The sequence below is a fragment of the Cupriavidus sp. C1SS-2L genome (assembly GCF_057073735.1).
In genome coordinates this window covers 57672-114622 of sequence record NZ_CP172710.1, presented here as the reverse complement: position 1 = coordinate 114622, position 56951 = coordinate 57672, and the positions used below count along the sequence as shown (strand labels likewise).

The 56951-nt window shown below is 60.9% G+C and carries 53 protein-coding genes and 7 pseudogenes (2 of these 60 cut by a window edge); 25 read left to right on the top strand and 35 right to left on the bottom strand.

Going from position 1 to position 56951, the window contains the following annotated elements:
- Positions 1–3350, bottom strand: partial view of an indolepyruvate ferredoxin oxidoreductase family protein gene (locus ACIGJG_RS31215; RefSeq protein ID WP_483674251.1) — the 5' portion only. The gene continues 181 nt to the left of window position 1, outside the view; the window shows 3350 of its 3531 coding nt (coding positions 1–3350); its start codon is at positions 3348–3350; its stop codon lies off the left edge, out of view.
- Between the two features lie 145 nt (positions 3351–3495).
- Between ACIGJG_RS31215 and ACIGJG_RS31210 the strand changes: the two genes are divergently transcribed.
- Positions 3496–3972 (top strand): Lrp/AsnC family transcriptional regulator, encoded by a 477-nt coding sequence (locus ACIGJG_RS31210; RefSeq protein ID WP_011295968.1) that lies wholly within the window; start codon positions 3496–3498, stop codon positions 3970–3972.
- 89 nt (positions 3973–4061) lie between these two features.
- Here ACIGJG_RS31210 and ACIGJG_RS31205 read toward each other — a convergent pair whose 3' ends face one another.
- The 6 genes from ACIGJG_RS31205 to ACIGJG_RS31180 all read right to left on the bottom strand — a co-directional run bounded on the left by ACIGJG_RS31205 (position 4062) and on the right by ACIGJG_RS31180 (position 9990).
- Entirely contained in the window at positions 4062–5285 is a 1224-nt protein-coding gene (locus tag ACIGJG_RS31205; RefSeq protein ID WP_011295967.1) for a porin, read from the bottom strand.
- Positions 5286–5372: 87 nt separating this feature from the next.
- The gene (locus ACIGJG_RS31200; RefSeq protein ID WP_011295966.1) at positions 5373–6125 is read right to left on the bottom strand and encodes an ABC transporter ATP-binding protein; all 753 of its coding nucleotides are present in this window, start codon (positions 6123–6125) and stop codon (positions 5373–5375) included.
- Positions 6115–6870, bottom strand: a complete 756-nt coding sequence (locus ACIGJG_RS31195; protein ID WP_483674250.1) for an ABC transporter ATP-binding protein — start codon at positions 6868–6870, stop codon at positions 6115–6117. The genes ACIGJG_RS31200 and ACIGJG_RS31195 overlap by 11 nt, the downstream gene beginning before the upstream one ends.
- Positions 6871–6926: 56 nt before the next feature.
- Complete coding sequence (locus ACIGJG_RS31190; RefSeq protein WP_483674249.1) at positions 6927–7871, bottom strand: branched-chain amino acid ABC transporter permease; 945 nt, start codon at positions 7869–7871, stop codon at positions 6927–6929.
- Positions 7868–8728 carry a branched-chain amino acid ABC transporter permease gene (locus ACIGJG_RS31185; RefSeq protein WP_483674247.1) on the bottom strand — a complete coding sequence of 287 codons (861 nt, stop codon included), beginning with the start codon at positions 8726–8728 and terminating at the stop codon, positions 7868–7870. Before ACIGJG_RS31185 ends, ACIGJG_RS31190 begins: the two co-directional genes overlap by 4 nt.
- A gap of 20 nt (positions 8729–8748) precedes the next feature.
- Positions 8749–9990, bottom strand: a complete 1242-nt coding sequence (locus ACIGJG_RS31180; RefSeq protein ID WP_011295962.1) for an ABC transporter substrate-binding protein — start codon at positions 9988–9990, stop codon at positions 8749–8751.
- A gap of 243 nt (positions 9991–10233) precedes the next feature.
- Here ACIGJG_RS31180 and ACIGJG_RS31175 point away from each other — a divergent pair, with 243 nt between their 5' ends.
- Positions 10234–11442: an alpha/beta hydrolase family protein gene (locus tag ACIGJG_RS31175; protein ID WP_483674246.1), complete on the top strand. Its 1209-nt coding sequence runs from the start codon at positions 10234–10236 to the stop codon at positions 11440–11442.
- Positions 11443–11532: 90 nt separating this feature from the next.
- Here ACIGJG_RS31175 and ACIGJG_RS31170 read toward each other — a convergent pair whose 3' ends face one another.
- Positions 11533–11748, bottom strand: coding sequence for a DUF4148 domain-containing protein (locus tag ACIGJG_RS31170; protein WP_483674245.1), 216 nt, complete (start codon positions 11746–11748; stop codon positions 11533–11535).
- Between the two features lie 135 nt (positions 11749–11883).
- On the opposite strand from ACIGJG_RS31170, the gene ACIGJG_RS31165 reads away from it, so the two are divergent.
- From ACIGJG_RS31165 to ACIGJG_RS31155, 3 genes and pseudogenes are all read left to right on the top strand, one after another.
- The gene (locus tag ACIGJG_RS31165) at positions 11884–12753 is read left to right on the top strand and encodes a LysR family transcriptional regulator (RefSeq protein WP_483674244.1); all 870 of its coding nucleotides are present in this window, start codon (positions 11884–11886) and stop codon (positions 12751–12753) included.
- A 394-nt stretch (positions 12754–13147) separates the two neighbouring features.
- A pseudogene (locus tag ACIGJG_RS31160) lies at positions 13148–13705 on the top strand (transposase); the annotation flags it as partial.
- Positions 13706–13726: 21 nt separating this feature from the next.
- Positions 13727–13960, top strand: coding sequence for a transposase (locus ACIGJG_RS31155; RefSeq protein ID WP_245002048.1), 234 nt, complete (start codon positions 13727–13729; stop codon positions 13958–13960).
- 262 nt (positions 13961–14222) lie between these two features.
- Here ACIGJG_RS31155 and ACIGJG_RS31150 read toward each other — a convergent pair whose 3' ends face one another.
- The 10 genes and pseudogenes from ACIGJG_RS31150 to ACIGJG_RS31105 form a co-directional block, all read right to left on the bottom strand.
- Positions 14223–15785, bottom strand: coding sequence for a DHA2 family efflux MFS transporter permease subunit (locus tag ACIGJG_RS31150; RefSeq protein ID WP_483674243.1), 1563 nt, complete (start codon positions 15783–15785; stop codon positions 14223–14225).
- An 85-nt stretch (positions 15786–15870) separates the two neighbouring features.
- The gene (locus tag ACIGJG_RS31145) at positions 15871–17223 is read right to left on the bottom strand and encodes an EmrA/EmrK family multidrug efflux transporter periplasmic adaptor subunit (protein ID WP_483674242.1); all 1353 of its coding nucleotides are present in this window, start codon (positions 17221–17223) and stop codon (positions 15871–15873) included.
- Positions 17224–17250: 27 nt separating this feature from the next.
- Complete coding sequence (locus ACIGJG_RS31140) at positions 17251–18723, bottom strand: efflux transporter outer membrane subunit (protein WP_483674240.1); 1473 nt, start codon at positions 18721–18723, stop codon at positions 17251–17253.
- A 39-nt stretch (positions 18724–18762) separates the two neighbouring features.
- Positions 18763–19200 (bottom strand): MarR family winged helix-turn-helix transcriptional regulator, encoded by a 438-nt coding sequence (locus ACIGJG_RS31135; RefSeq protein WP_041680842.1) that lies wholly within the window; start codon positions 19198–19200, stop codon positions 18763–18765.
- Positions 19201–19775: 575 nt separating this feature from the next.
- Complete coding sequence (locus tag ACIGJG_RS31130) at positions 19776–20075, bottom strand: hypothetical protein (protein ID WP_220632075.1); 300 nt, start codon at positions 20073–20075, stop codon at positions 19776–19778.
- Between the two features lie 867 nt (positions 20076–20942).
- A complete protein-coding gene (locus tag ACIGJG_RS31125; protein WP_483674359.1) occupies positions 20943–21437 on the bottom strand; it encodes a hypothetical protein in 495 nt (164 codons plus the stop codon).
- Between the two features lie 40 nt (positions 21438–21477).
- Positions 21478–22165: pseudogene (locus ACIGJG_RS31120) on the bottom strand (MgtC/SapB family protein); the annotation flags it as partial.
- A 50-nt stretch (positions 22166–22215) separates the two neighbouring features.
- Positions 22216–22722 (bottom strand): TPM domain-containing protein, encoded by a 507-nt coding sequence (locus tag ACIGJG_RS31115; RefSeq protein ID WP_011295954.1) that lies wholly within the window; start codon positions 22720–22722, stop codon positions 22216–22218.
- A complete protein-coding gene (locus ACIGJG_RS31110; protein WP_483674239.1) occupies positions 22716–23567 on the bottom strand; it encodes a TPM domain-containing protein in 852 nt (283 codons plus the stop codon). The genes ACIGJG_RS31115 and ACIGJG_RS31110 overlap by 7 nt, the downstream gene beginning before the upstream one ends.
- Positions 23564–24154: a LemA family protein gene (locus ACIGJG_RS31105; protein WP_235679895.1), complete on the bottom strand. Its 591-nt coding sequence runs from the start codon at positions 24152–24154 to the stop codon at positions 23564–23566. Before ACIGJG_RS31105 ends, ACIGJG_RS31110 begins: the two co-directional genes overlap by 4 nt.
- Positions 24155–24402: 248 nt before the next feature.
- On the opposite strand from ACIGJG_RS31105, the gene ACIGJG_RS31100 reads away from it, so the two are divergent.
- The 8 genes from ACIGJG_RS31100 (at position 24403) to ppk2 (ending at position 32353) form a co-directional block, all read left to right on the top strand.
- A complete protein-coding gene (locus ACIGJG_RS31100; RefSeq protein WP_483674238.1) occupies positions 24403–25587 on the top strand; it encodes a methionine adenosyltransferase in 1185 nt (394 codons plus the stop codon).
- A gap of 207 nt (positions 25588–25794) precedes the next feature.
- Positions 25795–28188, top strand: a complete 2394-nt coding sequence (locus tag ACIGJG_RS31095; RefSeq protein WP_483674357.1) for a heavy metal translocating P-type ATPase — start codon at positions 25795–25797, stop codon at positions 28186–28188.
- Positions 28185–28406: a hypothetical protein gene (locus ACIGJG_RS31090; protein ID WP_483674237.1), complete on the top strand. Its 222-nt coding sequence runs from the start codon at positions 28185–28187 to the stop codon at positions 28404–28406. The genes ACIGJG_RS31095 and ACIGJG_RS31090 overlap by 4 nt, the downstream gene beginning before the upstream one ends.
- Positions 28407–28421: 15 nt before the next feature.
- A complete protein-coding gene (locus ACIGJG_RS31085; protein WP_084792046.1) occupies positions 28422–28730 on the top strand; it encodes a YHS domain-containing protein in 309 nt (102 codons plus the stop codon).
- A 29-nt stretch (positions 28731–28759) separates the two neighbouring features.
- On the top strand, positions 28760–29074 hold the full coding sequence (locus ACIGJG_RS31080) for a DUF2933 domain-containing protein (RefSeq protein ID WP_084792044.1): 315 nt from the start codon (positions 28760–28762) through the stop codon (positions 29072–29074).
- 128 nt (positions 29075–29202) lie between these two features.
- Positions 29203–29472 (top strand): DUF5676 family membrane protein, encoded by a 270-nt coding sequence (locus tag ACIGJG_RS31075; RefSeq protein ID WP_483674235.1) that lies wholly within the window; start codon positions 29203–29205, stop codon positions 29470–29472.
- A gap of 156 nt (positions 29473–29628) precedes the next feature.
- The gene (ftsH, locus tag ACIGJG_RS31070) at positions 29629–31569 is read left to right on the top strand and encodes an ATP-dependent zinc metalloprotease FtsH (protein WP_220632078.1); all 1941 of its coding nucleotides are present in this window, start codon (positions 29629–29631) and stop codon (positions 31567–31569) included.
- Positions 31556–32353, top strand: coding sequence for a polyphosphate kinase 2 (gene ppk2 / locus ACIGJG_RS31065; protein ID WP_011295948.1), 798 nt, complete (start codon positions 31556–31558; stop codon positions 32351–32353). Before ftsH ends, ppk2 begins: the two co-directional genes overlap by 14 nt.
- A gap of 158 nt (positions 32354–32511) precedes the next feature.
- Here ppk2 and ACIGJG_RS31060 read toward each other — a convergent pair whose 3' ends face one another.
- A complete protein-coding gene (locus ACIGJG_RS31060; protein ID WP_235679881.1) occupies positions 32512–32883 on the bottom strand; it encodes a hypothetical protein in 372 nt (123 codons plus the stop codon).
- A gap of 308 nt (positions 32884–33191) precedes the next feature.
- On the opposite strand from ACIGJG_RS31060, the gene ACIGJG_RS31055 reads away from it, so the two are divergent.
- Positions 33192–33707, top strand: coding sequence for an aspartate carbamoyltransferase (locus ACIGJG_RS31055; RefSeq protein WP_425333014.1), 516 nt, complete (start codon positions 33192–33194; stop codon positions 33705–33707).
- A 12-nt stretch (positions 33708–33719) separates the two neighbouring features.
- Here the strand turns inward: ACIGJG_RS31055 and ACIGJG_RS31050 are convergent, their stop codons facing one another.
- From ACIGJG_RS31050 to ACIGJG_RS31035, 4 genes are all read right to left on the bottom strand, one after another.
- Complete coding sequence (locus tag ACIGJG_RS31050) at positions 33720–34916, bottom strand: MFS transporter (RefSeq protein WP_483674234.1); 1197 nt, start codon at positions 34914–34916, stop codon at positions 33720–33722.
- A 224-nt stretch (positions 34917–35140) separates the two neighbouring features.
- Complete coding sequence (locus ACIGJG_RS31045; RefSeq protein ID WP_483674232.1) at positions 35141–35449, bottom strand: acylphosphatase; 309 nt, start codon at positions 35447–35449, stop codon at positions 35141–35143.
- A gap of 334 nt (positions 35450–35783) precedes the next feature.
- Entirely contained in the window at positions 35784–36149 is a 366-nt protein-coding gene (locus ACIGJG_RS31040) for a tetratricopeptide repeat protein (protein WP_483674231.1), read from the bottom strand.
- A 248-nt stretch (positions 36150–36397) separates the two neighbouring features.
- Complete coding sequence (locus ACIGJG_RS31035) at positions 36398–36994, bottom strand: short chain dehydrogenase (RefSeq protein WP_483674229.1); 597 nt, start codon at positions 36992–36994, stop codon at positions 36398–36400.
- Positions 36995–37543: 549 nt separating this feature from the next.
- Between ACIGJG_RS31035 and ACIGJG_RS31030 the strand changes: the two genes are divergently transcribed.
- From ACIGJG_RS31030 to ACIGJG_RS31000, 7 genes and pseudogenes are all read left to right on the top strand, one after another.
- The gene (locus ACIGJG_RS31030; RefSeq protein WP_084792067.1) at positions 37544–37795 is read left to right on the top strand and encodes a hypothetical protein; all 252 of its coding nucleotides are present in this window, start codon (positions 37544–37546) and stop codon (positions 37793–37795) included.
- An 813-nt stretch (positions 37796–38608) separates the two neighbouring features.
- Positions 38609–38885, top strand: a pseudogene (locus tag ACIGJG_RS31025) (divalent metal cation transporter); the annotation flags it as partial.
- A gap of 114 nt (positions 38886–38999) precedes the next feature.
- Positions 39000–39494: an IclR family transcriptional regulator gene (locus ACIGJG_RS31020; RefSeq protein ID WP_084792042.1), complete on the top strand. Its 495-nt coding sequence runs from the start codon at positions 39000–39002 to the stop codon at positions 39492–39494.
- A gap of 11 nt (positions 39495–39505) precedes the next feature.
- Positions 39506–39928, top strand: a complete 423-nt coding sequence (locus ACIGJG_RS31015; RefSeq protein WP_483674227.1) for a hypothetical protein — start codon at positions 39506–39508, stop codon at positions 39926–39928.
- Positions 39929–40051: 123 nt separating this feature from the next.
- Positions 40052–41419, top strand: coding sequence for an AMP-binding protein (locus ACIGJG_RS31010; RefSeq protein WP_483674354.1), 1368 nt, complete (start codon positions 40052–40054; stop codon positions 41417–41419).
- Between the two features lie 201 nt (positions 41420–41620).
- Positions 41621–42048 (top strand): annotated as a pseudogene (locus ACIGJG_RS31005) (ISKra4-like element ISBusp5 family transposase); the annotation flags it as partial.
- A gap of 20 nt (positions 42049–42068) precedes the next feature.
- Positions 42069–42230, top strand: a pseudogene (locus tag ACIGJG_RS31000) (alpha-hydroxy-acid oxidizing protein); the annotation flags it as partial.
- 244 nt (positions 42231–42474) lie between these two features.
- Here ACIGJG_RS31000 and ACIGJG_RS30995 read toward each other — a convergent pair.
- From ACIGJG_RS30995 to ACIGJG_RS30980, 4 genes and pseudogenes are all read right to left on the bottom strand, one after another.
- A pseudogene (locus tag ACIGJG_RS30995) lies at positions 42475–43312 on the bottom strand (ISKra4-like element ISBte2 family transposase); the annotation flags it as partial.
- A gap of 272 nt (positions 43313–43584) precedes the next feature.
- Positions 43585–45273 (bottom strand): SulP family inorganic anion transporter, encoded by a 1689-nt coding sequence (locus ACIGJG_RS30990; protein ID WP_483674353.1) that lies wholly within the window; start codon positions 45271–45273, stop codon positions 43585–43587.
- A gap of 549 nt (positions 45274–45822) precedes the next feature.
- Positions 45823–46224, bottom strand: a complete 402-nt coding sequence (locus tag ACIGJG_RS30985) for a type II toxin-antitoxin system VapC family toxin (RefSeq protein WP_220632162.1) — start codon at positions 46222–46224, stop codon at positions 45823–45825.
- Positions 46221–46463 carry an antitoxin gene (locus ACIGJG_RS30980; protein ID WP_220632163.1) on the bottom strand — a complete coding sequence of 81 codons (243 nt, stop codon included), beginning with the start codon at positions 46461–46463 and terminating at the stop codon, positions 46221–46223. The genes ACIGJG_RS30985 and ACIGJG_RS30980 overlap by 4 nt, the downstream gene beginning before the upstream one ends.
- Before the next feature lie 1117 nt (positions 46464–47580).
- On the opposite strand from ACIGJG_RS30980, the gene ACIGJG_RS30975 reads away from it, so the two are divergent.
- Positions 47581–47853 carry an IclR family transcriptional regulator gene (locus tag ACIGJG_RS30975; RefSeq protein ID WP_245002062.1) on the top strand — a complete coding sequence of 91 codons (273 nt, stop codon included), beginning with the start codon at positions 47581–47583 and terminating at the stop codon, positions 47851–47853.
- Here the strand turns inward: ACIGJG_RS30975 and ACIGJG_RS30970 are convergent.
- Positions 47821–48037, bottom strand: a pseudogene (locus ACIGJG_RS30970) (transposase); the annotation flags it as partial. The gene ACIGJG_RS30975 and the pseudogene ACIGJG_RS30970 sit on opposite strands and share 33 nt — an antisense overlap.
- Here ACIGJG_RS30970 and ACIGJG_RS30965 point away from each other — a divergent pair.
- On the top strand, positions 47957–48169 hold the full coding sequence (locus ACIGJG_RS30965; protein ID WP_373460978.1) for a hypothetical protein: 213 nt from the start codon (positions 47957–47959) through the stop codon (positions 48167–48169). The pseudogene ACIGJG_RS30970 and the gene ACIGJG_RS30965 sit on opposite strands and share 81 nt — an antisense overlap.
- 26 nt (positions 48170–48195) lie before the next feature.
- Here ACIGJG_RS30965 and ACIGJG_RS30960 read toward each other — a convergent pair whose 3' ends face one another.
- Positions 48196–48588: a phage integrase family protein gene (locus tag ACIGJG_RS30960; RefSeq protein ID WP_140953127.1), complete on the bottom strand. Its 393-nt coding sequence runs from the start codon at positions 48586–48588 to the stop codon at positions 48196–48198.
- 163 nt (positions 48589–48751) lie between these two features.
- Positions 48752–48901, bottom strand: coding sequence for a hypothetical protein (locus tag ACIGJG_RS30955; RefSeq protein WP_181184544.1), 150 nt, complete (start codon positions 48899–48901; stop codon positions 48752–48754).
- A 204-nt stretch (positions 48902–49105) separates the two neighbouring features.
- On the opposite strand from ACIGJG_RS30955, the gene ACIGJG_RS30950 reads away from it, so the two are divergent.
- Positions 49106–50020 (top strand): oxygenase MpaB family protein, encoded by a 915-nt coding sequence (locus tag ACIGJG_RS30950; RefSeq protein ID WP_140953128.1) that lies wholly within the window; start codon positions 49106–49108, stop codon positions 50018–50020.
- A 52-nt stretch (positions 50021–50072) separates the two neighbouring features.
- Entirely contained in the window at positions 50073–51815 is a 1743-nt protein-coding gene (locus tag ACIGJG_RS30945; RefSeq protein WP_483674224.1) for an amidohydrolase, read from the top strand.
- A 62-nt stretch (positions 51816–51877) separates the two neighbouring features.
- Here the strand turns inward: ACIGJG_RS30945 and ACIGJG_RS30940 are convergent, their stop codons facing one another.
- From ACIGJG_RS30940 to ACIGJG_RS30920, 5 genes are all read right to left on the bottom strand, one after another.
- Positions 51878–52603, bottom strand: a complete 726-nt coding sequence (locus ACIGJG_RS30940; RefSeq protein WP_140953129.1) for a GntR family transcriptional regulator — start codon at positions 52601–52603, stop codon at positions 51878–51880.
- Between the two features lie 91 nt (positions 52604–52694).
- Positions 52695–53945, bottom strand: a complete 1251-nt coding sequence (locus tag ACIGJG_RS30935) for an NAD(P)/FAD-dependent oxidoreductase (protein WP_483674222.1) — start codon at positions 53943–53945, stop codon at positions 52695–52697.
- Positions 53946–53948: 3 nt separating this feature from the next.
- The gene (locus tag ACIGJG_RS30930) at positions 53949–54272 is read right to left on the bottom strand and encodes a 2Fe-2S iron-sulfur cluster-binding protein (RefSeq protein WP_140953131.1); all 324 of its coding nucleotides are present in this window, start codon (positions 54270–54272) and stop codon (positions 53949–53951) included.
- Between the two features lie 21 nt (positions 54273–54293).
- Complete coding sequence (locus ACIGJG_RS30925; RefSeq protein ID WP_140953132.1) at positions 54294–55730, bottom strand: glutamine synthetase family protein; 1437 nt, start codon at positions 55728–55730, stop codon at positions 54294–54296.
- Between the two features lie 81 nt (positions 55731–55811).
- A protein-coding gene (locus ACIGJG_RS30920) for an aromatic ring-hydroxylating dioxygenase subunit alpha (RefSeq protein ID WP_483674221.1) crosses the window boundary here: on the bottom strand, positions 55812–56951 show its 3' portion. It continues 177 nt past the right edge of the window; 1140 of the gene's 1317 nt are visible here — the last part of the coding sequence; its start codon lies off the right edge, out of view; the stop codon is at positions 55812–55814.

Here is a 56951-nt window from a genome sequence, read left to right as displayed (position 1 = left end):
AATTCAGTAATCAGCCTGCGCTCCAGCTGACGGTCGGCCTGCAGGCCGAAAGGATCGAGCACCGTTCCACGCAGTACCTTGCCGTGCCGCAGCACATGCATCAGCGGCACGATGAACCAGCCCTTCAAAGCGATCTTGCGACGCATTCCACCGGGACCACCGGATCGCGCCAGTATCGGGGGCGCCATATGGAAGACTCGCTTCGCTCCGGGTGCAAAGCCCTGCATCATGGCTCGCGACGCCACAGGATCGGTGTGAAGGCGCGCCACTTCGTACTCATCCTTGTAAGCCAAGACCTTGAAATAGTTGCGTGCAACGGCTTCGGTCAACACACCCGGCGCATCAGAGATTTGACCTTCCGCACGGGCGACACGGTCCACGAGGACAGCGTACCGCCGTCCATATGCGGCATTCTGGTAGGCAGCGAGTTCTTGCGCGCGAGCACCGACGAATCCTCCGATGGTGAATGGCTCACTTGCCGCAATGTCAGCTTGTCCCGCCTTCTGCAACGCCGTCGGGTCATGGGCCAGAATCCGCCCCCACAGGAATGCCCGCCGGTTTGCCTCGACGGATGCGCCGTTGAGTTCGATGGCACGCTGGATAGCGATCTCCGAAACCGGCAGCCAACCACGCTGGAAGGCATGGCCCACCAACATCAGATTGGCCGCGAAGGTGTCGCCGAAAATCGTTTGCGCAGCGGCGCTCCAGTCATGGAATTCGGCCCTGCCCTCGCCAATCGCCCGTTCAATTGCATGCCGATGCGCTGGCAGTGAAAGCTGCATATCCCCATCGCCAACAAAATCCGCCGTCGGTGTCATTGCGGTTTCCACCACAGCATGCGCCGAGCCTGGACGAAGCCTTGCCAGCACGTCTGGCGAGGCCGCAACCACAGCATCGCAGCCGAGCAACAGGTTGGCGCTCTTCGGCTCGATGCGTGCCGTGGCAATGTGGGCGGGCGACTCGGCCAGCTGAATGTGGCTGACCACAGCCCCATTCTTCTGGGCCAAGCCCGTGAAATCGAGCGTCGATGCACCACGACCTTCCAAATGCGCCGCCATAGCGAGAATCGCGCCGACGGTGACAATGCCCGTTCCTCCAATCCCCGCCACAAGCACGCCGCAGTGCTGCAGCAACTCGGGCGACGTTGAGGCCGGCGGCGGCAACACGAGCCCCCACTCGGCTTCCAGTCGCCGCAGCGTGCCGGACTGAACGGAGCTTGCCCGCTCCCCTTCGATGGTGACAAAGCTCGGACAGTAGCCTTGGACGCAAGTCATGTCCTTGTTGCACGCCGACTGGTTGACGATGCGCTTGCGGCCAAGCTCTGTCTCCAGCGGTTCAACGGCAATACAACCGGAACGCGCCGAGCAGTCTCCACACCCCTCGCACACGGCAGGATGAATAGCGATGTGCCGTTTGGGTGTTGCCAGCGACCCGCGCTTGCGTCGGCGTCGCTTCTCGGCAGCACAGGTCTGGTCATAGATGATCGCTGATACACCAGGATACTCACGCAGACGCCTCTGAACGGTGTCGAGTTCGCTACGGTTCACCACTGCCACATTGGCCGGCATCTCGCTGATGGTCCGATATCGCGCAGGCTCCTCCGAGACCACCACGATCTCTTTCACCCCTTCGGCCACGAGCTGAGCCGCGATCTTCGGCACTGTCAGGCCCCCTTCGGCCGGCTGCCCGCCGGTCATCGCGACCGCATCATTGAAGAGGATCTTGTAAGTCACGGCAGTCCCAGCCGCCACAGCCTGCCGAATAGCAAGGCTGCCCGAATGCTGGTAAGTCCCATCACCCAGGTTAGCGAACAGATGCGGCATCTTGGAAAAGGTCGACAGGCCGACCCATTGCACACCCTCGCCGCCCATCTGACAGAAGGTAGCGGTGCGGTCACGCTGCCCCAGCGCCATGATGTGGCATCCGATGCCGGCCGCGGCATATGAACCGTCTGGCAGACGCGTGGAGTTGTTATGCGGGCAGCCAGAACAGAAGAATGGTTTGCGCGACAGAACCTGCTCTGCAGGGTGGATTGGAATCATCCGTGAACTGCCGCCCGCGTCAGCACCTGAACGTTGCGTCCCTCGCGCCTCTGTAGCAACAATGCCCTGCGCGCCGAAGAACCGGCGCAGTACGCCAGCTACCTGCTCAGGAGAAAACTCCATCGTTGCAGGCAACCATTTTTCACCGTCAGGCCCATGTTTGCCATATACCGCGGGACGGTCTTGCGCCGCGTGGTTGTACAGCAACGTCTGGATCTGCTGCTCGACCATGCTGCGCTTTTCTTCCACCACGATGAGCGCCTGCATGCCCGCGCAAAAGCACTCCACCCCTTTCCCTTCAAGCGGCCAGGACATGCCAACCTTATAGATGCCGATACCGAGGAACTCCAGCGCGGCCGTATCAAGATCAAGGCGTCGCAGCGCTGCCATCACATCGAGATGAGCCTTGCCCACGGTAATGATCCCGACCTTGGCAATGGCCGGCCGTATCACAGTGCGATCAATCGGATTGGCGCGCGCAAAGGCAAGTGCGGCCGGCAGCCGTTCCTCAATCAAGCGGCGCTCCAGCTCGGCGCGCTCCGCCGGCCACCGTATAGCCGTATCGAGGCCGAAACCTCGCTCGGGTATTTCGATATCGGTGGGAATACCAAAACCATGGCCCAGGCCTGAGCCGGGCAGCGTCATCGACCTGCCACTCTCCACCGTCTCGGTAATTGCCTTGAACGCAACCCACAATCCGGAAAAGCGTGAGAGCGCGTAGCCGAACAGGCCGAACTCAATATACTCCTCCACAGACGACGGAAAGAGGATAGGCATCATCGCCCCCTCGAACACATGGTCCGTCTGGTGCGGGAACATCGAAGACTGCGCCGCGTGGTCATCGCCTGCAATCGCAAGCACGCCACCGTGGCGCGACGTGCCTAGGATATTGGCATTGCGGAATACGTCGCCGGTGCGATCTACCCCAGGCCCCTTGCCATACCACATCGAGAATACGCCTTCGACCCGCTTCCCCGGAAAGGCGTCAATCTGCTGTGCCCCCCACAGCATCGTAGCCCCAAGGTCTTCATTCAGCCCAGGCTCGAAGCGAATATCATGCTCAGCGAGCATTTTTCGCTGTCGCCACAACTCTTGATCCAGACCGCCAAGCGGAGACCCACGATAGCCAGAAACCAGACCACCGGTGTGCAATCCGGCGACGCGGTCGGCACGAGCCTGTTCCAACAGAATGCGCACCAGCGCCTGTGTACCCGTGAGAAATACCCGCCCGGAAGCGCGCAGATAGCGATCCTCCAGTCGGTAGTTTTCATCGGTAAGAAAATGGTTATCGTTTGCGCGCTGGTTCATGCTTTTGCCCTCCGTGCATCTCAATGCTTGTGCTGAAGATTCTAGGTTTCCATCAACTTCGATTTGTGCCAAACTGCTTCAAAGAAATGCCGCTAATTAGCACGTTTCATTGAAATTTCTCTCGCAAAACCTTCAGGTGTGCCAAATGCGTTTTGACCGTACCGATGTGCGTATACTTGCCGAACTTCAGCGTGATGCGCGGGTGCGGGCGAATGAACTGGCGGAGCGCGTTGGCCTCTCGCCGTCCCCGTTCTATCGACGTATCCGGCTGCTTGAGGAAGAAGGGGTGATCGACGGCTATGTCACGCTGCTGAATCAGGAAAAATCGGGTTTTCCAGTCAGCGCCTACGTACAAGTGGCAATCGAAAAGAAGACAGAAGAGCGGCTGGCGCGCTTCGAGGCGGCTATTGCGAAACTCGATGAGGTGATGGAGTGCTACTTGATGACCGGCAGCTTCGACTACATGCTCCGCGTCGTTTCTGCCGATATTGCGGGTATCGAGCGGTTCGTCATGACACAACTGACGACCATTGATGGTGTCAGTGACATCAGTACCTCGCTGGCGCTGCGGCGGGTGGTGTACAAGACAGCGCTACCCGTCCGCGAGCGCAGCACATCCTAATGAATCGCGCCGGCAGTGAATCCTCCGGCGCACTCTAAAAGAGATCAGCTAGCCAAACCATGGTCGGCTGACCTGAGTCCCTGCGTCAACTAGAACAGCGTACGGATACCAGCGCCAACCGCCAGTTGATTGTGGCCGATAGTCGCGGGGCTGGCGAGGATGCTCGTGTTGCTTCCCGCACCCAACATGCCCTTGGGCTTGTTATTTGAGTACGCGACATCGACATACAAGGTGGTGCGCTTCGAGAACGAATAGCCCGCCCCGATCTTGTAGAGGTCCGCACCAGCTTCACTGACTTGCTTATCCTGAAGATGCAGCCAGTCAGCGGTCAGACGCCACGCAGGCGTGGCTTGATAGGCTGCTCCTACGTAATAGTAGTTCTGGTCAGCCCCGGTCGTCGGGTTCTTGAACTTGGCAAAATTCACACCCGTCTTAAGTGTTCCCCAGGTATAGGTAACCCCGATGGTGTAGGCGCGTAGCCAGGGATTGCTAGTCTGCCCAGTGGGGTCCTTGCCATCGAAATATCCCGACGCGAGGCCCAGCTTCCCGTCCGTCCAGTTTAGGTTTGCTGTGAATGTAGACTTGTTCGAGAAACTACCTGGGGTGCCACCGAGACCATAGGTAACGCCACCGCTAAACCCATAGAATTGGTCCGGCAGCATGTACTTGATCGACTTGTTAACCCACGTGTACATCAGGCCGCCGTTGACAGCGCTGTTAGTGCCTGAGGCAATGCCGGGAAATCCTTCACCCGGTTTGAAGTTTGATGAGTTCTGGAAGGTTGCGTTAGCAAGCGAGCCGAAGTTCATGTAGCCCGTGGCATCGCCGGCCGAGATACCGTCGAAGAATGACGACCAGTTGCGCCCCAGGCGCACGGTCCCCCAAGGCGCAACGACACCGATCGTCGCTCCACGGTCGAACAGCGATCCCGTATCCTGAGGAAAAGGAACAGATGCGTTGGCCACGCCAGTATCCGCCGCAAAGCCACTCTCAAGCTTGAACGCGACCTTGTACCCTTCACCGATATCCTCTTCGCCGATGAGACCCCAGCGGCTGGTCAACTCATTCCCGGAGGCTAGCGCCAGTGCGCCAGCCGCTCGCCCGGTAGACGGATCCACGCCTGCAACTGACCGATAGTTCAACCCGACGTCTAGCACCCCATATAGGTTAAGGCCTGCCCAGGCGGCCCCGCCCATACCCATGCCGATGGCAGCCAGTGCAATTCCTATGGGTCTGACCCCCAGCCTGCGCGGCGGTTGATAGCCCCCTCCTCGCACTGACTGCACGCCCCCCACTTCCTGATTCCACTTCATTTGTCTCCTCCAAGAAAGCACTTCAATCCGATACCGGGCTGCTGCCCTTGCCAGCCTCGGGAAAGTGTCGTAGTGATGAACAGTTCCTCAGGCCAGCGTGGGCACCTCACCTGGCACCACGCCCAGGAAGCGCTCCATCAGTTCGGGTCGACTTTGCAGTTCTGCTGCACGGTCCTTGTATGCGACGCGACCGCTGACAAGTACCGCCGCATCGTCAGCGACCGACAGCGCAATCCTGCTGTTCTGCTCGACGAGCAGGATTGACAGGCCGGCATCCCGCAATCGGCCAACTATCGCCGCGACTTCATCAATCATTTGAGGGGAAAGCCCCTCCGTAGGCTCATCCATCAGCAGCACGCGCGGACGGCTCATCAGCGCGCGACCGATAGCAAGCATCTGCTGTTCGCCGCCAGAGAGCGTTCCAGCGCGCTGATGGAATCGTTCCCCGAGTCGCGGAAACATCTCCACAACCTGAGCGACAGTCCATGCCGGGCCCGCATCGGATGCGTCGGCCTGCCTGGCGACGGTCAGGTTCTCGCGCACGGATAAGAGCGAGAAAAGGCGACGCCCTTGCGGTACCAGTGCCACACCGCGTCGAACAATGCTGTCAACCGGTAGCCTGGCGATGTCTTCGCCGAACAATTGAATGGCACCGCGATACGCTGGCACCATGCCCATGATCGTGTGGATGCAGGTAGTCTTGCCCGCCCCGTTTCGGCCAAGCAGCGCGAGCACGGTACTGGGTCGGACGGTCAGCGAGACGTCCTGCAGGATTTCACTGCGGTCATAGCCGGATGTGACGCCGGACAGCGCAAGTGCGGGAAGGGAATTAGTGGGCAAGGTAGATCTCCTGCGTGCGAGGGTCAGCTAGCACCGAGCGCTTGTCTCCGTCGACAACAACGCGGCCGCTCTGCAACACCGTGATTGACTCCGCAAAGGCGAGCGCCACATCCATGTCATGCTCGACCATCACGATGGTCAGGTCCCTCGGCAAGTTCGCCAACAGTTCGGCAACCCCAACCCGCTCCGCTCCCGACAGTCCCGCCAGCGGCTCGTCCAGTAGCAGGATGCTCGGCTGCTGCGCGAGCGACATCGCGATTTCCAGCCGCCGCAACTCTCCGTACGAACAGGCGTGCACAGGCGTATCGGCGCGGACGTCGAGGGCCACACGAGCTAGCACGGCGCGGGCTTCAGCCTCGAGCGCCGAGCCGCCGAATCGCCTCCATGGACTCAAGGTGGCTGCCGAACCCGCGGTCGGTGCCCCCGTCAACGACATCAGCACGTTATGCAACAGCGTCTTGTCGCGGAACGGCGTGAGTATTTGATAGGTCCGCCCTACGCCCATGCGAGCACGGGCGTACGTTGGCTTTGCTGTGACATCCTCCCCAAACAGCGAGATACTCCCGCGGGTCGCACACAGGTCGCCCGCGACAAGATTAAGCAACGTTGTCTTTCCAGCGCCATTAGGACCTAGCAGTAGCCTGCGCTCTCCCCGCTGTATCGTGAGATTTACACCATCGACGACACGCAGCGCGCCGAATGAGATAGACAGATCAGCCAAACCGATTGCAATGGAGCTGCCCATTACACATAGCTCCGAAGGCGCAGCAGGCCTGTCCGCCAATACCACTGCTGAGTGGATCATCGAATGCTCCTCTTGCCAAAGATAGAGGCGAAGCCCGGTACAACGCCCGCGGGAACAAATAGCACCACCCCTATCAGCAAGAGACCGAGGAATGTTGGCCAGCTCTCGATATAGCCGCTAACCAGCACACGAAAGCCGACGACGATCACTGCGCCGACCACCGGTCCGAGCAGCGTGGCAGGCCCACCGACGATCACCATCAGGAGACTCTCCGCGGTTTCACCAAGCGATAGCGCATGGGGACTGATGAATTGCTGGTGGAAAGCCAGCAGGACACCTGCAATCGCTGCGACCAGTCCCGCAAATGCGAAGGCGAAGAGTCGGATACCCCAAATATCAAAGCCAAGGGCCGACATCCGGCGCGGTTGCGATCTCGTACCGTCCAAACAGCGGCCGAGTTGCGATTGCATGAACCTGTTAACCAGGCATAGCACCAGGAGAAAGCAAATCGCCACGAACTCGAACCAGGCAATGTGGTTGTCCGTATCCATCCACGGCAGCGCAGGCCTCGCAATTCCGGCAATACCATTCTCACCGCCGGTCACACTGCCCCAGTGCATGGCTACCCCCCAAAGCACCTGAGCAATGGCTAACGTGATCATGCCGATACTGAGTCCACTGGTACGTAGCGCGAGAATTCCGACCACTACCGAGAACGCTACAGCCACACTCACCGCCATGGCTGTGAGCATCCATGGCCCAAAACCAGTGTGCTGGCCGGCGATGGCAACCCCGTAGGCTGCGGCACCGGCTAGCGCCGATTGGGCAAACGACAGCAGTCCACCCAGCCCAAGTAGCATATTAAGGCTGGTCGCAATCAACGCGGCGATCATGATGTGGATCGCCAGGTCCAAGTAAAAAGGTGAACTGATCGCCAGCGGCAGCATTAATAGCAGTGCACCAGCGATACAAGGGCCGACGGAACGTGCAAAGATCTTCATGCTGCGGCCCTCCCGAACAATCCTTGAGGCCGATACGCCAGCACGACGATCATCGGCACGAACAACAGCACGTATGACATCTCCGGCAGAACCGACTGCCCGAAGCTATGGACCAGCCCCGTGATCAGGCTTCCCACCATCGCACCAGGAATGCTGCCTGTGCCGCCCAGGACCACCACGATCAGCACAAGAGGAAGAACCTCCATATCGAGACCCGGAGAAACCGACAGGATTGGCGCGCCAATCGCACCGCCAATGCCGACAAGCGCCGCACCAGCGAAGAAGATCGTCATGAAGAGGCGGTCGACGCGAATGCCAACCGCACGGGCCATGGTCCGGTCTTCTACGGCGGCACGTAAGCGAGCCCCGATCGGCGTGCGAGACAACGAGAGGTCCAGAGCCACGGCGGTCACCACTGAAAGTGCCATGACGAAGAGGCGGTACAGGGGAAAAGTCAATTCGCCAAGCGATACGGCGCCCGTCAGGAGCGGCGGCACCCCGATCTCGAGAGGCATGCCACCCCAAATGGTCTTGCAACTGTCCGCAATGACGAACGCGACCCCCAGAGTAGCGAGTACTTGTGCGAGTTCGTTATGAGCGATTCGTCGCAAGATCGCCCGCTCCAATGCGATGCCAAGAATGCCCACGACAATGGCGCTGCCTAGTGTGGCAAGGGAGAACGGCAGTTCCGCATCGACCAGGGTGACACAGAGGTAGCCCCCCAGCATGAACAGCGCTCCGTGCGCCATGTTGGGGATGCTCATTAGGCCAAAGATGAGCGTGAAACCTGCCGCCATCAGAAACAGCACTGAAGCAAAGGTCAGCCCATTGAGCGTCTGGATTAGAAAAATAGACATCGTGAATCCTTGCTGACACATCAGTCGAGATTGCGCGACGGCGGATAGTCCCGCGAATAGACGGGATTGGCGAGGAATGCAGACGGCTCATACGTCCAGAATTGGGTGACACCCGGGTATTCTCGGACGACCGTATTGACCAGCTTGCCCCCAACGCGCGCAACTTTGCGGATGTAGACAGTCACCACGGGATTACCGAAACGATCGAGCGTGAGCGGACCACGCGGGCTTTGCGAAAGGCGAACAGCATGCATCGCGTCGGCAAGTGCTCGGCCTGAGAGAGTTGCTGAACCGCCCGCTTGTAGGGCCTGCTCGAGAACCAGCCCCGCGCTGTATCCGCCCGTTGCATAAAAGCCTGGCGTGGTGTGGTACTGCTTACGATAGCCCTCGACATAGCGCTCGTTCACAGGCGTGGAGATCGCACCGCTATACCAACCAGCAGAAATGATCCCAACGGCTTCGTCTCCCATCTTTTCGAGTAGAGATTCATCGACCGTATTCATTCCTGCCAGCAAGGGAATCTTCTGCTTGAGCCCGTAGTCACGGTACTGCTTCAGAAATCGCGTTGCGTTGCCGCCGGAGAAATTGATTAGGACTGCGTCGACATTGGGGTGAATCTGCGCAATGAGGGTTGCGAAGTCACTGGCATTGAACGGAGCCCACAGCTTTTGGACAATTTTCCCGCCGGCTTCCTCGAAGGTCCGTTGGAAGCCAGCTACCGTTTCATGGGAAAAGGAGAGGTCCTCCGCGACCACCGCGATGCGGCGGTACTTCAAGGTAGTGGCAGCGTACTCACCAAACGGATGCATGGCCTGAGCCGAAGTCGACGAACTGCGCACCATCCACGGGTCCGCTTTGCGCTGGGTCAGGTCTTCAGCAGCAGCGGAGCTAAGAATGACAGGGACCTTCGCACGCGCGATGTCGTCGCGAATTGCGTTGGCCTCGAAAGCGGCAAGCGGGCCTACCACAACATCAACACGATCACGCTCAGTCAGTTGCAGGAACTTCGCCTTCGCGACGGCCGGCGACGCCGCAGTATCGGCCACCACTACCTCCACATCGCGGCCAGCAAGCTTTCCCCCCCGCTCGTGCAACAGGTACTCGAAACCGTCTTGCATCTGTTGCCCAATCCCCGCAGCAACACCTGTCTTAATCGTCAGCAATCCCACACGCAGTGGCGTGGGTTGCGCCGCCATTAGCGACCCATTAAGCACGCTGGCGACCACACCGACCAGCACCATCCAAAGCCTTTGACGTGACATCTGTTCTCCCCCTGTGGCGGTCAGGCACCCATCTGGCCTGTGTGGTGATACTATCGTTTTAGTGATCACAGATATCAACTAGGGTATACGCCACACGACCATTAGGCCTTGAATTCCCGGCATGCTCCGCGTTATTTGCGGGCGTAAGCGCCTATAAACCATCTTATGTGACAGCGGAAGTTTCTTATTGCGTGATCACAGATCGCGATTTATATTGCTGCACAACCAACCAAGGAGAAACCAATGGATGCAATGCGCAAAGGCCAGCGTTGGGTGCTGGATGCGTTCCTCGCAGTCGGCGGACTAGATGTCCTTCACCCGGACGCGGGCGCGATCTTCGAACAGATTGGCTACGACTCCACGGACCTGAAGCGAGTATTCGGGCCAGTCAAGGCAGGGTCGATGCTGCCCTCCGCATGGAGCGGGGCCGCCAAGGAAATTGAGCATCGTGCTCAGCACTGGGAAGAGCGCGGCTTCACCCGAACAGCGCGTCGGCTGTATGAGCGCGCCACGCTGCTATACGCGCGCACGCACTACTCCATCCTCGGCGACGACCCGCGTCGGGGGCGGTACCTCGAGAAGGTGATCGAGTCCTTTGAAAAGGTGATCGCGTTCTCGGACCACCCTATCGAGCGAGTCGTGTTGCCATTCGAGGGCCACCATCTGCATGGCATCCTGGAAACGCCTCCCAATGCAAAGAAATTACCTTGCGTGATCATGCTGCCCGGCATGGACATGTTTAAGGAGGACTGGCACAAGCTGATGGAGCAGCGGATCCTCCCGCGCGGCTGGGCAGCCTTTGCGCTCGACGGCCCTGGTCAGGGCGAGAGCCTGACTAAGGGCCTGAAAATGTCGCTCGACAACTATGATCGAGCCATTACCGCAGTGATCGATTGGCTATCCGCACACCCGGCCATTGACCCTGAGCGAATCGTCATCATGGGATCGAGCATGGGTTCTTGGTGGGCAACGCGTGCTGCCGCGGTCGAGCCGCGAATCCGCGCCATCGCCGCCAACATGTCGAACCTAGGCGACAAGTTCGTCCTGCTCAATCAGGCCCAGCCCAGCTTCATGGCAAACCTGATGTACATGACTGGCATTACCGACACGGAGGAAATTCAGGCACTGTCGAAGGCCATGACGCTGGACGACATCGCTCCGCAGGTCAGCATTCCATATCTGATCATCACAGGTGAGAATGATGAATTGACAACGCTGGACTCCAGCATTGGTGTGTATGGGAAGCTGCGCGGCCCGAAGGAGTTGTGGATTTACCAGTACGAGTTCCACCCCATTGGTCCACAGTCCGATGAATGGCTGACTGCATCACTGGACTGGCTCGAACACGCACTAGAGGATTGCTTCGCTCCGAAGCACGAACTTCGCACCTTCATTACCAAGCAGGGTGAATATCTTGAGGGCAGTGGCGAACCGCCCTGGTGGCATCCCTGATTAGCATCGGCGGCCAGTGGCCGCCGTCCGGGCATCCGCGCTAGCGGACGCCCGACACGCCGAGGTCACACTCCCCGGCACTCACCTCCGTCATCGGGCAGTCGCCGGCTTCAGGAAGATCTCGGGGTAATTGTTCTCCGTTACCACGCGACCTTGCGACACAGCAGCGGCAAGCTCTCGCTGCACTTGCGCACGAGTCATGACCTGGGTAGCACAGGGTGTCGCCTGCGTCTCTGCAGCAACGGCAGGAAGCGCAACTGAGAAAGCGAGCATAAGCGCACCCACCAAGAAGATTCGGTTTTTCATGTTCACCCCTTCCTGACCACTGTCGGCTAATCAGCAGTCAAATATGTAGTTTCGATACTGACAACAGTAGCGCCCACACAACAATGCGGCCAGATTGAGAACACTCATATGGTGTTTCACGTTCTGAAATAATTCTTGGATATCATATTGGATCGACTTTTCTGCATGCGCATCTTTGTGCAGGTCGTGGAGAACGCCTCGTTCGCAGCCGCCGCACGCGCGCTTGACATATCACCTGCAATGGCCACCCGCGCAGTCGCCAGCCTGGAAAGCAGAGTTCGGTCTCGCCTGCTTCAACGCAGCACACGAAGCGTCACGCCAACAGACATTGGATTGGACTACGCTCAACGGTGCCGGGCGATACTTGATGCCGTGGCGCAGGCTGATGAAGTTGCGGTAAAGGACCACGTCCGCCCCAGCGGCGTGCTCAGGATCGCACTGCCATCCACCCTTGCGCTGACGATCTTGCCCAAGGGCTTCTCTGACTTTACCCGCCGCTATCCGGAAGTATCGCTCGACATCTCTATCGTCGATCGCCACATCGACCTGGTAGAGGAGGGCTACGATATGGCCATCGCGCTGGACACAATGCTTACCAGCGAATCCATCGTCAGTCGGTGTGTGCCATTCGGGCGGTTCATCGCTTGTTGCACCCCCGCCTATCTTGGATCGAGGCCAGTTCCAACCCAGTGGAGCGAGCTCAACGATGATAGAGTCCTGTGTCTGCGTCGCTTCACAGAGAAGGTCCGCGCCTTGGCGGGTGTCCGCTTCGACACCAGTACGAGCAGTGCCATGCTGAGAATGCTCGCGCTCGAGAACTGTGGGGTCGCTCTATTGCCGGATTTCATGGTAGGAGACGACCTCCGCCAGGGCAGTCTCGTTCAGGTATTGAACACAGCGCCCCTTCCGGAGATGTGCCTGTGGCTGGCCTACCCTACCCGCCAATACATATCTGCCAAAGTCAGCAAGTTTATCGAAGCAGTGCTGTCCACACTTGAAATGTGACCGCTAGCGCAAACCACCACCGCGGGTCATCGCGCTGCCGGCAGCCAAGCAAGACTCGGATCGCTGGTATCTGCTAAACAAGCCGTGAAGTGTAGTAATCGCGGGTCTCCCGCACTTTGTGTGACGGCCGAGTCAAGGCCTTGATTGCCGGCCAAGTTGGTCTACGTTGATCGTTACCGTGAGGCAAGTTCTCGGTGGGATCGATCGTATTCTCGCCCGTGTGGGTAAGCACGTCGTCTCCAGCGAAGTGCAAGGGGAGACCATTATTGTCGAAGCCCGCAGCACAGTTCGCAGGGCACTTTGTCCGGGCCGCCATAGTTGGAGTCATCGACTCCACGGTCGCTATGTGCGCAAGCTGGAAGAACGTCCAATGCTCTAGCAACGGGTCGTTCTCACTATTGAGGTACGTCGCTTCAAGTGTATGAACGCCAACTGCCCTCGTCGTACGTTTGCCGAGAACATCCACGCCTTGGCCGATCGGTATCAACGTCGTACGCGATCGCAGGCTCGGGCGTTGCACGCGCTGGGCCACGCCCTCGGTGGTGAGGCAGCAGCCCGGCTTACCGACGCCTTGGGCTTGCGCACCAGTGCTGACACCGTGCTGCGAGAATTGCGCAGAATACCTGAGTGCAAGCGCAAACCAAAACCGCGGGTCGTCGGCATAGATGACTGGGCGATCGCGCGCGGTCACCAGTACGGAACGATCATCGTCGACTTGGAGCGACGTGAGCCGATCGAAGTGTTCGCTAGTAGGGACGCCATTGCGGTGGCTGCGTGGATGCGTGCGCACCCATCGATCGAGATCGTCGCCAGGGACCGGGCCGGGGCCTATTCCGAAGCGGTCGACCTCGCGCTACCGGCAGCCCAGCAAGTCTCGGATCGCTGGCATCTGCTGAGCAACCTGCGCGACAACGTCGAGCGGCTGCTGGCACGATCAGAGGAATCGCGCGCGAACTCTCAACACCGGCGAAGTGTGCTGCATTTCGATCGATGGTTGAAACGTTTGTCGTGCTGCGACGCTGAGGAAATGCGTCGGTTCGCGCAAAGCCTGAGCTCCGACTTACCGGCTGTGCGGGCCGCATTCAAGTTGCCATGGAGCAATGGCCAGACCGAGGGTCATGTCAACCGGCTCAAGCTCCTCAAGCGCCAAATGTACGGCCGCGCAAATATGGAGCTTCTGCGGCTGCGGGTGTTGAAGCCAAACTAAACCGGCCTGCTCTGTTCTGCAGGCCCCGCCGGTCCGGTCGCGATCGCAGGCACGTGAGTACGTGTGGCCACGGCGAGGCTGGCGGACTCGCTTACGTTAGTCAGTAAGAAGAATAGTGGTAGTCGGGCGGGAAAGACGATGGCTTGCAGCGACTGATTTCAAAGGGTTTTTAGGACCGAACCGCCAGCTCTCGCATCAAAGTTACGATGACCCCATAAAGCAAGCTTTCCACACATGCCCTCGCCTCTCGCCTACTCCCTTGTTAGTGGGCTGCTGCTGCGGCGCCGGATGCGGCCCCCTTGTCAGGCTTGGTGAACCAGATTAGCGGAATGATGGCGGCGAAGATCACGCCCGAGATCCAAAAGATGTCGTTTAAGCCGAGCATGATGGCTTGCAAGTTCAGGCTACGCTCGAAGTAGGTGACGGCTTGCTCGGGGGTGAAGCCCAGGCTCGACTGGATCGAATTCAGGGCCTGGCCATACAGTGGGTTGCCCGGGCTGGCCTGTTCCACCAGTCGCGCATGGTGCAGCACCGCCCGGTTGTTCCACGCGGTGGTGGCCAGCGACGTGCCCACGGCTCCGCAGAACACCCGGACGAAGTTGGACAAGCCGGCAGCGGCCGGAATCTTCTCGGGCGGCTGGCCCGACAGGAGGATTGCAGTCAGCGGAACGAAGAACAGCGCGGTCGGAATGCCTTGCAGCAAAGTGGGCAGCACCAGCGTGAAAGTGTCCACGCCGGTGGCATATTGCGAGCGCATGAAGAACACGCCGGCAAAGCCGAGGAAGGACAGCGTAGCAAGCACGCGCAGTTCCGACTTGGGAAGGATCTTGCCCACCACCGGCGCCAGCAGCACGGCGAAGATGCCCAGCGGCGCCGTCGCCAGCCCGGCGTTGATGGCGGGGTAGGCCAGGTACTGCTGCATCCATTGGGGCAGCACCACCAGGTTGGCAAAGAACACCGCGAAGGCGACCGAGATCGCGACCGTGCCGGCAAGGAAGTTGCGGCCCTTGAACAGGCGCAGGTCAATGATCGGATTCGGCTCGGTCAGCTCCCATATCACGAAGAAGAGGAAACTGAGCAGCGCGACAATGGCCAGGGTGATGATGACCGGCGAGCTGAACCAGTCCAGGTCCTTCCCCTTGTCGAGCATGATCTGCAACGACGCCACCCAAGTGATGAGCGAGGCCAGGCCCACGAGATCCATCGGCAGCTTGCGCGCCTGGGTTTCGCGGTCACGGTAGATCGCCCAGGTGACGGCAGCGGCAAACAGGCCCACTGGCACGTTGATATAGAAGATCCACGACCAGGAGTAGCTGTCGGTCATCCAGCCACCCAAGGCCGGGCCGGCAATGGGCCCGACGGTGGCCGTCATCGCCCACAGCGCAAGCGCCGTAGCGCTCTTCTCCTTGGGATAGGAGGAAAGTAGGATCGATTGCGAGAGGGGAATCAGCGGCCCCGCCACGGCGCCCTGCAGGATACGCGCGGCCAGCAGCACTGTCAGGTTGGGAGCCACACCGCACAGCCACGATGACAGCACGAACAGCAGGATGGCGCCCACGAACAGGCGGATCTGGCCGACGCGTTGGGTCAGCCAGCCGGTCAGCGGGATCGCCACGGCGTTGGCCGCGGCGAACAGGGTGATGACCCATGTGCCTTCGTCGATCGACACACCGAGGTTGCCGGAGATCGTCGGGATCGCTACGTTGGCGATCGACGAGTCGAGCACGTTCATGAAGGTGGCCAGGGCCACGGCGAAGCTTCCGATCACAAGCTTGCCGCCAGTCAGCGGGGCTGGCACGGTTGAGGTCTGGGCTTGGGACTGCATGATGCGCTCCAGGCGAATGGGGTCGTGTGGAAAAACTGGTCGGTCAGATAGCTGGACGGGGCTGGCCTTTGCTGCCGTGTACTGCCTACGCGGCTGGCGGCACGTCATGGCGTGTTGACCCTCTGGGGGTCGCTTGCGTGCTGCGCTGTGCTCGCTGGAGCCCGAGCTTCCGTTCTTGTTGTGCGACGTCTGCGCCCGCCTCTTGGGTGCCGGCCGTACCGTTACGGTTCTGCGCGATGATCCGCACGATCTCGCGATCGGCTTCCTCACCTTGCCGCTGGAACACGTCGGTGCGATAGGTCGTGCGGTACAGCGCTTCATTACCACTGCGGCTGCCGCTGGCGAGTGCCGAACCGCCCTCCTCGCGCGTTTGCACATCGACCTGCATCGACAGGCCGATCTGCAGTGGATGCTCACGTAGCTCCACCGGATCGAGCTGGATGCGCACGGGCAGGCGCTGCACGACCTTGATCCAGTTGCCGGTGGCATTCTGCGCGGGCAACGCCGAGAACGCACTGCCGGTGCCGGCCGAGAAGCCCACCACCTTGCCGTGGTAGGTCACCTTGCTGCCATAGAGGTCGGCATGCAGTTCAACCGGCTGGCCGATGCGGATGTGTTTGAGCTGGACTTCCTTGAAGTTGGCGTCGACCCAAACGCCGTCGAGCGGCACGATAGCCATCAGCGGGTTGCCGGGGGCCACGCGCTGGCCAACCTGTACGGAGCGGCGCGCGACGTAGCCGGTGACGGGGGCGAGCAGCGTGTTGCGGGCATCGGCAAGGTAAGCTTCTCGCACCTTGGCAGCGGCAGCCATGACGCTGGGATGGTCGGCGACGGTAGCCTGGTCGGTCAGCGTGTGGTTGGACGCCAGTTGCTGGCGTGCGGTCTCGAGCGCGGCTTCGGCGGTCTTGACCGCATCGCGGGCGTGAGCCACATCTTCCGCAGCCACCGCGCCGGATTCTGTCACCTCGGTGCGCCGGCGCAGATCATCCCGCGCGCGGGCGAGATCGGCCTGCCGCTGCTGCACCGTCGCCGCCAGCACGTTGTTGTTGGCATAGAGCGCGCTGACTTGACGCACGGTCTGGCCAAGTGAGGCTTCGGCATTGGCGAGCGCAATATTGGCGTCGGCGGCGTCGAGGGTTACCACCGGCTCGCCGGCCTTGACGATCTGTGTATCGTCGGCGTGGACAGCGACCACGGTGCCACTCACTTGCGGCGTGAGCTGGACCAGGTTGCCGGTGACATAGGCGTCGTCGGTTTCTTCGTGGAAGCGCACCAAGGTGTAGTAATACGCGGCGTACCCGGCCGCAGCGAGTGCCGTGGCCAGGCCTAGCAGGGCCAGCAGGCGCTTGCGGGTGTTCTTCCTGGCGGGTTGAGCATCGAGGATGGCCTGGGTGCTGGCCTGTTCAGCGGCGGGGGCGTTCTGGGTCGTTTCGTTCACAGCGTCACCTGTTCGATGAGTAGGGAATCAGCGGACAAGCGCCGTTGGTTTGGTCGGGTCGGAGGTGTCCGAATAGCCGCCACCCAGCGCAGCGGCCAGGGCGATCTGTCGGTCACGGCGCGTCATGCGCAGGTTGGCGAGCAACTGGCGGCTGGCCAGCGCACTCGTCTGCGCGTTCAGCACCGTCAGCTGGGTGGTCAGGCCGGCCTTGTATTGCGCCAGCGCCAGGGTCAGCGCGCGCTGCGCGGCGGTATCGGTGCGTACGGCATTGCCGATCTGTGCGTCGATGGCGCGAATGTCGGAGAGCTGGATGGCAACATCGGTCAAGGCATTGGTCAGCGACTCGTTGTAACTGGCCACGGCGAAGTCGAATTCGGCATAGCGGCCTTTGAGTTGGGCGCGCAGCGCGCCGCCGTCGAAGATCGGCAAGTGGATCGCAGGACCAGCCGAGGCGGTGCGGCTGGCGGCGCGCAGGAAGCGGCCCCAGCCAAAGGCATCGAGACCGATCATGGCGCTCAGGTTGATGTCCGGATAGAACTCGGCCTTGGCGACCTTGATGTCATGCAGCGTCGCGTCGACGCGCCAGCGCGCGGCGACGATATCCGGTCGGCGCGAAACCAGGTCGGCCGGCAGGTTGTCGGGCAGGCGGATTTCGTCTCCCGCGCCCAAGGCAGGACGGGCGATCGCCAGGCCGCGGTCCGGGCCCCGCCCCAGCAGTGCGCCAAGCTGGTAACGCGTGCGCTGGATGCTGCCGTCGAGCGAGGACAGCGCAACTTCGCTGGCAGCGAGGTTCGCCTCCGCGGTGCGCTTCTCGACCTCGGTGTCGAGGCCCATGGTGACGCGTCCGTCGGTCACGCGCAGCGCTTCGCCGCGCTGCTTGACTTCATCCTGCGCGATGTCATGCAGTGCGTAGAGGCGCGCCAGTTCGTTATAGGCACGGGCAATTGCACTGCTGAGCGTCAGCCTTACCTGTTCCGCCTCGGCCTCGCTGGCGTGGAGGGAAGACACGGCGGACTTGAGCGTCTCGCGGTTCTTGCCCCATAGGTCCAGTTCATACGAGGCGTTGATGAAAGCCTTGTTTTCCGACTGCCAGGAACCGGCGAAGGGGGGCGGGATCAGCGTGCTTTCCGAAAAACGCTGGCGGGTCCACGAATAGCCCGCCCCGACTTGCGGCAGCGTGTTGGCATTGGCGCCCTCGCTGAACGCCGTAGCGGCGGCCACACGCGCCCGCGCCTTTTCGAGCGATGGACTACCCTGCAGGGCTTCACCGATCAGCGTCTTGAGTTGTGCATCCCCAAACTGGTCTGCCCAATCGGTGGAGGGCCAGCGGCCGTGCTCGGCAGGAATGCTCTCCGTGGTGGCGTAGCTGCTGGCATTGGCAATGTTCCTGTCGCTCTTGATGCCGGCATAGTTGGCGCAGCCGGCCAGCACAGCTGCCATCAGTATGAAGACGGTAGGCGCGGCGAAGTGGCGTGCTCGGCGGAATTTCTGAGTTTGCATTATCTGACTAGTCAGGCAAATGGATGAAATAAAACGCGCTCAGGCGTCCGCAAATTTCGCGAGCAAGCGGAGGAACTCTTCGAATTCTGCCTTGCTGAAGTGTCTGAGGCGCTGGTTTAGCACCTTAGGCGCTACTACCGGGGCGCGCTCGGCAACTTCCTGCCCCTTCTGAGTCAGTGTCAGGTTGACCACACGACGATCGTCGAGGCTGCGACTGCGCGACAGCAGGCCCTTGGTTTCCAGCTTGTCCAGCATGCGTGTCATCAGCCCTGTGTCGATACCGAGCACCTTGCTCAACTCGAACGGGGTGGTGGCCACGCCCTGAGTGAGTGACAGCAGAATCCCCATTTGCTGGCCAGTGATGTCCAGGTCCTTCAATGCCGCGTCCATTTCCATCAGCAAGGTGTTGCGGGCACGGTTGAGGAAAAACCCGACGCTCTGAGTGATGCGAAAGTTTTCCTTCGAATAGTGGTCCACGGCAAGCCCCAACATTTTATTGATCTTACAGTAGTTGATCTGTCAGATAAATGCAAGTGTCGCAAAGCAAGGGGGCCCATCGCTCATGATTGGCCGTCATCGCTACCGTCGTAACTGTCGCCGCTGCCCCGGGGGTTCAGAGGTGCCACAGGCACGCCCTGCCCCCGCTCTGTTCCTTGCCCGCACTGGGGCGCCGTGCGGGTCTTGCCCCGCCGCCTACCACTATCGTCCCGCTCGTCCAGCGCCAAACGGCCAATCCTGCCTCATATTTACCTGACTGATCAGTTAATGGGGCACGGAACACCCCCTCCCCTAGGCGGGGATGCCGCTCACGACAAACCCCTAGCCCTGCTGGCTCCACTGGATGCTTTGTTTGAAAGCCTGGCGATTAATTGCGTTTTTGCAGATGCTCACCGGAGGCCGCTGCTTGTGTTGAATTCAGGACCTGCAGGAAGAGTTCGCTTCCTCGCAGAGAAGAAGCGTGCCCGACACCATCGACACTCGCACTGCTTTTGGTCGGTGTACCGTGCGAAGCCTGTGGGCGCAGACGACCCACTCTGATGGCACGCTGCTGACTACGACTCAAGACAGACGTGCCGACGGAACGAGCTATCCAATTCTGTAGCGTCACGGCGGCGCGAATCCGATTGGATGCCGGGCGCGCAAATAGTGAGCGGCATCGCAGTGTCACGAACGGCATCCATGCCCGCTTCATCTTCCGGCACAACGTGGAGGTACATGTGGCGCACCGCGATGGCAGCCACGACAACGATGCTGGCAGCAAGGGTTACTCTGCGAGAACCTTTGTCCAAGTGGTCACGTGATGTACCTTTAATCGTAGAAATCTCGGTACATATCACCGCGGTGATGGTCACGGTAGTACCGCCAAACGCCGGCTGCGATACCGCCAACCACGAGAATCGGCCATACGGCGTTCGCCAGCGGTAATGCCGGCTCGCAATGAACCGTTCTTAGCGTACTAGCCGCCATGCAAGGAATCGTGTTGATGGCGGTGGCGCCCAAAAAAGCGAGGAACGCGTAAAGCCACCACCTGACGGCTTCCACGACAAAACGATACTGGAGTTGCAGAACTGAAGGACGACGTCGACGCCTTGTCATATTCGTGCTGAGGTTGAGCGGATGTCATCAATTTGCCTGATGTCCTGGCTGCGGGCGCCCCTCAACAGGGTGATGTTGTGGAAACGAGACTATCCTCGACCCAACCCCCGCTGTAGAACGAATGTCAGCGAGCAAGAAGAGCGAATGCCTTCTTGAAGCATCCCTTAGTTGCCCATCGTTGATGGGCTCATCAACTGTACGTCTGGCATTTTCTCGACGCGAGCAGCTTGCATCCCCTCTTTGGAGGGAGTTGCAATGCAACACACTTCATTGCCGCACAGTTCATCTCACACTATGATGTTTTTAAGAAAGCGCTACACACGTGTTCGAGTTTCTTCGTGACTTCACGCGTGAAGATGAGCGTCTGCATAGCAGGGGTCAATTGGTGGATGAGAACTACGGGCCGTGGAGACGGCGCTGGCTACGATGGCATTCGCGGTCCCTGCTGGCTAGCATAATTACTCTGGCCGGGGCCGAGCGCCAACCATACCTGGACAGGATGCGTTCGGCCTACCACGACCTTGGAGACTTCACCCAGGGCGAGGTTGATTTCATATTTCAGCGCGTTTGGCGAGGCCTGAGAAGGCTCGGCTCACGGGCAAGCATCATTGAAATTTCGCCGCTTACCCAGCAGCGCATCCGGGAACAAGGCCAACGATTGATGGCTGAGGCGAACAGACTTGGCCCCGAGGAACTGTAGAGACGTCCTCGGAGCCGAGTCCTCGTTGGTACCTTAGAGGTACCGCTGATGAACCCAAGCTGACACCTACCTTGCGGCTGCCTGGGAAGCCTGCACCCCACGACGGCGAACGCTTTGCGAGGCCGCCTCTCCAGCAGTATTTGAAATTGCTCTCGACTACCTCTGCGGCCTGCTTTGCAGTCGACTGCATCGACTCATAAAGCGTGGTGGTCGCTTTTATCGCCTCCTGCCAGGCACCAAAAGGAGAGGTCGAACCTGATGGCGATTTGTGAACTGCGCTGTCGATGAAGTCCTGCAGTTGGCCTCTGCTTGTGGCGTATTGGACTTCGGCAACCTTCGCGAATTCCGCCTGAGTGGCAGCGATGATGTCCTGCAACTGCCTCCTGTACATCAACGCGCTATCGAATACTGGCTGCAACAAATGGATTGGCAGTTCAACTAGTTCTTGCGGGCCCTGAACGAGCCAGTGCCAAGGTCGCGGCAGTGGATGAGGCCAGTCCTCCCAGCAGACCAGTCCACAACATGCCCCGTTGCGCCCCGGTGACGCGCATCGCCACGTGCCCCACCATGGACAGGCTAGCAATCAGTATCATCGCCCACCATAGTTGGTACGGGTTCAATGCATGGTAGCGTCCCATCCCGACGCTTGGAAGATTGGGCAGAATGACCACAGAGAGGACCAGCAGTTGAAGCGTCGCGGTTAATTCGCGATGCTCAATGAGTCGAAGCCGCCCATGCAAGGTCGGCTTCATGTCGAGAAGCACTGCCGCTATCACGGCCGCACCAAGAGACAGGGCGACGGAACCACGCGCCGCATAGGCGCCCAGGGCCAACGTCAACAGCATCACTACAGCACTGGTTGGGCTAAGGTTTCCGGACGATTTGGCGATATGTCTGTACGACACTGCCAGTAGCATCGAAATGCCCAGCAGCCCCCCCGAGCAACGGCCAGGCCCCAAACTGCGGAAACAGATTGCCAAGAACGCCGCCCAATAGGCCGGTCAGCGCAAATGTACGTAGGCCGGCAACTCGCCCGCCCTCTGGCAGTTCACGCTCATGCCATCCGCGCTGCAGGCCAATCAGAAGACCGACCGCCAGTGCTGCGACCAGGCCGATGGCTTCGTGGGGTATTGCAAGAGGGTTCAAGTCCACTCCTCCCCTGCGAGAGTTCTGCCTGCACTACCTGTCATCCCAACTCACAGAATCACTGGCTTATCGCGCAGCTCATTTTCGACGCTCTCGCGCGCAGGAAAATGCCTTTCAAGATGTTGGCCGATGGCCTGTATGCCTGCGATGACACCGCGTTGATATTCCGAGCGGCGGAAAGCCATCTCCATCTCGCGGCAGATGGCATCCCACTCTTCTTGCGGGACCCGGGCATGGATGCCACGGTCGGCAACAATCTCGACGCAGCGGTCGGCCAACAACAAATAAACCAGGACACCATTGTTGTGTTCGGTGTCCCAGACATGCAGCTGCGAAAAGACCTCGATTGCACGCTCGCGCGCTGTGAGGCCTCTGACCAGCGCCGCAAAGCTCAATGCACCTTCTACGGCGAACCTGAGCTGACCAATATGCGTTGACTCGCTGGCGGCAATGGCCTGCTCGATTGCGAGCAAGGTTTCGCGCGGAAAAGTCCACCTGACTTGCCAGTGCGTCATTAGCAGATGCTTCGCAATGCGCTTGATATTTGCCATCACCATCTGCCGGAGGCCCCTCCGCCGCCAAAGCCGCCACCACCGCCGCCGAACCCACCGCGCCCGGACCCGCCTCCGAAGCCTCCCGACCGCCCGCCGATTCCGAGCCAGCCCGTATGAGAGCCGCCGAACAGCGTGAAGCAGAGCGCGATGGCGCCAGCGACAAGCCCTACCGCAATGGCGCCGGATATCAGCCAGCCGATGACGCCCACCACACCACCGGCAGCCAGAGCACCGGGGCCTCTACCCAGGAAAGAACGCAGCAGCCCACCCAATACCACCGTGAGCAGCAAGATGACCGGCATGAACTGCCGGACCGGGTCAGACTCTCGGCCGCGCGCTCGCTTCGGTGGCGGCAACTCCTCGCCATTGATAACGCCCATGATGCGCTCAACGCCGATTGTCACCCCGCTGTAAAAGTCGCCCTGCCTGAATCGAGGAACAATGTCATCGCTGATGATGCGCTTGCTCATGGCATCGGTGAGAACGCCTTCGAGGCCATAGCCGACCTCGATACGCATGGTTCGGTCGTCTTTCGCGATAATGAGCAGGGCTCCATCATCTGCACCTTTGCGCCCAAGCTTCCATTTCTCGACCACGCGGATGGAATATTGCTCGATGGCTTCGGGTTGCGTAGTGGGAACCATCAGAACCGCTACTTGGCTCCCTTTTTCGGATTCGAACGCCTCCAGCCTCTGCTCCAGCGCCGCTTGTTGCTCACTGGTGAGCGTGCCGGTCAGGTCGGTCACGCGCGATGTCAGCGAAGGCACTGCGACGTCGGCGGCAGCGCCCAGGGACACAAAGGTCAGAGCGGCAAGAAGCCAGCCTCTTGCGGCCGAAAGCCACTTCACTTGGCACCCCCTGGGGCACTGGCGGGAGGCGAGCCGAAGTCAACCTGCGGTGGCTTGGCTATCGCCGATTCACTGGCAACCGTGAAGTTAGGCTTTTCCTTGTAACCAAAGGCTATTGCCGTCAGGTTGGACGGTATCGAGCGCACGGTCACGTTGTAGGCCTGCACCGATTGGATATACCGGTTGCGCGCGACGGTAATCTGATTCTCGGTACCCTCGAGCTGGGACTGCAAATCCCTGAAGCCCGCATCGGCCTTCAACTGCGGATAGTTTTCGGAAACAGCGAGGAGCCTCGACAAAGTCCCGGACAACTGCTGTTGTGCGACCTGAAATTGGGCAAATGCCTTCGGGTCGTTCAACGTTTCAGGCGTAACCTGAATGGCCCCAACACGCGCTCGCGCCTCGGTCACCGCTGTCAGCACCTCGCGCTCATGGCTGGCGTAGCCCTTCACGGTGTTCACCAGATTGGGCACCAGGTCGGCGCGGCGCTGGTACTGGTTCACTACCTCCGACCAGCTCGCTTTGACCTGCTCATCCTGCTGCTGGATGGTGTTGTAGCCACACCCTGCCAGACTTATCGCCAACATTGCCGTTAGTGCCAACCATAGCTTGCGCACGAGACGCCTCCCTCCGTTCGCTGCCATCGACTGCATGGGGTAACACCACGGCCACAGGCAGCACTATCGAAAATCGGGTTTCCATCACTCATCCTAGGGCGGGCAGCGGGCTGCTTGCTTGATTTGCCTCAACGGCGGCGGCGGCGGGGTCGAACTTCGGCCCGCCTGGCGCAGCTACATAGAATGGTCATATGGTGCCTTTGTGACTGGAGTGAGTGATGCCGACCACCGAGAACCTTGTGATTTCCGTCTCCAGTGCACCATCGTGGTGGACGGAATCGACTGAGATGTGCGAGCACAAAGGCGTCGGACACCCGGACAGCCTTTGCGACGGAGCAGTCGAGGCTGCGGCCCATGCCCTGTGCCGTGCCTACCTGGAAGCCTATGGCGCTATCCAGCATTTCAATCTCGACAAGGCGCTCCTCATCGGCGGCATGAGTGCGCCAAAATTCGGTGGCGGACAGCTCCTGCGACCGATGCGCTTGCTGGTGTCGGGCCCTGTCACGGAACTGCCTTCTGCCAAGGCTGAGCGAATCGTTGAGCAGGCCATTCGTGACTACCTCGCGGCCAGCTTAGGCAGGGTCGGCGACGACATCCGGGTAGAGCCCATACTCCGCCCTTCGGCCCCAAACCTCCGACGCGTGACTGGCACATCATCCATCCCACTGTCGAATGACACGTCCTTTGGTGTCGGGTACGCGCCACTCTCCAGCCTCGAAAGGGCTGTACTGTCGGTTGCGCAAATACTGCGTTCACGTGAACTTAAGGACTCTTTTAAGGGAACCGGGCATGACTTCAAAGTCATGGGCAGCCGGCTCGATGGGCATCACCGTCTCACCATTGCGCTGGCCTTTGTGGACCGCTATATCAGCACGGTTGACGAATACTTCACTGTGAAGGGTCAGATTGCGTCATACCTTACGGAACGTATCGAGCCGGCGTTTGAGATTGCCATCAATACCTTGGACGACGGCGATGCCAGTGATGAAAGTGGCATCTACCTGACCGTCACCGGCCTGAGCGCGGAGCATGGCGATGATGGCCAGGTGGGACGCGGAAATCGAGTCAACGGCTTGATTACGCCTTATCGCCCAATGTCACTGGAGGCCGCAGCGGGAAAGAACCCGGCATCGCATGTTGGCAAGCTTTACAACGTGCTCGCCCACCAGTTGGCTACGCGCATCGCGGCGGGCATCGACGGCGTTAACCAGGTTGTGGTGCGGCTACTGTCCGGCATCGGCCGCCCAATCGACCAGCCACAACTAGCAGCCATCGATGTCGTGGCTGAAGAGGGACTCTCGCCCGACGAGCAGCGGGAAATCCGTGACCTCCTCCGGCAACAGTTGGCCAACCTTCCCACGTTGGTCAGGGAACTGGCGACTGGAGCGGTGCCGGTGTTCTAAATCTCAATTGCCCCCGACCAAATCTACGCGGCCCTTGCCTCGGCGTCTTCGCATTCCTTGATTGGCATCAAGAGTCACACTTCTCAGCACCCCATACTGAGAATGCAACTCATCTGTTGCAAGCCCACCAATCGCCCCCAGGAGGATGGGATGCCAACCAAGTCCGTTACCCCTTCCGTGGAAGAGCTCGGTGTTGCTGGTGGACAGATGGCACATATGACCGGCCAAGTTGAAACCGCGCGCCAACAGCGAGTGCGAGACCCGGTATGCGGCATGGAGATTTCCCCGGGCGAAGCCGCAGCCAGTGCAGAAGTCGACCAGCGGCGCTATTGGTTCTGTTCAAGTCACTGCGAGAAAACCTTCCTCGCAAATCCTGCTCAATACATTCCCCATCCATCTCACGAGCATGCTCGGGTAGGTGCTTCGACACCCACAACGGCCGCTGCCACGCCGGCCGCCAGCGGTGCGAAGCAACTGGCTAAGGACCCCATCTGCGGAATGATGGTCGACAAGGCCACGGCCCTGTCGACCGAGCGCGGCAACCGCAAGTACTACTTTTGCAGTGAAAGCTGCCTACGGACTTTCGAGTCGCCCGAGAGCGAGCTGAAGGCCATGAAGACGCGCGTGACCATCGCGCTCACGGGCGTCCTCGCTCTCGCGGTATTACGGGCTGGTGCCTTCCTGGCACTAGCGGCCGGCGCGACCCTTCTGACTTGGGCGCCGATTCCCGCATTGCCGTGGTTCACGTGGGGGATGTGGCTATTCCTGCTGGTCACGCCGGTCCAGTTCATTGGCGGCTGGAGCTTCTATAAGGGCGCGTGGAACGCGGTCCGAACGCGCAATATCAACATGGACTTCCTCATCGCACTGGGGACGTCCGTTGCGTACTTCTACAGCGTGGTAGTGCTGTTCTTTCCCTCGTGGTTACCCGTGAAGGTGGAAGAACGGGACGTCTACTTCGAAGTGTCGGCCGTGATTATTGCCTTTGTACTGCTGGGCAAGTACATGGAAGAAATCATCAAGAAGAAGTCGTCTGCCGCCGTCCGCCGACTGCTCGACCTGCGCCCCGCCGTCGCCCACGTCATCCGGGACGGGAAAGAAGTAGAGATTCCAGCGGAAAGCATCATGGTCGGCGAATCGGTCATCGTGCGCCCGGGAGAAAAGATTCCCACTGACGGCAAGGTCATCGAGGGCGAGTCCAGCGTCGACGAATCGATGCTGACCGGCGAATCGATGCCTGTCGAGAAGAAGCCAGGTACTGCCGTCATTGGCGGCACACTGAACCGCAGCGGTGCCTTTACCTTCCAAGCGACGAAGATTGGGGCTGATACCGCGCTCGCCCAGATTATCAAGATGGTCGAGGACGCACAGGCCAGTACTGCCCAGATTCAGCGGTTGGCGGACCAGGTCACCGGCTACTTCGTTCCGGCAGTTGTCTCGGTGGCGTTGCTGGCCTTGGTCGGGTGGTCCGTGGCGGGGCATTTCCCGCACGGGCTGCTCGCATTTGTGGCGGTCCTGATTATCTCTTGCCCGTGTGCCCTCGGTGTCGCGACACCGGCGGCGCTGATGGTCGGCGTCGGCAAGGGGGCGGACAACGGCATTCTGATTCGCGGTGGTGAAGTGCTGGAGCGTGCCGAAAAGCTGACGGCGGTCGTCTTTGACAAGACAGGAACGATTACTCGCGGAGAGCCTACCGTCACCGATGTCATCTCATTCTCGAACAACGAGGAATCAACTCTGTTGACCCTAGCGGCCGCCGTCGAAAGTGGGTCAGAGCATCCTCTGGGCGAGGCCGTCGTGCGCGCTGCCCAACATCGCGGCGTCGCGATTCCCAAGGCGAGCGGCATTAGCGCCTTGTCTGGCATGGGCATTCAAGGCCTGGTCGACGGTCAGCAGGTTTGGCTCGGCAACCGGCGCCTGTTTGAAAAGCAAGGAATTGCAACCAAAGAGGCTGAAGCTGTACTCGGCAAGCTCGAAGCAGATGGTAAAACGGGCATGCTAGTTGGCGCCGGCACCAGCCTGCTTGGCGTGGTGGCCGTGGCGGATACGGTGAAGCCGGAGGCAGCTGACGCTGTCACCGCCTTGAAGTCGCGCAACGTCAAAGTGGTCCTTCTGAGCGGCGACAATCATCGGACGGCCGAAGCCATCGGCCGGCAGGTGGGCATCGACCGCGTGATTGCCGAAGTCATGCCAGAGGACAAGGTCCAAACCATCCAAGACCTTCAGAGACAGGGTGAGGTCGTGGCAATGGTGGGCGATGGCGTGAACGACGCGCCAGCACTGGCAGCGGCCGACATCGGTATCGCTATCGGCTCTGGCTCGGACGTGGCCAAGGAGACGGGAAGCATCATCCTTATCCGCGACGACGTACGTGATGTCGTGGCGTCCATCCAACTCTCGCGCGCCACGATGCGCAAAATCAAGCAGAACCTGTTCTGGGCGTTCATCTACAACTCCATCGGCATTCCAGTCGCGGCATTCGGGCTGTTGAACCCTATCTTCGCGGCGGCGGCCATGGCGCTGTCCTCATTGAGCGTCGTGGCCAACTCGGCATTGCTTAAGCGTGTGCGACTTGGCCAGGCCAGTACGGAGGTGACATGAAACATACCGTAGCCTGGCTTTGCGCAGCATTGGCAACGTTGCTTGCCGTCGCCATCGTGTACTGGTTTGGCATTTCACTACTCTCGATACTGGTCGCAATCCTTCTGCTCTCCTGCCCAATCATAGTCGCGTGGGTGACTTGGCGTCTTTCCAGTCAGTGCGAACGCGACATTCAACAGGCCGTGGAGCGCGAGCGTAAGGCCCGAGGCAATCCTTGACGAGGAGAACTAACCATGAACTGGCTCTCACAGAATCTCACGTGGTTGGTGCTTAGCGGAATGGGTATCGGGGCCCTGGTAGCGTGGCAAAGATTCACGAGCCCTCGAACCAATCAAGACGGCGGGCAACGCTCCACAACTCAGCAGTACAGCCCCACTGCAGATGACCCGGTCACCGGTAACAAGGTCGGCATTGCGCACGCTATCACAGCGAATTTCGAAGGGAAGACGTACTTCTTCGAGTCCGAAAGTTCACGGGCAATATTTCAGCAAGACCCTGAGCGATACGTACACCGCCATCATCGCCATCACGACTGCTGCTAGACGAACCCTTCTCTCCATAGGAGGAAAGTATGAACCACGACCACGACAATCATGACGCACAGCGAACGGTTTCGAGGTCCAAGGTCGCCCTGATTGGCTTTCTTCTGGTGATTGCCTACTTCCTATGGACCGAACACCGGGCGCATGTCATTCAGTTCTTACCGTTCCTCCTTTTGTCCGTCTGCCCGCTGATGCACATGTTCATGCATCACGGGCATAGGCACAGTCATTATGTTCGGCTTTCTGCTGTAGTGGCCAACGATACTCACCCTGGTGATGTTCCCCATCCTGGTCTGGATGTACGTCCACCTTGCCAAGGCGGAAGAGCAAGATGCACTGGCTGAGTTCGGCCAGGAGTACGAGGAGTATCGCAGCAGAACACCCCGCGTTTATTCCGCACTTGAGCAGCAATATCCCACGGACCCGCCCACATTGAGCGCAATACGTGCTTGACTTGCATCTGGAGGCAGCTATGAAGCCCTTCAAGACCGGCGTGACCCTGTCGGCCACCGTCGTTCTCTTTTATGCCTTGTGTACTCTGGTGTGGCTGGCATTCCCCGAGCCCTTTATGAACTTCATGAACGCGCTCTTTCACGGGCTCGACTTCCGGCGCCTTCGGACCGACCAACCGTTTTCCTGGTGGTCTGTCGCCTATCCAGCCATCGTGTTCGCGGTCTGGTCTTCGCCGCCGGTGCCTTCTTCGCATTGCTGCAAAAGATGCTGGGAGGAAACGACTAACTAACCCCCAGAAGCAGCCTGCCCGACAAGGGACTACACACCACATGTTGACGTCCCTTGCCCTCCATTCCTGACCTTAGCCAGCCCAACTACACCTCTGGCCAGACAGCCGGCAGCCAATAGCGCCGGCTGCCAATTGCCAACAAGATGAAAGGCTCCCATGGAACCGCGCCAACAGCAGTTTTCCCTCTGGTATCTGCTCCTGACAGTCTCGGCGATGCTCATCCTTCAGAGCGTCCTATTCTCGTCCCATGTCGAGACATTGCCCTACAGCGACTTCAAGGTCCTGCTCAAGGCAGGCAAGCTCAAGGAGCTTACCCTAGGAGAGGGGGTCATCACGGGTACGGTCAACACTGATGGCATTGAGAATTTGCTTCCCAAGCCGCAGGTCGAAGAGATGCAACGTCAGGGTAAGGGAGACCACCCGTTTTCCACGCTCCGGGTAAATGACCCGAATCTGGTCCAAGAACTCGAATCTGCCAAAGTGCGTTTCGTAGGCCAGGCCGATAACAAGTGGATTGGTACGCTGCTGTCCTGGGTGGTTCCCGCCATGCTCTTCTTTGTCGTCTGGAGCTTTCTCATCAAGCGGATGGGCGGTGCCGCCGGCGGAATGCTAGAGATTGGCAAGAGCAAAGCCAAGGTCTACATGCAGAAAGAGACCGGCGTCACGTTCGCTGACGTCGCCGGCATCGACGAGGCCAAAGAGGAGCTCGCCGAAATCGTCAACTTCCTGAAGGACCCCCAGCGCTACCGGCGCCTGGGCGGAAAGATTCCCAAAGGCGTATTGCTTCTCGGCGCGCCGGGCACGGGCAAGACACTGCTGGCCAAGGCGGTAGCCGGTGAAGCCGGCGTGCCGTTCTTCAGCATGAGCGGTTCGGAGTTCGTTGAGATGTTTGTCGGCGTGGGGGCCGCGCGGGTACGTGACCTGTTCAACCAGGCGGAAACCAAGGCACCGTGCATCATCTTCATCGACGAACTGGACGCACTGGGCAAGACTCGTGCCCTCGGAGCAGTGACCGGTAACGATGAACGCGAACAGACCCTGAACCAATTACTGGTTGAGATGGATGGCTTTGATACTAACAAGGGCGTCATCATCATGGCGGCCACCAACCGGCCTGAAATTCTCGACCCAGCACTGTTGAGACCAGGTCGATTTGACCGCCACATCGCACTGGACCGGCCCGACTTGAAGGGGCGCGAGCAGATCCTCAAGGTCCACATCAAGAACGTCGTTCTGGCGCCCACTGTCGAGCTGAAGAAGCTGGCCGCGCGCACACCTGGATTCGCCGGCGCAGACCTCGCCAACCTCGTCAATGAGGCGGCATTGCTGGCAGCTCGCAAAGGTAAGGATGCCGTGGAAATGGCCGACTTCGACGATGCGCTGGACCGCATTATCGGAGGCCTTGAGAAGAAGAATCGCGTAATGAATCAGCAGGAGAAGGAGACCATCGCCTACCACGAAGCGGGTCACGCCATCGTGGCAGAGTTGCGTCCACGCGCTGACCGCGTATCGAAGGTCTCCATCATTCCCCGTGGCGTGGCCGCACTTGGCTATACACAGCAGACCCCGACCGAGGACCGATATCTCCTGAAACAGAGTGAGCTCCTTGACCGGCTCGATGTTCTGCTCGGGGGACGCATTGCCGAGCAAATCATCTTCGGTGATGTCTCCACCGGCGCCCAGAACGACCTTCAGCGCGCCACCGATATGGCCCGCCAGATGATTACGCAGTTTGGCATGAGCGAACAGCTCGGACTCGCAACCTACGAGGAGATGCCCAATTCCATGTTCATGGGAGCAGGCATGATGCCAAGAGACCGCAAAGAGTACAGCGAGAATACAGCGCAACTGATTGATGCCGAAGTCCGCCAGCTTCTGACTGACGCGAGCAAGCGGGTAAAGCAGACTCTGATGGAGAATCGTCACCGGCTCGATGCGCTGGCGAAGCTACTGCTCGAACAGGAGGTCGTGGAGCGACCAGCTTTGGACTTGCTCCTCTCCGACAAAGTTACACCGCTAATACCTGGGAGGCCAGTGACCGATGTTGCCAGCACATCCGGCTCACAGAAACGGAGCCACGAAAATGACAGCAAGTAGCAAAGAGACGCTATCTGAAAAAAGCGCCCTTTCCCATGAAGAGTACGAGGCGAGTCTGCACCTGCTTCAAATCGAGCTGGTCAAGCTGCAGAAGCACTTTATCTGTTGCAACGACAGAATTCTGGTCCTCTTTGAAGGCCGGGACGCGTCCGGGAAGGATGGCACCATCAAACGCATCGTCGAGCACCTCAGTCCTCGCGAGACCCGTGTAGTCGCACTTGGGAAGCCTTCCGACCGCGACCGAGGTTCCTGGTACTTCCAGCGCTATGCCGCCGAGCTACCTGCCGCCGGTGAATTCACACTCTTCAATCGCAGTTGGTACAATCGGGCGGGTGTCGAGCATGTGATGGGTTTCTGCAACGACGCGGAATATGACGAGTTCATGTCGAGCGTCCCGGAGTTCGAAGGGATGCTGGTGCGCTCAGGCATTCGCCTCATCAAGTACTACCTGGACATCACCAAAGACGAACAGGAGAGGCGCATCGAAGGCCGCCGGCGAGACCCTCTAAAGCAGTGGAAAGTCAGCCCCATCGACGAGCAGGCTGTCTCGCTATGGAAGAAGTACAGCAAGGCTCGAAACCAGATGTTCGAGCGAACAAGCAGCATGGTTCCGTGGAATGTCGTCCGCGCCGACGACAAGCGCGTCGCGCGCCTCAATGTCATCAAGGATTTGTTGTCGCGTCTGCACTATGCAAATAAGGACACAGAGCTGATTCGCTCTGACCCGGAAATCGTGTTTCCCTATGCAGATGAGCATCTGGAGAGCGGAGCCATTGCGAAGTAAGGCCGGATTCGGACCTGTGAATAGCAAGAATGGATAAGATGATGACCAGCATCATTGAGGTTGGAGGCCTGCCTTCCGTTCCGGGCGCTCGCGGGGTGCATCAAACTCAATCTGCTACCTCAGGAGAGGTCTGAGCCACCGTCCCACGCAAGAGCGAGTTACTTGCCCACCCTGCCGCCGCCCATGCTCTGACCCATACCTTGGCCCATTCCCCGGCCCATGCCAGGCCCCATACCGCCCTGATTGCCCTTCGTCGCCAGCATCATTTCGTCCATCAGTGCCATGTGCTGACTTATCATGTCATAACAGCCCATCTGGGCGGGACTCGTTCCCCTAGGCGGATTCATCCCGCCCGGGCCGGGCACTCCGCTGGTCTTGCGCACGGTAGCCATGGCATCCTGCATGACCTTTTCACGTTCGGCAATCAGCATATCCCGCTCTTCCGGCTTCTCGGCCTGCGACAGCTGCTCCCGGATTGCGCGTAGGTGGGCAATCTGGGCATCGAGGTCAGGATTGCTCTGTGCTGCCACCGCAGGGTCGTCACGAGGCTCCGGGGCATGTCTACCAGGGCCGCTCGCTGGGGGCGCCGAGAATGACAATGGAGCCCAGGCGACGGCGGCCAGCATGATAAGAAGGGGAACACACCGATTCTTTGCCATGATGGCATTTTTCCTTGGTTGCGATTAGATTCAATGGCCCCTTACAAACCTAGTTGATTCCTCTCGGGGGTAGTTGATTTGCATCAACTAGCACCCGCCGCATGGATGGGCGGGGGCCGGCGAATTGCCAACTGACCGACCCAACACAACTGCACTGCCTATTTAGTCCGGAGCCCATCGTGAAGAAGCTCAGTCTTTGCTTTACGCTTGCCGCCTTTTCCAGCCTGCCGCTCACCGCGCAATCTGCTGACACCCAACGTCAGGCGGAAGTCGCCAAGTTAGGTGCAGACGTGATGCCGTTCAGTCTAAAGGCCACAACCCACGTATTTACCAAGACGAGGGATGGTGGAACCCAGCGCGTGGTCGCGCAGGATAAGTCCGATGCCACGCAGGTCCGATTGGTGCGAGAACACCTACAGCTCATCCAGAAGCAGTTCCAAGCAGGCGATTTCTCAGGCCCTTCGCACATACATGGCAACGAGATGCCAGGGCTTGCCCAACTCAAGGCAGCGAAGCCGGGCCAAATTTCCATTACATACATTGACGTCGCAAGGGGCGGCGAGCTGTCTTTCGGCGCTACTGAGCCCTCTCTTGTGTCTGCTCTTCATGCCTGGTTCGATGCGCAAGTTTCCGACCACGGCGCAGACGAAATGGAGGGTCATGCGCATCATCATGGCGGCCATTCTCAAGACTGACGAGAACCCGACTTACCGTTTTCGGTCGAATGTTGCAGTGAGAATCAGGCAGATTGTCACGCCGCTGAATATGGCACCACCGTAGAACGTAAAGGCGGCTCCGAATCTGTCCCACAGCCAGCCGGCCAATGCGCTCGCAATCAACAGCGCCAGCCCGCTAGCCAGATTGAAGACACTGAACGCCGTTCCCCTGAGGTCAGCTGGCGCTGTATCGGCGACCATGGTCGCCAGCAGCCCCTGCGTCATTCCCATATGCAGCCCCCAGAGCAAAACACCGCCGAGCGCGACCGACCAGTGCGCCCCCATGGCAAGCACAACGTCAGCTGCTATCAGCACCACCAGTCCCCATACCAGGAGTTTGGTATGACTGTACCGGTCGGCCAGCTTCCCGAATGGATAAGCTGCGATGGCGTACACAAGATTCATCGCCACAAGAACGACAGGCACTAGGAACAGTGGCAGGCCCAAATGCTGAGCCCTCAGCACGAGGAATGCTTCACTGAAGCGCGCCAACGTGAACACCGCACCCACGGCAACCACACCCCAATAGGCTGGACTCAATCGCACGAGATTCTCGTGCTGGATAGGGTTCACTCGCTTTGCACCTTCGTGGGCCTCAGGCTCTTGCACGCCGAACATGAGCAACACGACAGATAAGACGCCCGGAATGACGGCCACCAAGAAGACGGACCTAAAGTCGTTCGCCCAGATATACATCAAACCGATAGCCATCAAGGGGCCGACGAAGGCGCCCACTGTATCCAGGGCCTGTCGAAGTCCGAAGGCAGCACCTCGAAGGTGGGGCGGAGCAATATCCGCGACCAGTGCGTCGCGCGGCGCTCCGCGAATGCCCTTGCCGACGCGGTCAGCAACGCGCGCACCCAGCACCATGCCGACCCCCGTAGCAAATGCAAAGAATGGCTTCGACAGCGCACCCAGCGCATAGCCGAAGACAGCCAGTCCCTTGCGTCTTCCAAGATAGTCGCTCAATGCACCGGAAAAGACTTTGACAATCAGGGCCGTCGCCTCGCCCACGCCTTCTATTAGCCCGACCGTCATGGCACTTGCACCGAGCGTAGTGACCATGAAGACAGGCAGCAGGCTATGGATGAGCTCAGACGACACATCCATCAGCAAGCTGACGACGCCCAGCATCCAGATGCTGGTGGGAATCTGGCGCAAGGCACCAGCAGGAGCAGTCCTCGCCATTGGTCTTCTCTATGGTGAAGCTGAGCGGGTCTGAACCTCAGTTTTCGTCGTACTGGAATATCAGCTCGTCGCTGCCCAAACCTTGGCTCGAGAACCTGACCTCTCCCGGTGGCAGCGAACTGCTCGGTGCGCCCTGGCAGTTCCCCTGCTCCTTTGGGTTGGGCGCCTCCGTAGCCCGCAGCGAAGCGCGACCGAAGCAGCCAACGAACACGTGATGAATGCCCTTATAGGGTCGATAAGCGCTCGAACCGGTCAAAGCGTGCAAAGGGTGGCTCCACCTCCTTAACATCAAGCTCTTCCACAAGCGCTGCCGACATGCCTTCGCTCAACCAAGCGCACATGTCGGCGAGCTGCTCTGGCGAGCCCTGCAACATTGCTTCCACCGATTGGTCCATACGGTTACGGACCCATCCTGTAACACCCAGTTCCACTGCACGGTGTACGCATTCCTCTCGATAGCCGATGCCCTGTACTCGACCATGAATGCGTACCAACCGCGTCTCGATGGGCCCCTCGCTTCTATCCGCTTGCATGAGAGCTCTCCCACATTGAACAGACCCATAACGCCCGAGCGCCCCTAGCTGCACGGAGAGAATCAAGCCCATCGGTACCATTTGGGCCGTCGAGCTTTGCACGAAGAGGTCCACTCGCTCTCACAGACTGCCCGGCATCATGAGTTCCATGCTGATATCCTTGGTCTGGCCGATGCCATACTGTTCAGCCAACTTTTCTCACGCGTAGCCTCGCCTTCGAAGCGCTGCGAGCTCGACGGCGAAGGTCGCGTCCCGCACCGGCGCGTCACTGTCGAAGGAACTCAGGCGGCAATTTGAGTAGGCACTGCATGGGCGAAACATCTCCCTTGCACGACTACGTCTCAGCCTCTCCTGACTGATTGCCAGCAGCGTCCGATTGCCGTTCCAAACGTCGGAGACGCACAATCATTTCCTTCTCAACTTGCTTGTCGCCATGGTCCCTCGCGGCTTCGACTCCCTTCTGAAAGGCTACACGCGCTTTCGCATCCTGGCCGAGGTCCACATAAAGAACTCCGAGGGCTCGCCATGCGCCCGAATAGTGCGGGTCTAACTCGGTGGCTTTGACCAGATGAGGAACTGCAGCGGCCAACTCTCCTTGTTGCTGGTACGCCAGAGCTAGCGTAACCCTGAGAAGCACGGAGTCCTGGCCGGCGGCGAGTCGTTGCTCCAGTGGCGCAATCGAGAACTTTGGCGTGGTCATGGCTCTCCTCCGTCTACGCCAGACGAGGGTACAGCGGACGTACACACCGGCCCCGTGTTGTGACTTCGCTTCAAAGCCAACACACACGCGGGGAAAAGGTGGTCGGAAAAATGCAGATGGCGCGACCATGACCTCGACGCAGGGGACGCTACGGCACCACCACGGTCGTTGCTGGAAGGCTGACCGCCAACTCTTCGTACCAGTCACCCTTTGCAGTAGAGCTTGGAGCGACGCGTCGATGATGCGATTCAGTGGGTAACCGACACCACCTGCCCCGAAATATCCTCCAGAACACATTTCTGGTAAACCTGTGCGACCACCGCCGCCCGAACGCCCTTGGCTGGGTCGCGGCCCATCGCTTCGAGCGTTTCCCACACCCATCCGGGGCTGACGACATTCACGCGAATCTTGCCTTGCAATTCGAGCGCCGCCGCCCGCCCGAACGCCTCAACGCCGGCGTTTACGGTGCTCACTGCGGCACCACCCACCGTTGGATGCTGCGCTAGGGTACCGCTGGTGAGCGTGACCGACCCACCTTCGGAAATGTACGGAACCCCATACCGAACAAGATTGACCTGGCCCATCAGCTTATTAGCCAGGCTGAATGCAAAATCATCGTCAGTCAGCGCATCCAGCGGGGCGAATTTCGCGGCCCCGCCTACACAGACCACGGCGTCTACCGTGCCCAGTTGTTTGTACATTGCCAGAATGGAGTGCGTGTCGGAGATGTCCACTGAGACCGCAGAAGAGCTACGACTTGCCCCTATCACGACGTGCTCGTCCGACAATAAAGCCGTAATTTCTTTCCCAAGGAGCCCTGTGGCTCCAATGACCAGTATGCGCATACATCCCCATTGATAACGGATGATGGGTGGTACAGCTCAGTACCCAACTCGCTTTCAAGATGAAATACCCCTGACACATAGCATACGCCTTGCGCACAACTGCGTGGCGACTGCCGGGCTTGGTACCAAGGCCCCACCTGCCGGCAAGACCGCCGCACCGATGCCTTAAGTCTGCTTCGGCAAAACCAGTCGCCGGCTTGACACGAGGCTACAGAGTCCGTGTCGAGCATTGGACCGCGCGGGTGAACCTTCCATAAACGCCAGCCGTTTCTTCAGGCAACGGCACATACTGCAATGCACCAGCACTAACGCTCTAGAGCTGCATAGAGGCATCCATTTCGCTGATTTCTCGCTGTTGCTATTTCGCAAAGCGATACGTGGAGCACTAGTTTGTTGCCTAGACTTAAAGTGCTTTCTCAAGATTCGGTTGCGATTCATAGTGCGGGATGAGATGCATTGCGGCGCAGCGAAGGCCTCCGAGGCGATTCGGACACGCCTTTGGTCCTCCGGAGCGGAGTGACAAGCAAGAACCGGGTGATGGAGGGGGAAATGAAAAGCACAAATGAGCAGTCCTTGCGCCTTCAGGTCGAAAAATGGCTCGCTCCTAGCCCCACGACGCCAGTCCACGTAATTGAATTCAGTCGTACCCTCTCGGGCCGGCGACGCTACGTATGTGTCGAGACCACACAACCGGCCGGTTTGCGCGCGTTGTTCTTCTTTCGACACGATGACGGGTGCTGGCGCGTGTTTCCGCCTGCAGTCGACGGTTCGAAGATGAGCGCTCACCGCCTAGCATTGTGAGGGGGCAGCGCCAGTGTTGACGCGCTACTGTTCTGGCTGTGACCGTAGTCACAATCCGATGGGGGCGCGCGGAGGCGGCTCATAGAACCGCCATTTTCAGGAATCGCGCTTCGCATCGAGCCGGCACTGCCGCTCATACCGTATATACAGTATGTAGATTGTCAAAAACCCTGCAAGCGACGTCGAGCTTCGGCTCCTCCGGATATCCAGCACGTTCACGACTTCAGGCCGGAAAAATTCACTGGGATGCGCTTTCATGGGGAATATTGACGGGCCAAGGGCGTCAAATATCCGTGTTGGGCCGGTTTCGCTTAGAGCGGACCGGGCATGTCTTGCAAACGAAGAGAGGAAGTACACGTGGACAGTTGTAGTCGACGACCTTTCCAGGCAAGACATTAGTCGTTACCCCGACCAATGCCTTGCCTGACCGGTAAGGCAGCGGTGTCATTCGGGCCATTCAGCCAACCGCTCCTTTGTTGTGTCCCGCCAGAACGCCATCTGGCGTAGTGCTGCCCGCGCGAATTGCTGCAGGGTGGCGGGGAGCAGAGCATGCGCAAGATTCACTCATTCTCCCGTCGGATGTCGGAGTTCATCGAACTGCTGGTGTCACCCTCCCGCCGCCATTCGAGCGTCCCCAGCGCCTCATCCGAGCCGAACCAGACTTCCTGGGGTGTGGCGAGGCAACGGCCACGCACCCACCGGGAATTCGCCGAAGCCGCTATCAAGGTGTTCCGCACGCTCCGATAAGCGTAGCCAGTCAAGTTGCGCCGCGCCACGCAACTGCGCACAAACCAAAACCTCGAGGAGCGAGAAATGGCCAAGGTTACTACCGGGATGGACACCCCACCGCATGGGTTGGAGGCCCCACTGCGCCAGACGGTCCTTGATGACGCCCACGCAGGCGACATACGAGGGGCGCTTGGCACCATTTCCCAGCACGACACGGGGCCGCGACTGGGATGGCGGGCTCTTCAGCGTCATCGACCTGTTTCTGGTCAACGCACTCACGCTGGTGACCGAATTCATTGGCATCAGCCTCGCCCTGGAATATTTGGGCATTCCCAGGCAATGGGGCGTGTGTGCCTCGGCATAACAATGACTTGCCAGTCAAGAACGTGCAAGAGTTGCTCGCCTATGCCAAGGCCAAAGGTGGCCCCTACCCCGGCATTTACCTGAATGTAGTAAAACCTCCGGCACCCAGAGTATCGAACGCGCAGCGAGGATCCTTCGCGAGATCGCTTCCTATAGCGTTCATGGTTTACGCTTAGTTGATTTGTCCAAACAACTCGGTATCGAACGCCCCACCGTCCATCGGATGCTCAACTACCTGATTCGGGAGGGGTTGGTGATGCAACATGCGACGTCCCGGCGGTACCTGTTGGGATATGGTCTCTTCGAGTTGGGGCTGACCGCGGCCTCTCACTTCAAGCTCTGGCACCTTTGCGAGCCATGGCTGAAGCGTTTGGCAGACGAGACTGGCGGCATTGCCTTCATGACGATCCGGAGCGGGGCGGACGCCATCTCCGTCGCTCGTGCGGAAGGACGGAACGCCATCAATATCCCGAGTCTGGAGATCGGCGTGCACCGGCCACTGGGAGTCGGGGCGGGAAGCCTTGCGCTGCTCATGTCCCTGCCGGACGATGAAATCGAGCGCATCGTGTGCGCCAACGCGAGACGTCTGTTCGATACGGCAAGCTAAGCGTCCCGCAAATGCTCGAGATTGTCAGAGCCTCCCAGGAGGTTGGGTATGCCGTGCACGATAGTCGCCTCATCGAAGGCGTGAGCGGAGACGGGATCGTTGTGCATGACAGCCATGGCGCGCCACTCGGAGCAATCAGTATCACGGCCTTAGAAGACCACCTACCTGTCAGCCGCCAGATTGAATTTCTTGCGCTGCTCCGGAAGGAGTCGCGCATTATTCAGAATCTTGTTCATCAATCCAACTTTGACGTGACCCAATATGCTCATTTACTCGCAGAAGGTGAGCTTTACAGTACTCGTGCGTTAGAGGTGGAATCACCGTACCCCACCGTTGAGCGACCGTCTGGTTTTGGAATGGCAACCCGCTACCATCAGTGCGTCCTTTTAGGCAGGAGAGAATCGTGCGCGGTTGGCGAACTGCTGCAGCGGTGAAGGACCTCATCGACACAGCCGCCATACCCGCGATCCTTACGGCCGAATTCGCAAGCGGTGCTAACGGTCGAGCGGCCAGATCGGCGGCAGCGTACGCCAGGGCGTGGGTCGCGGCATGGCTAGCTGCCGACGCGGCAGCACCAGCTTGCTGATTCCGGCGCCGCCGCCATCGTCGTGCTGGAAAATTTCGCCGCCACGCTCCAGGCTGCGCTGGATGCCACCGCTCTGCGTCATGTCATCACCACGCAGGTGGGAGATCTGCTGCCGCCGTTGCAGGCGTGCGCGGTCAATCTGGCTGCCGGCTGGCTGCCGCATCGCATGCGGCCCTGGCACCTGCCAGGCGCGATCAGCTTCCCCGAGGCTTTGCGCAGAGGCCGTCGCCAGGCACCGGACGAACTCGTCATCACATCGGACGACGTTGCGCTGTTGCAATACACCGGCGGAACCACGGGGATCCCGAAGGGCGCGGTCCTGACACATGGCAACCTGGTGGCCAACACCGAGCAGATTTCAGCCTGGCTTGGCGGGACGCTTGAGGAAGGCCGGGAAACCGTGGTCACACCGCTGCCCCTGCATCACATCTTCGCGCTGACTGCAAACCTGCTGACTTTCGTCCGCCTGGGAGGCAACAATGTGCTCGTCACCGACCCCCGCAATGTCCGCAGCCTGCTGCGCACCCTGCGGGCCACGCGCTTCAGCGCGATCAGCGGCGTCAACACCCTCTTCCGCCTGTTGCTTGACCTGCGCGGCTCCGATGCGGTGTGGCGGGCAAACGCCGGAGCGCTCAAGGTAGCCGTCGCCGGCGGTATGGCGGTGCAGCGCCTCGTGGCGCAGCGTTGGCAGCAGGCAACGGGCATTCCATTGACCGAGGGATACGGCCTGACCGAGGCGGCACCGGTGGTCTGCGTCAATCCGGTGGAGGGCGTGGCATTCAGCGGGGCTATCGGCATGCCGCTGCCGTCCACGCGGGTGGCCATTCGTGACGAGGCGGGCCAGGACCTCCCGCCGGGACAGGCCGGCGAGATCTGCGTGCAGGGCCCGCAGGTCATGCGCGGCTACTGGAACATGCCGCAGGAGACCGCGCGCGTGCTTGGCGCCGACGGTTGGCTACGCACCGGAGACCTGGGGGTGATGGACAGCCGCGGCAGCATTCGCTTCCTGGCGCGCGGCAAGGAAGTCATCGTGGTGTCCGGCTTCAAGGTCTACCCCGGGGAAGTCGAGGACGTGGCCATGCAGCATCCCGGGATCGTGGACGCCCGCGCGATCGGCATCCCGGACGCGCACTCCGGCGAGGCAGTCAAGCTACTCGTGGTCAGGCGCGACTCCGCGCTTTCCGCCCAGGCAGTGCTGGTGCATTGCCGCGCGCAGCTCGCCAGCTACAAGGTTCCGCGCCATATCGAGTTCTGGCCGGCACTGCCCCGTACAGACCTGGGCAAGGCGTCGCTCCGTCCGTCCACTGACACACAGGCCACCGCGGCCGGAAATGCCTGACACTTGGTAAGAGAAGGTACCGAACTACAGCGTGGGTCGCGCACTCTGTGACCGTGTGCTATGAAAGAAACCCGATGGCGGTTGCTGCAGCGGTAAGGGACGGACTTGCCTCACTTAACGCCCACGAGGCCCACAGCCAGTTCTGTCGCAGTCATCAGAGTACCCAGTCCAAAGATGAACTGGATTCAGCGGTCCAAGTTGATACGTTCGGGCAAGTCATTCGTCAATTGCTTCCAGCAGGATTTTGTCAACGAGCAGATCGCTCGCTATTGCGCGTCGCAGCGACCTTGTAAGCCTGCGGCGCGCTGCGTCGTGAGCACGACGAGCATTGCACCGAACTGAAGACGAAACTGGGAAAGGTCTACTACGTTCGCCCTCGATGGAAAGCCTGCAAGTGTGGTGCTGACAAATCGCGGTATGTGTCGCCGCTTAAGAATTTCTTTAAGGAAGCAAGCACAGCGGAGCTGCGATGGCTGCATGCTGAACTCGGCGCCACAATGCCCTACCGGCAGGCCATGCAGGTCATGGACCTCTTGTTACCAACTTCCGGACGCGATAGCCACGTCACCATCCGCAATCACACCATGGCCGTAGGCAAATACCTCCAGCATGCAAGGCCCGTGCGGCAGTGATGCGAGGAAAAAAAAGGTTCGCTGCGGCCGTTGGGGGAGCGGAAGGGGTTCGCCACGCCATCACTCTCTTGCGCGATGAGGTCGACCGAAACATGGCCATGCTTGGCGCGCAGACCCTCGCTGATGTAACAAATCCGTCATCGTATAGCAGCACTCCGGCGCCCCGGACCCGCTCCTAGCCCGAGCCGGTCCGGGCCAGAGGATAGCGCCTGACCGTGTTCCTGGATATGGCCAGGCGTCTTGCGATCTCGCGCAGCGGGATCTGGTCGCGAAGATGCCAGCGTCAAATGATGCTCAGTATGACCACGTCGATCACTCCGAACTCCCGCTCATTCCCAAGCGGGCAAGTGTTCTATACGTGAGTCAACATTCGATGCGAAAAACCTGCCGTGGGTGAGTCAGGATTCAGTGCAAAACAACACCGGGAGCGTTAAAAACCTTGGGGTTTGGCTTCAGCAATGCGCCCGAACCGCTCAAGAAACTCAGCCACTTCAGCGGGTAGCTCCTTCATACTCAGCCTGAAGGCTGTGAGTCGTTCCGTTAAGTCACCGTTGATGACGGCACATCGAACCTGCGCCAGTAGGTGGGCTCCCCGCGGTGACCATCGCATCTGTTGTCGTTTGTACATGCGTTGGTTAAGAATCTGATTGACTGCCGACTCAGCCATAGCTGTTGAGATCGGTCGGCCGGCGCGATGCCGCTTTCCATAGGAGATCGTCGAGCCGCCGTTGGCTTCAACATAGGCAAAGAGCTCGCGCGTCCGGAAATCTAGCTGCGAAAGACTAACGGAAAACTTTGGCGCCTCCGGCACGACGATACGACAAATCAGCAAGATTTGCCGCAGGCGACTCTCAGCCTTCTGGATGTTAGCGTGCCAGAAGCACCATCGAAGCTTGTCGATTATGGACGTCAACACGTGCTTTGCCATGTCTTCTGTTTCCGATGTCGCGTGCATTCCCCGGGCAATCTGCTCAAGGTATCTGACTCGCATCGAAATATGGAACAAGTCGAGGACCGACTCTGAGGGGAACGGAAACTGGCTGTAGATCTTCTGGAGGCCATTTGCGCCGTCAGTGATCACCGAGAGTCGCGGTTGAGCACAACCGGTGACGGACTGTACAAACCTGGCGAGCCGTTGCGCCGCATCCGCCAATTCACTTCTAACGAACGCGACCCGCGGTGATTGACCTTTCGCGGCCAGCCGTCCCGTCAGGATTTCGAAGCTCGAACACTCGGATTTCCGTCGCCCTCGAACAAATCCCATGGCTAAATCCGAGGTTATTACAGTCAGCATGCAGGAGGGTCAGGCCACGACGGCAAGGCGACAGTCGGGGCTCGGTCAACGTCTTGGCCGCACTTGTCGGCCAACCTGGCTTCAATGATCAAGCGCATGGTCTGTTTACACCCTTGCGATACGGATCAGCGTAGTCCACCGGAAGCCAGTGCCAAGCGCATTCCGAATAGGCCGTCCTTTGAGGCTCCCTTGATTTGCACGCTCTGCTTCACGCCTTGGCAAAGAGCGTCTCGGGCTTTTTAACGGCTTCCCTCAACAGCTGGCCCTGGAGCCTTTGTCGCGGCTGCGACACCACCCTGCCCCAGCGATTGCACGCACTCGTCCACGCTGAGTTCGTGCAGCGCTTCGCGCGGCAGTGCTTCGTCCGCTGATCGCGACAGCACTTCCAGCGCGGGAGGCTTCAATCGCACCAGCAGCAGGCGTCGGCCACTGGCCGTCGCACCGGCGGCGAACGCGTGCAGCGCCTCGATTGTCGAACCGTCGAGGTCCGGAGACTCCTCGAGACTGAAGATCAACGTATGCACGGCGCCCGGCCCTGCATCGGCCAGGTGCCGCACCTGCGCAAGGATGCGCTCGACATTGGCAAAGAAAATCGGTGCTTCGGGACGGACGATCAACACGCCCGGAAGCGTCCTGGCTTCGGGGTGCGCTGTGATATCCACGTAGTCGTGGCTGCTGCCAAGGCGTCCCAGCTGGCTGACGTTCGGCTCCGAGAAATTGCGCAGCGTGATCAGCAGACTCACGCCGATTCCCGCCAGCAGACCGTCCAGGACGCCGAGCAGCAGCACGGCCACGCACGCCGCCACAACCAGTAACCGGTCCCGCCTCCACGCCCAATAGGGGCGGAACACGCTCAGGCGCAGTGTATGGCTGACCGCGTAGGCCACAATCGCGGCGAGCACCGGCTCCGGTGTCAAGGCTAGTTGCGGCAACAACAGCGCGACGATCATCGCGACGACTACCGCCGCGCACCAGCCGGCCAGGCGCGACCTTGCGCCGGCCGCTTCGTTGGCGGAAGTCGCCGAGTAGCCCGCGCCCACGGGCATGCCGTGCAGCAAACCTGAACCGAGATTGGCCACGCCCAGCGCAACGAGATCCCGATCTGCCGAGGTCTTGTCACCATACTTGAGCGCGAAACTGCGGATCGAACCATATGACTCCGCATACAAAATCAGGACCAGCGCAAACGCCAACTCGCCAAGCCGCAGCCACTGCGCGCGAGGCAGGTCAGGAATATCGAACGAGACGTTGGCCAGATCGATCGTGCCGACCTGGCTGATGCCGTAGTGGTGCATATCCACCCCGTGGGCGAGCATAATGCCGAGCACGATAACAACCAGCGGGCCGGGCACGTTCTTCCAGCGCGACATCGCGAACAGCAACAGCAGCACGACCAGCGCAGCGATCAGCCCATTCATGTTCCAGACCGCTAACTCCTGGATCAGCTCGTACGTGAATCGCGGCAGATCGCCATGGGCCGGATGCACGCCCGCCACGCTCGCCACCTGCTTCAGGATGATGGTGATGGCCAGCCCAAACGTGAAACCGCGCAGCACCGGCTTGGCAATGAATTCGGTAATGCCACCGAGCCGGGCAACGCCAGCCAGTACAAGAAAGAAGCCGCTCAGGATCACCAGTCCGCCTGCCAGCAGCAGCCGTTGTGCCAGATCGACACCTGCCATCGACACCGTTATGGCGGCCAGCACGGCGGCCGAAGACGATGTTGCCGACACCACAGCGAAGCGGCTGGTCCCCAGCAAGCCGTAGACCACCAGACCGATCAGCAAGCCGATCAGACCCGCCTGTGGCGGAAGGTTGGCGATGCCGGCATATGCCACGGCCTCAGGCAGTAAGAGGCCGGCAATCGAACAGCCGGCGATCACGTCGCGCATCGGACTACCGCCGCGTGCGCTGTCTGTCGGGTGCATCGAATCGGTTGTGGTCACGAGTTGCCCTATTGTTCTTGTCCTGCAGATGCGCAACAGATCGATGGTAGCCTCATGTGCCCAGGGCGCGTCGGAACCCTGCACGCATAGAACGGTTACCTTCCTCCCTTGTAAGGCGGCGAAACAATAAGCTATGCGGGCTCAAGTCGCGCGCTCAGCCGGCTCAAGCTCCCCCAAGCGCCAAATGTTGGCCTGCGCAAATATCGAGCTTCTGCGGCTGCGGGTTTGAAGCCAACTAAACCGGCCTGCTTTGTTCTACAGGCCCCGCCAGGCCGGTCGCGATCGCAGGCACGTGAGTTCGTGTGGCCACGGCGAGGCTGGCGGGCTCGCCCACGTTAATCAGAAAGAGGAACGGTTGGTAGTGGGGCGGCAAAAACGACGACAAGGTCCTCCACGTGAGTTTGCCGTCGTCACACAAATTGCGACGATTACTGATTTATATAGTTTCGTTCTCAGCCCCTGATGGACCACACTTACTACTTTTCACGACGGTCGTCTCGCTAAGGAAGCCAGCCAAGGGCGCTCCGCGGTTCACTGTCCACCGGCATGCCAATCTTCGACGTTCAGCTGCGCTACGCGCGCGAATTCGCGTACGTTGTGGGTCACCAGAATCAGGTTACGCGCCCTCGCCTGGCCAGCAATCAGCACGTCGTAGGGGCCGATCGGGGTGCCGGCCGCCGCCAGTTGCGCGCGAATCTCGCCGGCGTGTTGGGCGTCCTCGGCATCGAACGGCACGACTTCGAACTGTAGCGCTTCAATGCGGGCCAGGTTCGCGACGGCACGCTGGCTCTTGTAGGCGCCATAGTACAGTTCATGCGCCACGATCGAGGGCAGACCGAAATCGGTTGGCAAGTGCGCGCGCAGGCGCTCCAGCATGATGCGCTCCCCCTTGAGCATCGCGATGACCGCGTTGGCATCGAGCAGGTACTTCATTCGAACACATCCAGGCCGGGGCGCTCCTGAGCCTCAGGCTGGGCGACCGCGGCCGACTCGAAATCGGCATCGACCGGCCCCACCAGCGGCGCCAGCCAAGCCCAGTCCTGCGGCACGGGCTCGAGAATCACCGCGGCGCCGTGACGACGGATGCGCACCTCGGCAGTGTCAAAGCGATAGTCCTTGGGCAGCCGCACCGCCTGTGAGCCTCCATGTCGGAAAACCTTGGCGAACTCCATCTTCCCTCCGCGCGCGTATCTACAAAATATAGATATATTATAGGGCGACGGTCTGGAATTCAACGGCGGCGCGCCGCGTCCGCGTCATGCTCGAATCAGGCACCGCCGCAGCGTAGCGGCGGCGATGCCGGTCACGGCGCTCGCGGTCCTGCAACTGCGGCCGGCTGCGCGACTCCCAGTCCAGATCGCGTTGCCGTTTCCCACCTCCGCGCGCTGTGGTATCCGAGCCGATCGCGACGCGGATGCGGCGGACGACCAGTGCTTGGTGGCCGCCGTCCGCCGCCGGCAGGGATTCTGGCAGGAGGCGCGGGACCTGACCGACGCGGCCCGCGGCTACCTGCACACGCACGTGTTGCCGGAGGGTGCCGGGCGCCGCTCTGGCTCTTTCCGGCCCGCGCAATCCAATATAGACAGAGCCCCGCGTCGCTCTGAAGCGGGTGTCGGGCGACCCGCAAGGGGGACAACTGCGACCCGTGAGGGGTGACAACTTTAGTTGAAAAGACGGCGACAACTGAGTTGTGTGAGCGGCCATTGTGGCCAAAGTGGCCTGGACGTTACCTTAAAAACCTTACCTGATAATCGACATTATCAAGGTAGTCACGGGCCAGACGCGGGCCCACTGCCCTCCCGCCTTGTGTGTTGCGCAACTGCGGGGGCCCCACGGTGATGCTCGCGCAGACATGGACGCATTACCCATGGCCGAAAACACCGGCTTACCCTATGCGAGCACCATAAAGGCCCAAGATGAAGACGGTCAAAAGCGGATGCGTTCCCGGTATTAGCGTCTTCCACGCCACCGCCGCAACGCCCTTGCGAGGCTTGAGGGAACCATCTCCTCCGAAGGCGACAGGCCAAGTACGGCGCGGGATTCCGGGGAGTTTCCGCCTCGCGCCCGCTGCATGAGTCTGCGCTCCTCCCAGCATAGGAGCGGAACGCCCTGGAATCCTGCCCGCCACCACCTCTTTGCATACCAATATTTTTTTCTTGTATATCTTTGCACAACAACGAGATGCTTGTTTGCGTCCAACCGTATGCGACCGAACAACCCCGCCCTGAACCCACCCCGCCCCGCCGGGCGCCACAGCGGGGCCGAGGACATCCGCGCCAAGAGCGTCTCGTGACCTTTGATGAAGGTGCCAAGACTTATAGCATCGCCCTGGGCGTGGTTGAATTAGGCAAGGGATCGCTCGAAAAGGCCTCTTATGTCCGCATGATGCGCCCGCACCTGCAGGAGCTGGCAGCACGCCATGACATCACCACAACCCTCTGGCGAGAAGCCCGCGGAGATCGTGTCGTGCTGGTGGACTTGGCCGAAAGCACCTCCACCATGCGCCTCTGCGGATCAACCTTTTTCGTTCGTAGCGAAGGACCGCCCGCGCCCCGTGAATGAGCAAAGTCCGCAAGTATGTGTCGCCGCGCCGGCTAATGCCGTGCAGACGAGGCTTACCGCCCGATGAGTGCTGGCGTGGCACCAGGCCCAGCCACGCCGCCAGATGTCGGCCATTCCTGAATTGCTTCGCGTCGCCGACAGCGGCAACCATGGCAGTGGCAGTAATCGTACCAATGCCAGGCACTTCCGCGATCTTCTTGCACAGCACGGATCGCTTCATGAACGACTGGATCGACGCTTCGATCAGATGGACGCGTTCCTCACTCGCCTGCAGGTGCTGCAACATTGGGGTGATCGTCCCTTTTGTGTTGCTTGATACGGTCAGGGCCCAAACCTTGCGAGTCAATGACTTGCAATGACGGCGACGTCTCTGTTGGAGAAAAGGTGGGAATCCTTGTTGAAAGCGGCTTTCCGAGCGGTCACCGTTACATTCTGCACGATTGGAACCATTACCCCGAGTTCGTCGGGTACGGCGGGCCAATCTGTCGACATGAGTGCCAACACCACACCGGCTGATGGCCCCGTGTCGAAAACGTTCGATGGCGCCAGCCTTGCGGAGACCGGCCATGGCAGCGCGGGCCCAAACTGGGCAGACATGAACTGCCCCAGCTCGCGCGCCTTGATCGGCCCGATCCCCAGCATGTCCCGCCACCAGGTCCGGCGCTCCGCCATGCGGGCGCGAAACGCATGGAGGGTTGGCACCCCGGCGGCCTGCAGGGCGCTGCGCGAGCGCATCGGTGAACCATGCCTCCACCCCGTCGCTCAGGGCGACGGGCGCCGCGACCCCCTACCTCCAGCACGTGAATGGCGGCGAGCTGCCATCCCATCAGTGCCATCCGCCTGAGCTGTCGCGTCGAGGCCGAGCCGTAGAACTCCTAGTAGGCCGCAGCTGCTCGGCTTAGGCAAAGCCGTCGAGCGCCTCGCGTTCGACGAACACCTCCAGCGACGGTAGGTCACAAAGAATGGGCGCGAGGTCGAGACGCAGCAGGTGCGCCTCGCCGCCCCGGGCTGCGGCGGCGGCCAGTTCCGCACGGCTCCAGTGGGTCATGCGGTGCACGCGCGTGCCGTCGTCGAAGTTCTTGCATTCGGATTTGCCGGAACCCGCTTTCTCCCGGGAAGCACGCCGCGCACATCCTTGTGCCGCTCAAGGCTTCCTTTCACGAGACGATCGTTCTGTCGGGCCGCCCCGAAAAATCGGACCGCAGCGCCCCTAGAATCCAGGCTTTCTGGCAACGGACAGGGCTCGCACGCAATGCTATCGCTGCAATATTCACCACTGGAAGCGTTGCGGCGCCGTATCGAGAACAGGATCTGGTCGGTGACGCGCACGTCCACGGGCTATCCCATCGATCTTTCGACACCTCGCGGCGACCCGGGCCTGTTCGGGCCTGCGTCCGTGTCATGGAAGGTGCATGACGATTTTCCGGCGATGATGGTTGGCGGCGTCCGCGCGCTGATCCTGCAGGCGCTCCATCCGCTGGCGCTTGCCGGCGTGCTGGAGCACTCGATATTCCGGCAGGACATGCGCGGGCGGCTGGCGCGCACGGCGCAGTTTGTCGCCGGCACAACCTATGGCAGCACCCGCGATGCCATGGGACTGATCGGCCACGTCAACCGGATTCATCAGGGCATCAGCGGCGTCAGTGCCGACGGCCGGCCTTATGCCGCCACCAGTCCCGAGCTACTGAAGTGGGTGCACGTGGCCGAAGTCTCGAGCTTTCTCGGCGCCTACCTGCGCTACGTGAACCCGCGGCTGACGCCGGCGGACCAGGATCGCTATCTGGCCGAAACCGCCACGGTGGCGCGGCAGCTCGGCGCGGCCGACGTGCCGGAGAGCCTGGACGCACTGCGGGCGTACATGCATGCCCAGCGCGGTGTGCTGATGGCCAGTGCCCGCATGCACGACGCGATCTCGCAGCTCGTCATGCAAGCCGATGCCAGCCCGTCCGAGCGGCTCGCCATGCGCATCTTCCTCGGCGCGGCGATTCGCCTGCTGCCATCCTGGGCCAGCAGCATTCTGGGCCCGCCGCTGACGCGGCTCGTGCGCGGGTTCCCCGAGCCGGCCATGCGCGCAGGCTGCGTGCTGCTCCGGTGGGCCATCCGCAACAGCGCCGCCGCGCGCGCTCAGGCTCGTGTGGCGCCATGCGCGGAAGCTGTGTCCCTTTGACTCACTTCACTCACTTCAAGGCTTTCACACTTTCCACCAACGGGAGACATCGATGAATCTACGCCAACCTCTGCGCGCCGGCCAGCGCCGCGCACGCCGCCTGCTGCCTTCGCTGACCGCACTGGCTGCCGCCGGCGCAGTGCTCGCTGCGGCGGCATGCGCCACCACGCCGGCGACGCCGGCCGATACCGTCTACGTAAACGGCAAGATCGTCACTGTCGACAAGCGCTTCTCGATCGCGGAGGCGGTGGCCGTCAAGGACGGCAAGTTCATCGACGTCGGCTCGTCGGAAGCGATGCGCCATCACGTGTCGCCCGCCACGCGCGTAGTCGATCTTCATGGCCGTACCGTGATTCCCGGCCTGATGGACAGCCATAGCCACATGATCGGCGCAGGCACCACCGAGACGACCGCGCAGGTGATCCAGGCGAAGACGGTCGCCGATGCGCAACGCATCATCCGCGATTTCATCCGCCGCAAGAACGTCGCGCCCGGCGAATGGGTGCTGTCCGGGCGCTGGCACCCGCCCTCGCAGCTCGCCGAGCATCGCTACCTGACGCGGCAGGAACTGGACGCGGCGTCGCCCGCCAATCCGCTGTTCGTCCAGACGGTCGGCCATTTCGCGATGGCCAATACCCGCGCGCTCGAGCTTGCGGGCATTACGCGGACGACAAAGGACCCGGTCGGCGGCAAGATATACCGTGACGCCAATGGCGATGCCACCGGCCTGCTCGAGGAGACGGCGATCGACCTGGTCGAGCGCAGGATTCCCAAACCTACGCGCGAACAGCTGATCGCGCAGATCATCGCCGCACAGCACGTCTACAACGAATCCGGCATTACCAGCACCATCGACGCGGCCCTGACCGAAGCCGAGATCGACGCCTACTTTGCTGTCGCCGAGCGCCACCAGTCCACCGTCCGCGCCGGCGTGATGTGGAAGCCAGTCGCCCTGACGGCGGTCGACTTCGAAAAGGCGCTCAAGGCCGCGAAGTTCCGGGACGATACCGGCAACGACTGGGTACGCACGGCGGGCATCAAGATCGTGTCGGATGGGGGCATGACGCTGAAATCGGCGTACATCCGGAATGCCTATGCGGACGACCCGCACAATCACGGCACGCTGGCGCTCGACCCCGACGCTTACCGGCAGAGCGTGATCCTGGCCAACCGCTACGGCTGGCGCGTTGGCACGCACGCGGTCGGCGATGCCGCTGTCGATCTTGTGCTCGATGCCTATGCCGGTGCGGACAAGGACAAGCCGATTCGGGACCACCGCTTCATCGTGATCCACGGCAGCCTGATGACGCAGGAACAGATGCAGCGTGCGAAAGCGCTCGGCGTGCGAGTGGACGCTCAAAACGTCTTCATGTGGGACAAGGCGGCGACAGTGGAGAAGTACATGGGCACCGAGCTGGCTAGCCGTGCCGTGCCGACGCGCTGGCTGGTCGACACGCTGGGCATCGCGGGCACCGCCGCCGGGACCGACAACCAGGTGAACACGCTCAACCCGTTTATCGGGCTCTACATCATGGTCACGCGCAAGGATCCGCGTGGCAAGGTGTATGGCGCGGAGCAGGCCCTGACACGCGAAGAAGCGCTGCGCCTCTATACGAATGCAGGCCCGTACTATACATTCGAAGAGAACCGCAAGGGCTCGATCGAGCCGGGCAAGTTTGCCGACATGGTCGTATTGTCAGCTGACTACACCACGGTGCCCGAAGTGCAGATCAAGGGCATCAAGCCCGTCCAGACCATCGTCAACGACAAGGTCGTCTACCAGGTGCCGGACTGAACGCCGGGCACGAAAGGCTGGGGCCGCAGTGCATGCAGCCCCGTTGGAATGCCCCTGGTACGTCAGGCGTTCACGAACAGCCGCATCGCCGGCATGACCTGCGATGCCTGCTCCGGACGGTCCAGCGCTGTCTCAAGGTTCATGCGCGCCACGTTGACGTGTTCGGTGGCCAGCGCCTGGGCGCGGGTGCCCTCGCCGCGCTGCATGGCATCGAACAGGCTGTGGTGCTGGTGGTGCGCATAGACCAGCCACTGCTGCCCCTCATCGACCGCGGACTGCATCGGCAGCATGGCGCTGGCGGCGGCAAACGGCAGGCGGTTGTTAAGCTCGATCGCGCGTGCCAGCGCACTGTTGCCGCTGCCCTCGACGATCAGCGCGTGGAAGCGGTCGTTCATGTTGCTGTACGCCACGTAGTCGTCGTAGTCGAGCTCGGCCTTGATCAGTACGCGATCTCCCTCGCGCAGGCAATCCTGCAGGTCCAGCGAGAGCTGGCGCGACAGCCCGTGTTCGGCCACGAGCCGGGCGGCCATGCCTTCAAGGTGCCCTCGCACAGCGATCGCGTCCTGGATTTCGCGCGGTGTGAAGCGCCGCATCATGTAGCCGCTACTTGGCGACGGCTCGATCAGCCCTTCCTGTTCCAGCGAGGCGAGCGCGAGCCTGACCGGCGTGCGCGAGACACCGAGCTTCTCGGCCAGCGGAATCTCCGCCAACCGCGCCCCCGGCTCGAATTCGCCTTTCAGGATCAGGTCACGCAACTGCACCAAAACCCGTGTCTGGTGGGATTCCATTACACCCTCGTCAAATGAATTTCAAGCTACTTGCATACCAAACGGTACGCATTGCATGCAATGGAGGGTATGGTACACCAGCGCGTCCGGTTCAGGCCGGCACCAGCGTCTTCAGGGCTACGGCATCGTCCTGCAGCGCAGCCGGATCGGGCTGCACCCGTACTGCGATCAGGCGCCGAACCGCCATATGATCCACCGGCCGGTTGACCGAATCGGCGCCGATCAGCGTGCCGGCGCGCAGGTAGAGCGCGGTGAACCTGCCGCTTTCCACGTTGCCACGCACCACGGCATGATCGTGGCCGTTCGAGGTGCCCGCCATCTGGAGCTTGTAGCCGTATTGATCCGACCAGAACCACGGCACGGCGTCGTATGGAACAGTCTGGCCCGATACGGTGGCGCCGGCAACCCTGGCCAGGTCGTTGGCGCTCTGGATCGACTCCACGCGGACGCAGCGGCCCGCGTCCCCGCCCCCACACGCTTCCTGGCCATTGAGCCAGGGATTCGGGTAGGACGCGCAATCGCCGGCCGCGACGATCGCCGGGTCACTAGTACGCGCGTACCGGTCGACCACGATGCCGTTGTCGACCGCGAGCCCGCACGCCTGCGCAAGCTCCACGTTCGGGACCACGCCGAGTCCAGCCACGACCATGTCGGCAGCGATCACTTCGCCCGATTCGAGCTCGACGGCCTCAACCGCACCCTGCCCGAGCAGGCGCCCGACACGCGAAGACAGGCGGAACCGCACGCCCTGCTGCGCGTGAGCCTGCATCAGGAAGGTGGAGATCAGCGGCGGCACGGCGCGCTGGAGCAGCCGTTCCTGCATTTCGACGACGGTCACCTCGCACCCGAGCGAGCGCAGCGCGGCCGCGGCTTCCAGGCCGATGAACCCGCCGCCGATGACGGCCACGCGCCTGGCACGGCCGGCCGCGTCGCGGATGGCACACGCATCGGCAAGCCCGCGCAGATAGTGCACGTTGCCAAGCCCGGCGCCCTCGCACGCCAGGGTGCGACAGCGTGCGCCCGTGGTCAGCGCCAGGTGGCCGTAGCCGATGTCGCTGCCATCTGACAATTCGACCCTGCACGCCTCGCGGTCGATGCGGTGCGCGGCGACGCCGGTGCGCAGCACGATCCGCTCCTCGGCGAAGCGCTCGGGCGACTGCAGCGGCAGGCTCGACGCATCGACTTCGTTGCGCAGGAACCCCTTCGACAGCGGCGGGCGCTGGTACGGCAGGTGCGGCTCGTCGCCGATAATGGTGATGCCGCCCGCGAAGCCATTGGCGCGCGCCGCCAGCGCAAGCTGGGTTCCTGCGTACGACGCGCCGATGATGACGAGATCAGACATGGCTCACCCCTGTGTCACGGGCACACGCACCACGAGGCCGTCGAGCGCATCGCTGATGACGATCTGACAGCTGAGCCGGCTCGCATGCGTGCGGTCTGCCGCGACGCCTTCGAGCAGTTCGTCTTCCATATCGTCGGGCGGCGCGAGCTTGCCGAGCCAAGCCGTGTCGACATAGACATGGCACGTCGCGCACGAGCAGCAGCCGCCGCACTCGGCGTCGATACCGCGCACATTGTTGGCGATGGCCACCTCCATCAGCGTCTTACCATTGGCCGCCGCCACCGTCTTCTCGTTGCCGTCCTTCAGGACGTAGGTAATTGTTGGCATGACATCCTCACTGCGTATGCATTAGAACGTGTCAAAGTACTCGCGCTGCTCCCAGTCGCTGACTTCGAGGTTGAAGCGCGCGATCTCGGCCTGCTTGATGTGGCAGAAGTAATCGACGAAGCCATTGCCCATGCCCTCGCGCAGCACCTCGTCCTGGCGCAGGCAATCGAGCGCCTCGTCGAGCGTCTTCGGCAGGCAGGGCGCCGGCGTCTCGTAAGGCGAGTCGGCGGACGGCCCCGGGTCCAGCTGTCGCTGGATGCCATCGAGCCCGGAAATGGCCTGCGATGCGAGATAGAGGTACGGATTCGCCGCCGGCTCGCCTACGCGGTTCTCGATGCGCGTGGCAGGGTCGCCCGCGCCGCCCAGCACGCGCAACATCGCGCCCCGGTTGTCGCGCGCCCAGATGGCGCGGTCCGGCGCCAGCGAATAGGCGCGGTAGCGCTTGTAGCCGTTGATCGTCGGCGTGGAAAACGCGGTCGCGCCGCACGCGTGCGCCAGCAGGCCGCCGAGATAGTGCCGCCCCACTGCCGACAGGTCCTCGGCGGCGCCTGACGGCATCATCGCGTTGCTACCGTCGTGGACGCGCTGGAGCGACTGGTGGAGGTGCCATCCGCTGGACACCACGTTGCGGATCTTCGGCCGGCACATGAACGTGGCGTGATAGCCGTGGCGCTTGCAGATCTGCTTGACGGCGCTGCGGAACAGCACCATCGCATCGGCCGTTTCGCACGGCGAGGCCGGCGCAAACGTGAACTCGAACTGGCTTGGGCCGAATTCGATCTCCAGCGAGCGTACCGGCAGGCCGAGCTGCTGCACGTTCTTGCGGATCAGCTCGATGACGGTCTCGGTAGCGTCATAGCGGAGCTCGGTCAGGAACTGGTAACCGTGCGACAGCAGGCCCACGTCCGGCGGCTCACCGGGCTGGCCGGCATCGTCGGGCGTCATGTGTTCGCCCAGCAGCCGGAACACGTGGAATTCCACTTCGAGCCCTGTGATCAGTTGGTAGCCCTCGGCCTCCAAGCGTTGCTCAGCGTTGCGCAGCACGCGGCGCGTGGCGAACGGCACCGGCCTGCCATCCTGGAAGTACGGATCGCACAGCACCCAGCCCGTACCGGGCGACCACGGCAGTACCTTGAACGTGGTGGGGTCGGGAACCAGGGTCACGTCGGCCCCACCCTGCAGGCCGGGGATATCGAACCCGCCGCCGGAGGTGAACACCGGAAAAACGGTGCGGTGCGAGGTGTCCTTGGCGAACAACGTGGTGGTTACGTTCAGCCCGCCGCGCAGGGCCTTGACGGCCTCCTGCGCCACAAGCGCCTTGCCGCGCAGCACGCCATGCTGGTCGGGGAACGAGAAACGCACGACCTCGATGCCCTCCGCGTCGATACGCCGCGCGACCTCGTCGGCCGCCCGCGCCTGCGCTTCGGTCCAGAGGCCAAATTTGTCTACGAATGCCATATGGGTCCGGCCTTAGCGCGTCACGCAACGCGCGACGCGGTTGGCCGCCTCTTTAGTTGAATGGTTGTCCAGCCCGGGGTGTCAGGTGCGCGAGGCCCATTGCGATTCGGCGCGACGCTTCGCATCGGCACCGCGCCAGTAGTCTTCCGCCGTCATGTTCGCGACGCTCACGCCATCGATCGACGGCGGCCCGGTCAGCGTGCCGGCCTGCGCCGCATCGACCATCATCATTGCCTTCTCACCGCGCTCGTTGGCCTCGATGGCGGCCACGAGTTGCTTGCGGTAGGCGATGATGCCCTTGTCGGTGGTGCCAAGGTGCTCACGCGTGCGGTCCTGGATCGCGCCCTGTGACTCCACGGCCCACTGGTCATGCACGTTGATGTCGTTGCCCATGCCCGTGTACGTCTTCGTGCGCTGCTCGTACGGATTGAAGCCATACGCGTTGTGCTTGTTCAGGCGCGGGCGATAGTCGGGCAGCTCATACAGGGCCAGGCGCTGGTCGCGCATCTGCTGCTTGTTCACCGGTTCGGTAAAGCTTGTGAAGATGGCGTACCAGTAGCAGCTCGTGTCGTCGATCGGGACATGCCATTGCGCAATGGTCATCTCGGCGCTCATCGGAATGATGAAGGCCTGCGGGAACACCACGTTGGTGACACGCACATGCTGCTGCCCTTCCCCCAGATCGCGCAGCGCGGTCAGGCGCATGCCGTAGTCGGTGGACGCGATGCTGATGTCGGGGCATTCGAACTCGCGCAGCACCTGGGTGATTGGCATGACCGAATCGGCCGAGGCACCGCGGAACTGCTTGCCATAGCTCTCGGCCGTGTCCTCGTCTTCGAAGAAGCGGTGCAGGAACGATGCATGCGCCGGGTCGATGCCCACCTCCAGCGCCTGGAGCCAGTTGCACTCGAGCAGCCCCTTGAACGCGAACGTGTACTGGCCCGGCGCGACAAAGCAGTCGAACGCCGGGAACGCCGGTGGCTCGCCTTCGCCGATGAACGCGAACACCATGCCGTTGCGTTCGACCACGGGGTATGCCTTCTGCCGGATGCGCGAGCACAGCTTGCTGCCCGCAGGCTCCGCCGGCGTCTGCAGGCAGGTGCCATGGCGGTCAAACAGCCAGCCATGGAAAGGACAGCGCAGCCCGCCGTCCTCGAGCCGGCCGTAGCTGAGGTCTGCACCGCGGTGCGGGCAGTCGCGGTCGAGCATGCCGTAGTGGCC

Bases quoted from the DNA above. Each gene is read 5' to 3' on its own strand.
- ACIGJG_RS31210 (WP_011295968.1), top strand. From the start codon at position 3,496: ATGCGTTTTGACCGTACCGATGTGCGTATACTTGCCGAACTTCAGCGT.
- ACIGJG_RS31205 (WP_011295967.1), bottom strand. From the start codon at position 5,285: ATGAAGTGGAATCAGGAAGTGGGGGGCGTGCAGTCAGTGCGAGGAGGG.
- ACIGJG_RS31195 (WP_483674250.1), bottom strand. From the start codon at position 6,870: ATGGGCAGCTCCATTGCAATCGGTTTGGCTGATCTGTCTATCTCATTC.
- ACIGJG_RS31190 (WP_483674249.1), bottom strand. From the start codon at position 7,871: ATGAAGATCTTTGCACGTTCCGTCGGCCCTTGTATCGCTGGTGCACTG.
- ACIGJG_RS31185 (WP_483674247.1), bottom strand. From the start codon at position 8,728: ATGTCTATTTTTCTAATCCAGACGCTCAATGGGCTGACCTTTGCTTCA.
- ACIGJG_RS31180 (WP_011295962.1), bottom strand. From the start codon at position 9,990: ATGTCACGTCAAAGGCTTTGGATGGTGCTGGTCGGTGTGGTCGCCAGC.
- ACIGJG_RS31175 (WP_483674246.1), top strand. From the start codon at position 10,234: ATGGATGCAATGCGCAAAGGCCAGCGTTGGGTGCTGGATGCGTTCCTC.
- ACIGJG_RS31170 (WP_483674245.1), bottom strand. From the start codon at position 11,748: ATGAAAAACCGAATCTTCTTGGTGGGTGCGCTTATGCTCGCTTTCTCA.
- ACIGJG_RS31150 (WP_483674243.1), bottom strand. From the start codon at position 15,785: ATGCAGTCCCAAGCCCAGACCTCAACCGTGCCAGCCCCGCTGACTGGC.
- ACIGJG_RS31140 (WP_483674240.1), bottom strand. From the start codon at position 18,723: ATGCAAACTCAGAAATTCCGCCGAGCACGCCACTTCGCCGCGCCTACC.
- ACIGJG_RS31115 (WP_011295954.1), bottom strand. From the start codon at position 22,722: ATGGTGATGGCAAATATCAAGCGCATTGCGAAGCATCTGCTAATGACG.
- ACIGJG_RS31105 (WP_235679895.1), bottom strand. From the start codon at position 24,154: ATGTTGGCGATAAGTCTGGCAGGGTGTGGCTACAACACCATCCAGCAG.
- ACIGJG_RS31100 (WP_483674238.1), top strand. From the start codon at position 24,403: ATGCCGACCACCGAGAACCTTGTGATTTCCGTCTCCAGTGCACCATCG.
- ACIGJG_RS31095 (WP_483674357.1), top strand. From the start codon at position 25,795: ATGGCACATATGACCGGCCAAGTTGAAACCGCGCGCCAACAGCGAGTG.
- ACIGJG_RS31090 (WP_483674237.1), top strand. From the start codon at position 28,185: ATGAAACATACCGTAGCCTGGCTTTGCGCAGCATTGGCAACGTTGCTT.
- ACIGJG_RS31085 (WP_084792046.1), top strand. From the start codon at position 28,422: ATGAACTGGCTCTCACAGAATCTCACGTGGTTGGTGCTTAGCGGAATG.
- ACIGJG_RS31080 (WP_084792044.1), top strand. From the start codon at position 28,760: ATGAACCACGACCACGACAATCATGACGCACAGCGAACGGTTTCGAGG.
- ACIGJG_RS31075 (WP_483674235.1), top strand. From the start codon at position 29,203: ATGAAGCCCTTCAAGACCGGCGTGACCCTGTCGGCCACCGTCGTTCTC.
- ftsH (WP_220632078.1), top strand. From the start codon at position 29,629: ATGGAACCGCGCCAACAGCAGTTTTCCCTCTGGTATCTGCTCCTGACA.
- ppk2 (WP_011295948.1), top strand. From the start codon at position 31,556: ATGACAGCAAGTAGCAAAGAGACGCTATCTGAAAAAAGCGCCCTTTCC.
- ACIGJG_RS31050 (WP_483674234.1), bottom strand. From the start codon at position 34,916: ATGGCGAGGACTGCTCCTGCTGGTGCCTTGCGCCAGATTCCCACCAGC.
- ACIGJG_RS31045 (WP_483674232.1), bottom strand. From the start codon at position 35,449: ATGCAAGCGGATAGAAGCGAGGGGCCCATCGAGACGCGGTTGGTACGC.
- ACIGJG_RS31040 (WP_483674231.1), bottom strand. From the start codon at position 36,149: ATGACCACGCCAAAGTTCTCGATTGCGCCACTGGAGCAACGACTCGCC.
- ACIGJG_RS31035 (WP_483674229.1), bottom strand. From the start codon at position 36,994: ATGCGCATACTGGTCATTGGAGCCACAGGGCTCCTTGGGAAAGAAATT.
- ACIGJG_RS31030 (WP_084792067.1), top strand. From the start codon at position 37,544: ATGAAAAGCACAAATGAGCAGTCCTTGCGCCTTCAGGTCGAAAAATGG.
- ACIGJG_RS31015 (WP_483674227.1), top strand. From the start codon at position 39,506: ATGCTCGAGATTGTCAGAGCCTCCCAGGAGGTTGGGTATGCCGTGCAC.
- ACIGJG_RS30990 (WP_483674353.1), bottom strand. From the start codon at position 45,273: ATGCACCCGACAGACAGCGCACGCGGCGGTAGTCCGATGCGCGACGTG.
- ACIGJG_RS30985 (WP_220632162.1), bottom strand. From the start codon at position 46,224: ATGAAGTACCTGCTCGATGCCAACGCGGTCATCGCGATGCTCAAGGGG.
- ACIGJG_RS30980 (WP_220632163.1), bottom strand. From the start codon at position 46,463: ATGGAGTTCGCCAAGGTTTTCCGACATGGAGGCTCACAGGCGGTGCGG.
- ACIGJG_RS30965 (WP_373460978.1), top strand. From the start codon at position 47,957: ATGTCGGCCATTCCTGAATTGCTTCGCGTCGCCGACAGCGGCAACCAT.
- ACIGJG_RS30960 (WP_140953127.1), bottom strand. From the start codon at position 48,588: ATGCGCTCGCGCAGCGCCCTGCAGGCCGCCGGGGTGCCAACCCTCCAT.
- ACIGJG_RS30955 (WP_181184544.1), bottom strand. From the start codon at position 48,901: ATGACCCACTGGAGCCGTGCGGAACTGGCCGCCGCCGCAGCCCGGGGC.
- ACIGJG_RS30950 (WP_140953128.1), top strand. From the start codon at position 49,106: ATGCTATCGCTGCAATATTCACCACTGGAAGCGTTGCGGCGCCGTATC.
- ACIGJG_RS30945 (WP_483674224.1), top strand. From the start codon at position 50,073: ATGAATCTACGCCAACCTCTGCGCGCCGGCCAGCGCCGCGCACGCCGC.
- ACIGJG_RS30940 (WP_140953129.1), bottom strand. From the start codon at position 52,603: ATGGAATCCCACCAGACACGGGTTTTGGTGCAGTTGCGTGACCTGATC.
- ACIGJG_RS30935 (WP_483674222.1), bottom strand. From the start codon at position 53,945: ATGTCTGATCTCGTCATCATCGGCGCGTCGTACGCAGGAACCCAGCTT.
- ACIGJG_RS30930 (WP_140953131.1), bottom strand. From the start codon at position 54,272: ATGCCAACAATTACCTACGTCCTGAAGGACGGCAACGAGAAGACGGTG.
- ACIGJG_RS30925 (WP_140953132.1), bottom strand. From the start codon at position 55,730: ATGGCATTCGTAGACAAATTTGGCCTCTGGACCGAAGCGCAGGCGCGG.